Genomic DNA, 57,468 nt, shown 5'->3' with positions numbered 1-57,468 from the left:
GCCGAGGCGACGGAAGGCCTCGGCGTTGACGTCGATGATGGCCACGCTGTGGCCGCGCTTCTCGAGGCTGCGCGCCAGCCGGGAGCCGACGCGGCCGCAACCCATGATCACGATGTGCACGGGACCGACGCTATACCAGTCCGCAGACGTTTCCGACACGGGCGACGGCAGGCCTACAGTGGGGGACTGTGAGTCTGACCGACGGCCTGCGGCGCCTCCTCCTGGGGCGCAAGCTCTCCAGCTCCCAGCTGGGTGAGACCCTGCTGCCGAAGCGCATCGCCCTGCCCGTGTTCGCCTCCGACGCGCTGTCGTCGGTCGCGTACGCCCCCGACGAGATCCTGCTGACGCTCTCCCTGGCGGGCATGGCGGGGTTCGCGTTCTCGTGGTGGATCGGACTGGCCGTGGCCGTCGTCATGCTCGTCGTCGTCGCGTCCTACCGCCAGACGGTGCACGCGTACCCCTCGGGTGGCGGCGACTACGAGGTCGCGACGGTCAACCTCGGCCCCAATGCGGGTCTGACGGTGGCCAGCGCCCTCCTCATCGACTACATCCTCACCGTGGCCGTCTCGGTCTCGTCGGGCGTCCAGAACGCCAAGGCCGCCGTGCCGTTCATCAACGGCCATGAGGGCCTGATCGCGGGCGTCATCATCCTGGTCCTGATGACCATCAACCTGCGGGGCGTACGCGAGTCCGGCAGCGTGTTCGCCATCCCGACGTACGCGTTCATGGTCGGCGTCATCGGCATGGTCGCGTACGGCTTCTTCCGCATCTTCGTCCTGGGACACGACGTGCGGGCCCACTCGGCGCAGTACGACGTCGTGGGCGATGCCAGCTATCAGCCGTTCGTCGGGCTGATGATGGTGGCGCTCCTGGCCCGCGCGTTCTCGTCGGGCTGCGCGGCGCTGACGGGTGTGGAGGCGATCTCGAACGGTGTGCCGGCGTTCAAGGTGCCGAAGTCGAAGAACGCCGCGACCACGCTGCTGCTGCTCGGATCGATCGCCGTGACGATGCTGCTCGGCATCATCGCCCTGGCCAACCTCGCCCACGTGAAGCTCATCGACGCCCCCCACTCCTACTACGCGCTGAACGGCGTGAAGCAGGACGTCGTCGAGCAGACCGCGATGGGCCAGCTCGCCGACGCGGTGTTCTCGAACTTCCGCCCGGGCTTCTATTTCCTGGTCATCGCGACGATGATCATCCTGTTCCTCGCCGCGAACACCGCCTTCAACGGATTCCCCGTGCTGGGGTCGATCCTCGCGAAGGACGGCTACATGCCGCGCCAGCTCCACACCCGCGGTGACCGCCTCGCGTACTCCAACGGCATCGTGGCCCTCGCCGTCGTCGCCGTCGGGCTCGTGCTGGCGTTCAACGCCGACGTGACGAAGCTGATCCAGCTCTATGTGGTCGGCGTCTTCGTCTCGTTCACGGTGTCGCAGACCGGCATGCTGATCCACTGGACGCGCCACCTGAAGACCGAGAAGGACCCGCAGGTGCGCGCGACGATGCGGCGCTCGCGCATCATCAACGGCATCGGGCTCACACTGACCGGGGTCGTCCTGGTCGTCGTGCTGCTGTCGAAGTTCGTGCAGGGGGCGTGGATGGCCATCCTCGCCATGGCGATCGTGTTCGTGCTGATGAAGCTGATCCGGCGCCACTACGACTCGGTGGCGCGGGAGATCGCCTGGGTCCCGGGCGACGAGCGGTCGCTGCCGAGCCGCGTCCACGCCGTGGTGATGGTGTCGAAGGTGAACAAGCCGACCCTGCGGGCCCTGATGTTCGCGAAGGCCTCGCGCCCCTCGACCATCGAGGCGATCACCGTCGACGTCGACCCCGACGAGACCGACGCCCTGGTCCGGACGTGGGACGCCGCCGACCTCGGCCTCCCGCTGAAGGTCGTGGCCTCGCCCTACCGCGAGGTGATCAGCCCGGTGGTGCGCTACGTCAAGGACCTGCGGCAGAACTCGCCGCGCGACGTCGTGTGCGTCTACATCCCCGAATACGTCGTGGGCCACTGGTGGGAGGGCATCCTCCACAACCAGACGGCCCTGCTGCTGCGTACGCGCCTCCACTTCGCGCCCGGGGTCATGGTGACGTCGGTGCCCTACCTGCTGCGTTCGTCGTCGGCCGCGGCCAACCGCATCGCCCGCGAGGACCCGATGGCGTTCCGGCTCGCCGGCACGAGCGAGGCCCGCGCTCCCGAACACCACGGCGCGAGCGCGGCGGACGACCAGTGACCGCCGGTCCGCAGGCGTCCGAGCGGGTCGCGGACGGCCAGGTCCTCGGCCCGGTCACCGTCGGTCCCGTGGCCCACGGCGGCAACTGCGTCGCGCGTCTCGACGGGCGCGTCCTGTTCGTCCGCCACGCGCTGCCGGGCGAGGTCGTCCGCGTACGGGTCACCGACGACACCCACGAGCGGTTCTGGCGGGCCGACGCGGTCGAGGTGGTCGAGGCGTCGCCGGATCGCGTGACCGCGCCCTGCCCGGTCGCCCGCCCCGGCGGGTGCGGGGGCTGCGACCTCCAGCACGTCGCGCCGGCCGGCCAGCTGGAGTGGAAGCGCGCCGTCGTCGCCGAGCAGCTCGAGCGCCTCGCCGGGCTCACCTGGGACGGCGAGGTCGAGGCGGTGGCGCCGCTGCTGGGGTGGCGTACGCGGATGCGCTACACGGCCACCGGCGACCCGGACCACGGTGCCGGGCTGGGCCTGCGGGCCCACCGGTCCCACACGGTCGTCCCCCTGCCCGACCAGGGCTGTGCCATCGCCTCCGTCGCCGCGGCGGCGCCCCAGGGCGTGGGCGCCGGCGAGCCCGTCACCGTCGTCGACGCGGCGTCCGGGGCCCTGACGCTGGCCGGCGACGACGACGCCCCCATCACCGAGCGGGCCGCCGGCCGGGCGTACGGGGTGGACGCCCAGGGCTTCTGGCAGATCCACCCGCAGGCGGCCGACACGCTCGTCGACGCCGTCCTGGCCGGGCTCGACCCCCGGGCGGGGGAGCGCGCGTTCGACCTCTATTGCGGCGTCGGGCTGTTCGCCGGCGCGCTCGCCGACCGCGGCGTACGCGTGTGGGGCGTGGAGGCCTCGCGCGGGGCCATCGCCCACGCGCGCCGCAACGTGACCGATGCCCGGTTCACCGTCGGCCGGGTCGAGCGGGCCCTCGCGACGCTGCCGAAGCGCACCGAACTCGTCGTGCTCGACCCGCCGCGCACCGGCGCTGGGAAGGCCGTCATGCGCGCGGTCGCCGGCCGCCGACCGCGCGCGATCGCGTACGTGGCCTGCGATCCCGCGGCCCTCGCCCGCGACCTCGGCACCGCCCGGGACCTGGGCCTGGAGGTGGTGTCCCTGCGCGCCTTCGACCTCTTCCCGCAGACCCATCACGTGGAGTGCGTCGCGATCCTCACCCCGGCGTCGACGGCCTGACGGCGCGCGGCAGGATGGGGCGTACGCACCCCCGGGAGGCCGCAGATGACCCAGACCACCACCCCCGATCGCCCCGTCCGGCTGGCCGTCCTCACCTCCGGCGGCGATGCGCAGGGCATGAACGCCGCCGTACGCGGGGTCGTCCGCACCGGCCTGACGCTGGGGGCCGAGGTCTTCTGCGTCTATGAGGGCTATCAGGGCATGGTCGACGGCGGCGACGGCATCCGCCGCGCGTCGTGGGACGACGTCGGGTCGATTCTGCACCGCGGCGGCACCGTGATCGGGACGTTCCGCAGCAAGGACTTCCGCGAGCTCGCCGGTCGCCGCCGGGCGGCCCTGCACCTGCTCGAGCACGGCATCGACCGACTCGTCGTCATCGGCGGCGACGGCTCCCTGTCGGGGCTCGACGAGTTCCGGCGGGAGTGGCCGGACCACGTCGCGGCCCTGGTCGCGGCGGGCGAGCTGGACCCGGCGGTCGCCGAGCGCCATCCGGCGCTGATGATCGCCGGCATCGTCGGCTCGATCGACAACGACCTCGTCGGCACCGACACGACCATCGGGGCCGACTCGGCCCTGCATCGCATCGTCGACGCCATCGACGCGATCGCGTCCACCGCGGCCTCCCACCAGCGCTCGTTCGTGGTCGAGGTGATGGGGCGCCACTGCGGCTACCTGGCGCTGATGGCGGCGATCGCGGGGGTCGCGGACTACGTCCTGATCCCCGAGCACCCGCCGGCCGACGGCTGGGAGGAGAGGATGTGTGCCGAACTGCGCCGCGGGCGCTCGGCAGGCCGGCGCGACTCGATCGTCATCGTGGCCGAGGGCGCCCAGGACCGCGCCGGCGTACGCATCACGGCCGACCACGTGCGCGGGGTGATCGAGGAGACGCTGGGTGAGGACACCCGCGTCACCATCCTGGGCCACGTGCAGCGCGGCGGCGCCCCCTCGGCGTTCGACCGGTGGATGTCCACGTGGCTCGGCCACGCCGCGGCCCACGAGGTCATCGAGGCGACGCCCGCGTCGGTGCCGCACGTCATCGGCGACCGGTTCAACCGCATCGCCCGCGTACCGCTGGTGGACGCCGTGGGGCGCACGCGCGAGGTGCCGCGGCTGATCGCGGCGGGGGACCACGACGCGGCCGTGGCGCTGCGCGGCGGGGCGTTCACCGAGATGTTGCGCATCTTCACCGACATGTCCGAGCCGCCGGCGGTCGAGGCCGGGCCCGGGGCCAGGCGCATCGCCGTCGTCCACGCCGGCGGACTCGCGCCCGGCATGAACGCGGCGGCCTTCGCGGCCGTCCGGCTCGGCATCGAGCGCGGCCACCGCATGCTCGGCGTACGCGGGGGCTTCCCGGGGTTGCGGGACGGCGACCTCACCGAGCTGACGTGGGGCGATGTCGAGGGCTGGGCGCCGCTGGGCGGGGCCGAGCTCGGCACGCGACGGGCCGTGCCGGCCGTCGAGGAGCTGTACGCCATCGGCCGCACGCTCGAGGACCAGCGCATCGACGCCCTGCTCGTGGTGGGCGGCTGGAACGCCTACCTGGCGGCGAAGCTGCTGCACGACGAGCGGAGCCGTTATCCGGGGTTCGCAATCCCCATCGCCTGCGTGCCGGCGTCGATCGACAACAACCTGCCGGGGTCGGAGAGCTCGATCGGCGCCGACACCGCGTTGAACGAGATCGTCGAGGCGATCGACCGCATCAAGCAGTCGGCCTCGGCGTCGAAGCGCTGCTTCGTTGTCGAGACCATGGGGCGCCACTGCGGCTACCTGGCGCTGATGGGCGGGCTGGCCGGGGGAGCGGAGCGGGTCTACCTCCACGAGGAGGGCGTGACGCTCGACGACCTGGTCGAGGACTGCCGGCGGCTCAACGACGGGTTCCGGGCGGGGCGGCGGCTCCACCTCGCCGTGCGCAACGAGGAGGCGAACCCGCTCTACACCACCGACTTCATGGCGCGGCTGTTCGAGGAGGAGGGCGGCGACCTGTTCGACGTCCGCCAGGCCGTGCTGGGCCACCTCCAGCAGGGCGGCAACCCCACCCCGGCCGACCGCATCCTCGCGACCCGGCTCGTGGCCCACGCGCTCGACCGCCTGACGGTCGAACTGGACCGGCCGGGCCCGCAGTCCTTCCGCGTCGGGCTCGTCGAGGGGCGGGTGGCCACCGAGACGCTGGAGCGCCTCTTCGACGACGCCGACACCGAGTTCCGGCGCCCGCGCGACCAGTGGTGGCTCGGCCTGCGTGAGGTCCAGCGGGCGATGTCCGACGGCTGAAGGCCGGGTTAGGCAATCCTCACTGACCCCTCGCGTTTCCCGCAGAGCAGACTGGTCGCGTACACGACGTGATATCTTGACGTCAAGAGACTTGCGCGGTGGCGACGCCTCCGCGGCAACGAAGGAACGAGTCCGGGAGTTGAACGCATGAGTGTCAACAGTTTTGGAGCCAAGGCCAATCTCGACGTGGCCGGCAAGACCTACGAGATCTTCAGGCTCGACGCGGTGGAGGGTTCTGAGTCCCTGCCGTTCAGCCTGAAGGTGCTGCTGGAGAACCTCCTGCGCACCGAGGACGGCGCGAACATCACCGCCGACCACATCCGCTCGCTGGCCCAGTGGGACGAGTCGGCCGAGCCGACCGACGAGATCCAGTTCACGCCGGCGCGCGTGATCATGCAGGACTTCACCGGCGTGCCGTGTGTCGTCGACCTCGCCACGATGCGCGAGGCGATCGAGGACCTCGGCGGCGACGCCACCAAGGTGAACCCGCTGTCGCCCGCCGAGATGGTCATCGACCACTCGGTCATCGCCGACCTGTTCGGCACGCCCGACGCGTTCCGCCGGAACACCGAGATCGAGTACGGCCGCAACAAGGAGCGCTACCAGTTCCTGCGATGGGGCCAGACGGCGTTCGACGACTTCAAGGTCGTCCCGCCCGGCACCGGCATCGTCCACCAGGTCAACATCGAGAACCTCGCCCGCGTGATCTTCCCGCGCGAGGTCGACGGCGTGCTCCAGGCCTACCCCGACACGTGCGTCGGCACCGACTCCCACACAACGATGGTCAACGGCCTCGGCGTCGTCGGCTGGGGCGTGGGCGGCATCGAGGCCGAGGCCGCGATGCTGGGCCAGCCCGTGTCGATGCTCATCCCGCGCGTCGTCGGGTTCAAGCTGTCCGGCTCGCTCCGCGAGGGCGTCACCGCGACCGACCTCGTGCTCACGATCACCGACATGCTGCGCAAGCACAAGGTCGTCGGCAAGTTCGTCGAGTTCTACGGCCCGGGCGTCTCGACGGTCCCCCTGGCCAACCGCGCGACCATCGGCAACATGTCGCCCGAATACGGCTCGACCATCGCCGTCTTCCCGATCGATGACAAGACCACCGACTACCTGCGCCTCACGGGTCGCTCCGAGGAGCAGATCGCGCTGGTGGAGGCGTACGCGAAGGCCCAGGGCCTGTGGCACGACGACGACCGCGAGCCGCGCTATTCCGAGAAGCTCGAGCTCGACCTGGCCGACGTGAAGCCGTCGATCGCCGGCCCGAAGCGCCCGCAGGACCGCATCCTGCTGGAGAAGTCGAAGTCGCAGTTCCGCTCCGACGTGAAGAACTACGCGCTCGACTCCGAGGACGAGACCGGCCACGACAAGACCGTCGCCGACTCGTTCCCGGCCTCCGACGCACCCGGCTCGGAGCCCGGCACCAACGAGGACCCGAAGCCGAGCTTGGTCACCGGCCTGGTCGAGAAGGCCAAGGGGGCCGCGGCCGACGTCGTCGGCGCCGCCCGCAAGCTCGTGCCCGGCCGCCCGTCGAACCCCGTGCCGGTCACCCTGTCGAGTGGTGACTCGTTCGACCTCGACCACGGCGCCGTCGTCGTCGCGGCCATCACGTCGTGCACCAACACCTCGAACCCGTCGGTCATGATCGCGGCCGGCCTGGTCGCCAAGAAGGCCGTCGAGCGCGGCCTGACCCGCAAGCCGTGGGTCAAGACCACGCTGGCGCCGGGGTCCAAGGTCGTCACCGACTACTACGACCGCTCGGGCCTCACGCCCTACCTCGACAAGATCGGCTTCAACCTCGTCGGCTACGGCTGCACCACGTGCATCGGCAACACCGGCCCGCTGATCCCCGAGGTCTCGAAGGCGATCAACGACCACGACCTCGCGGCGACCGCCGTGCTGTCCGGCAACCGCAACTTCGAGGGCCGCATCTCGCCCGACGTGAAGATGAACTACCTGGCCTCGCCGCCGCTGGTGGTCGTGTACGCACTGGCCGGCACCATGGACATCGACCTCGCCAAGGAGCCGATCGGCACCGACGAGGCCGGCAACGACGTCTTCATGGCCGACCTGTGGCCGTCGGCCGACGAGGTGCAGGCCGTGATCGACGAGTCGATCAACGCCGACATGTTCGCCTCTCGCTACGCCGACGTGTTCGCCGGTGACGAGCAGTGGCAGAACCTGCCGACGCCCGAGGGCAAGACGTTCGCGTGGGACGAGGAGTCGACCTACGTGCGCAAGCCCCCGTACTTCGACGGCATGCCGGCCGAGCCGACGCCCGTGGAGGACATCACCGGCGCCCGCGTGCTGCTCAAGCTCGGCGACTCGGTCACCACCGACCACATCTCGCCGGCCGGCAACATCAAGGCCGGTACGCCGGCGGCGCAATACCTCAACGAGCACGGTGTCGAGGCCAAGGACTTCAACAGCTACGGCTCGCGCCGCGGCAACCACGAGGTCATGATGCGCGGCACGTTCGCCAACATCCGCCTCCGCAACCAGATCGCGGCCGGCACCGAGGGCGGCTACACCCGCGACTTCACCCAGCCCGACGGCCCGGTGACGTTCGTGTACGACGCGTCTGTGAACTACCAGGCCGCCGGCACGCCGCTGGTGGTCCTGGGCGGCAAGGAGTACGGGTCGGGCTCGTCGCGCGACTGGGCGGCCAAGGGCTCGGCGCTGCTCGGCATCAAGGCGGTCATCGTCGAGAGCTACGAGCGCATCCACCGCTCCAACCTCATCGGCATGGGCGTCCTCCCGCTGCAGTTCCCCGAGGGCGAGTCGGCCGACTCGCTGGGCCTGACCGGCGAGGAGACCTTCGACATCGCCGGCATCACCGAGCTCAACGAGGGGCGTACGCCGAAGACCATGAAGGTCACGGCCACCGCGTCCGACGGCAAGGTCACCGAGTTCGACGCGGTCGTCCGCATCGACACCCCCGGTGAGCGCGACTACTACCGCAACGGCGGCATCATGCAGTACGTCCTGCGCAACATCGCGAAGGGCTGACCAGCCCGTACGCAGGAACCGGCCCGTCCCCGACAGGGGGCGGGCCGGTTCGCGTCATCGACGTTGGCTGAGCGAGTCCTCTCAACGTTGGCTGAGCGAGCGCCAGCGAGTCGAAGCCACGCCTTTCAACGTTGGCTGAGCGAGCGCCAGCGAGTCGAAGCCACGCCTTTCAACGTTGGCTGAGCGAGCGCCAGCGAGTCGAAGCCACGCCTTTCAACGTTGGCTGAGCGAGCGCCAGCGAGTCGAAGCCACGCCTCTCAACGTTGGCTGAGCGAGCGCCAGCGAGTCGAAGCCACCACCACTGCCACCCCCGCGTACAGCGCCCACTCCAGCGCCGCGAACGCCCAGAACGGGACGCTGTCGGCGGGCTGGGCGACGACCAGCGAGCCCGCGCGGAAGGGGAGTGCGTGGCCGACGACGGCGGGCCACACGCTTCCGAACCTGAAGGCGAGCGAGCTCAGCGCCAAGGACCAGAACGCGATGCCGATTCCGGCGGCGACCGCCTCGTGCGCCGGCAGGTCGCCGCGGGCCACGAACATGGCGAGTTGCGGGACGTGCCACAGCGACCAGAGGGCGGCGACGACGAGGGCGACTGGCCAGAAGCGCGCACCCTCCCCGAGCAGGCGCGGCAGGAACCCGCGCCAGGCGACCTCCTCGCCGAGTGTGCTGAGCGAGCCGATGAGGACATAGACCGGCAGCAGAGCGAGCGCGCCGCCGACGATCGACCACGGCTTGAGCTGCACCCAGCCCAACGCCTGGCCGACGAGCACCGGCGCGAAGGCGACGGCGAGGAGTGCGGCGAGGGTGGCCACGACGCCGAGGGCCAGCGGCCGCCAGCCGCCCGGGCGCAGCCCCCACCAGTGCACGAGGCGGCGGAGCGAGCCGGGCCCCAGGAGGGCGATGGCGATGAGGCTCGCCACGGCGGGGATCCAGCGGCCGACGAGGGTGAGCCACTCGGGGTAGGCGCGGGACGAGTCGGCGAAGGGCAGCGTGACGGCGAGCATGCCGGCGTACGCGAGGGCGTAGAACAGGGCGACGTGACGCAGGGTGCGGTTCGGCGCGGTGACCGCGGCCGGGGCGAGGGTGGTGGTCATGGGCCTGAACCTAGGGTGCGGGCGAGGCGGCAGGGAGGGCTTTCGGGGGCCGTCCGGGGTCGGGCGGGGGTCGGACCCGAGGGGGGCGGCTCAGGGGGCGAGGCGCTCCCGGATCAGGGCCGCGTACGCCGCCATCTCGCCGTCGGCGTACTTCCGACGCGGCCAGAAGAACCCCTTCAGGCCGTCGCCCTTCGTGCGCGGGACCACGTGGCAGTGGAGGTGGGGGACCGACTGGGACACGCGGTTGTTCATCGCGACGAAGGTGCCGGTGCAGGCGAGCGCGTCGACGACGGCGGCGGAGACGCACTGGACGGTCTCGAAGAATTCGCCGACCGCCTCGGTCGGGAGTGTCATCAGGTCGTCGGTGTGGGGGAGCGGGCACACCAGCACGTGGCCCTTGAAGACCGGGCGGTGGTCGAGGAAGGCGATGACCGCGTCGGTGCGGAGGACGACCTCGGCGTCGAGCTCCCCGGCGGCGATGGCGCAGACGACGTCGGACATGGGCGCCAGCGTACGCGGGGTCGGTCAACGCCTGTGAGAAACGTCACCGCGGTGCTGGACGAGATCGGGGCGCGGCCGCGGGCCGCGATCTCTAGCGTGGAGGGAATGAGCACCGCTGACACCCGCGCCGGCACGTCCGCCGGCGAGAAGGACTTCCCCGACCCCGACCACGACGGCCTGCAGCGCGGCCTGACCTCGGCCCAGATCTCGATGATCGGCCTGTCCGGAGCCCTCGGCACCGGCCTTTTCCTCGGGTCCGGGTCCATGATCAAGGTGACCGGGCCCGGCATCATCGCGTCGTACGCGCTGTGTGGCCTGCTGGCCCTGGTGATCGTCTACGCCCTCGCCGAGATGACGGTCAAGCACCCGGTCGCGGGCGGCTTCGGGGCGTCGGCCCACGCGTACCTCGGTCCGCTGGGGGGCTGGCTTGCCCGCTGGAACGTGGCCGTGACGATGTGTATCGCCGTGGGGGCGGAGGTGACGGCGTCGGCGACCTACCTGACGTATTGGTGGCCGCAGATCAATCTCGGTGTGGCGACGGTGGCGTTCTCGCTGATGCTCATCGCGATCAACGTGCTGGCGGTGAAGTTCTATGGGGCCTCGGAATATTGGTTCTCGATCATCAAGGTCGCGATGGTCGTGGTGTTCATCGCACTCGGTCTGGTGCTGATCTTCTTCGGCCTGCCGGGGCGACCGGCAGCGGGTGTCGGGAACCTGACGGAGCACGGCGGGTTCGCGCCGCACGGCTGGGGCGCGATCCTCATCGGCGCGGTGATGGCGATCTTCTCGTTCGGCGGTGCGGAGAACGTGTCGCTCACCGCCGCCGAGTCTTCGGACCCGTCGCGCGACATCCCGCGCGCGGCGAAGGCGATGATCGTGCGGCTCGTGCTCTTCTATGTCGGCGCGATCGCGATCGTCGTGACACTGGAGCCGTGGACGGTGTCGGCGTCGGGCGACGGGTCGGTGCTGAGCTCTCCGTTCGTGCGGGTGCTCGGCGCGGCCGGCATTCCCGCGGCCGCCGGCATCATGAACTTCATCCTGATCACCGCGGCGATGTCGTCGGGCAACGGCTGCCTGTACGCCTCCACCCGCATGCTCCACTCGCTGGCCCGCGACGGCATGGCTCCGGCGCCGGTCGGCCGGACGACGGCCTCGGGCGCCCCGCGCAACGCGGTGTTCCTGGCGACCGTCGGCATGGTGCTGGCGTCGGTGCTGTCGATCGTGAGCCCGGAGAACGCGTTCCAGCTGCTGTTCGGCGTGCTGGTGTTCGGGCTGTGGCTGACGTGGCTGCTGATCATGGTCACGTTCGTGGCCTACAAGGTGAAGCGCGCGCGGCTGGGCCTGCCGGACTCGACGATGACGCTGCCCCTGCCCAGGGTGACGGCGACGGTCGCGCTGGTCGCCCTCGTGGCGATCGGCATCAGCCTGGTCTTCATCGACGACCTGCGCATCGCGTGGGTGGCGGGCCTGCCCTACCTGGTGGTGCTGGGGGTCGCGTACGCGGTCACGGCGAAGGTGCGCGGCGGCTTCCGGCGCGACGGGGTGCTGGCCGAGGAACTGGAGCGGCGCTGAGGCCATACGTTCTCCGAGCGAGCGGAGCGAGTCGAGGAGCTGCCCCGCGTACGTTCTCCGAGCGAGCGGAGCGAGTCGAGGAGTTGCCCCTTGTCTTTGTCGGACCCCTCCCGTAGTCTCGAACGCGTGTTCGAATGAGGAGGCGTCATGACACAGCAGGCGGTGCGCGAACGGGTCGAGAGCGCGATCTATGTCCCCCCGGGCTGGCCCGAGGCCGTACGCCCGCCGGGTGCCCCTGACTGGGAGGCCACGGCGACGGCGTGGCTGTTCGACCAGTGTCCGGCTGACTTCCGGGCGTACGCGGTGCTGCGCCACCACCCGGTGGTGTTGGCGGGTTTCGCGGCGCGCTTCGTCGAGAGCCAGCTCGAGGCGACGCGCTCGGGGCTCGCGGGCGTCAGGGCCAGTCTCGGCGACCACGTGGCGCCCCAGGTGATCGACTCGGCGGCCGAGGCGTGGCAGCGTGAGTCGGCCCATCTGGTGCGGGTGCGCCGCGGGGTGGCGCTGGTCGAGGAAGCCCTGCGCGGCAAGGTGTTCATCCGGCGGCTGTGAGGCGCGTGGGGCCCCTCGTGGGAGTCGGGTCCGACGCGACGCGTCGATTTCTCGACCCCGGGCTGACCTCCGGACAGGGGTCCACCCCCTAAACTGGCCGTTATGCCCTTGTTGGACAGGATCGGTCAGCCGAAGGACCTGCGCGCACTCGACCGCGCTCAGCTCGACGAGCTCGCGGCCGAGATCCGCGCGTTCCTGATCACCAACGTGAGCCGCACCGGCGGCCATTTGGGGCCCAACCTCGGCGTGGTCGAGTTGACCATGGCGATCCATCGCGTCTTCGACTCGCCGAACGATCCGATCATCTTCGACACGGGCCACCAGTCCTATGTCCACAAGATGTTGACCGGGCGCTGCGACCAGTTCCCGACGCTGCGCCAGAAGGGCGGCCTGTCGGGCTATCCGAGCCGCGCCGAGTCGGACCACGACTGGGTCGAGTCGTCCCACGCGTCGGCCTCGCTGTCGTGGGCCGAGGGGCTCGCCAAGGGCCTCCACCTCCAGGGCGCCGACCGCACCGTGGTCGCCGTGATCGGCGACGGCGCGATGACGGGCGGCATGGCGTGGGAGGCCGTCAACAACATCGCGGTCCAGAAGGACCTGCCGCTGGTCATCGTCGCGAACGACAACGGGCGGTCCTACACCCCGACGGTGGGCGGCCTGGCCGACCAGCTGACGACGCTGCGTACGGACCGGCGCTATGAGCAGGCGCTCGACATCCTGCGCCGCTCGGTGACCGGCACTCCGCTGGTGGGGCGCGCCGCGTACGAGTGGATGCACGGGCTCAAGATCGGGCTGAAGGACGTGCTGGCGCCGCAGGGGCTGTTCGCCGACCTCGGCATGAAATATGTCGGGCCCATCGACGGCCACGACGTCGGCGCCCTCGAGCGCGCCCTCAAGCAGGCCAAGGGGTTCGGCGGCCCGGTGATCGTGCACGTCCTCACCGACAAGGGCCGCGGCTTCAAGGCGGCGGAGAACCACGAGGAGGACCGCTTCCACTCGGTCGGCAAGATCGACGAGATCACCGGCGAGCCGCTGTCGAGCTCGGTGGCGCGTACGTCGACCGACGTGTTCTCCGAGCACATGGTCGAGGTCGGGCGCCGGCGCGACGACGTCGTGGCCATCACGGCCGCGATGTTGCACCCGACGGGGCTCCACCGCTTCGCGGCGGCGTTCCCCGACCGCACGTTCGACGTCGGCATCGCCGAGCAGCACGCCGCCACGTCGGCGGCGGGGCTGGCGGCGTCGGGCCTCCACCCCGTGGTGGCGGTCTATTCGACGTTCCTCAACCGGGCCTTCGACCAGGTGCTGATGGACTGCGCGCTTCACCGCGCGGGCGTGACGTTCGCGCTCGACCGCTCCGGCATCACCGGCGCCGACGGCGCCAGCCACAACGGCATGTGGGACCTCACGATCCTCGGCGCGGTGCCCGGCGTACACGTGGCGGCGCCGCGCGACGAGACGCGGCTGAAGGAGGCGCTCGACCGGGCCGTCGAGATCGACGACGCGGTGTCGGTCGTGCGCTACGGCAAGGACCTGAAGCCCGACATCGAGCCGGTCGACCGGCGCGACGGGCTCGACGTGATGCGGGCCGACGACGGCGCGCGGGTGCTCGTGGTGGCGTACGGGCCGATGGTCGAGGTGGCCATGGATGTCGCGGAACGCCTTGCCCAGCAGGGAATCGGCGTCACCGTGGTCGATCCGGTGTGGGCACTGCCGGTGAATCCGGCGCTGGCCGGGCTCGCCGTCGACCACGACCTGGTGCTGACGGTGGAGGACTCGGGCGTGGCCGGTGGGCTGGGCGCGCGTGTGTCGCAGGAGCTGCGGGCGCGGGGCGTGTTCACGCCGCTGCACGAGTTCGGCATCCCTCAGCGCTTCCTCGAGCAGGGGTCGCGCGGTGAGCTGCTGGAGGAGCTGGGTCTGACGCCGCAGCACATCGCGCGCTATGCGACCGAGGCGGTCGTGCGGGACACGGAGTCGTCGGAGTCCCAGAACGCGTATTAGCGACCCTTGATCACACTCAGCACACCGTGCACGGTGTGCTGAGTGCGAATAGCGGTCGCTAATACACACGGGGGGCTGGGGGGTGCGGGTCGCGTGATCCACCCCTACGGCATAGTGGTGCCTCCGATCACAGTGAAGCGGCTTGCGCCGCGGGATGGGAGTCCAACCATGACCGAGATGAACCAGCCCCCGACCATGAACACCGGTGAGCCGCAGGGGATGCCGAACCTGCCGACCGGCGGCACCGCACCCCAGCAGAACCCCACGACCGGCACTCCTGGCGCGGCCCTGACCGATGACGAGAAGCAGCGCGTACGCTCCGCCGCGATGATGGCCGGCGCGCTCGTGTCGGGCGCCGAGCCCGGCTTCTTCGACGCGTTCAAGGAGTCGATGGCGGCGGGCAAGGCGCTGCAGTCGGCCAGCCCCGAGATCCAGGACATCATGAAGGTCGGCGGCCTGCCGACGATGCCGAAGGTCGAGGACAAGTCCCAGATGGAGACGGCCGTGCTGTCGGAGCTCACGGGCGCCAAGCAGCTGCTGGCCGCGAAGTCGCCGGCCACCGCGGAGGCCTTCAAGGCGTTCGTGCTCCAGTCGTGCCGCGATGTCGCCGATGCCGCCAAGGGCGTCTCGGGCGCCGAGCAAGGCGTCATCGCGAAGGTGGAGCAGGCCCTGGCCTGATCGTCACCCGCACCAACGGCCGAGGGCCGCGTACGCAGACCTGCGTACGCGGCCCTCGGCCGTTGGTGGCGGGCTCCGCCCGGGAACCCAACCGGGCTCCGCCCGGGAACCCAACCAGGCTCCGCCCGGGAACCCAACTCGTGCACACACGTGCACGAGTTGGGTCTTTTGCCCGGCGTGTCGACCCAACTCGTGCAGCGGTGTGCACAAGTTGCGCGAGCCCGGAGGGCGAGAACGCCCCCACGGAGGCGCGCCGAGCCTCCCCGCCGCTCAGCCCGGCAGGCTCGCCGCACCCTTCGGCAGGAAGCGCTGCCCGTTGACGGCCTCGGACGTGCCGCGGCGGTCGAGGTACGGCGTGATGCCGCCGTCGTGGAACGGCCAGCCCGCGCCGAGGATCATGCACAGGTCGATGTCCATCGGCGCCGCCACGACGCCCTCGGCCAGCATCAGCCCGATCTCGTGCGCCAGTGCCTTCTCGGCCCGCTCGAGCACCTCTTCGGCCGTCGACGGGCTGTCGCCCTGCACCAGAGCCGCGCGCGCCGCGTCCGAGATGAACGGGCGCCCCGACTCGTCACGGTCATAGACGCCGGGCAGGCCCGCCTCCACGATCGCCTTCAGCGACGCCGACACCGGGAACCGCTCGTCGCCGAACGCCCCGTTCAGCGTTTCCGCCACGTGCAGCGCCACCGCCGGACCCACCAGTTGCAGCAGCGCGAACGTCGACATCGGCAGCCCCATCGGGCGCAGCGCTCCGTCGGCCAGCTCGAGCGGCGTGCCCTCGTCGACCGTACGCATGACCTCGCCCATCAGGCGCGTCAGCACGCGGTTCACCACGAATGCCGGCGCGTCCTTCACGAGCACCGCGTTCTTCTTCAGGCCCTTCGCGACCACGAACGCCGACGCGAGCGTCGCGTCATCGGTCTGCTCGCCGCGAACGATCTCCAGCAGCGGCATGGCCGCGACCGGGTTGAAGAAGTGGAAGCCCACGACGCGCTCGGGGTGGGACAGCCCGGACGCCATCTCGCTCACCGACAGCGACGACGTGTTGGTCGCGAGGATGCAGTCGGGCCGCACGTGGGCCTCGAGCGCCCCGAACACCTTCTGCTTGACCCCCATCTCCTCGAACACGGCCTCGATCACGAAGTCGCAGTCGCCGAAGTCGGCCTGGTCGGTCGTGACCGACACCATCGCACGCAGGCCGTTGGCCTTGTCGGGCGAGATGCGCTTCTTGGCCAACAGCCTGTCGATCTCGCCCCGCACGTACGCCAACCCGCGGTCCGCGCGCTCCTGGTCGAGGTCACTCATCACGACAGGCACGCCCAGGCGGCGGATGAACAGCAGCGCCAGCTGGGAGGCCATGAGACCGGCGCCGACGACGCCGACCTTGGTCACCTTGCGCGCGAGCTCCTTGTCGGGCGCCCCCGCCGGCTTCTTGGCGCGGCGGTTGACCAGGTCGAACGCATACAGCGACGCCCGGTGCTCCTCGGTCATCACGAGGTCGGCGAGGCCCTCGTCCTCGTTGCGGTACGCCTCGGCGCGGCCCAGCGTACGGGCCGCGGCGATGCAGTCCAGCGCGCGATAGGCCGCAGGAGCGGTGCCGGCGACCTTGGCGTCAGCGATCTTCCTGCCTGCCTTGATCGCCGCGTCCCAGTTGGCCTCGTCGCGCGGCACGTCGGGCCGCTCGACCGTGATCTCACCCGTCACGACGCCCGCCATCCAGTCGATCGAGCGGGCGAGGTAGTCGGCGCCGTCGAACATCGCGTCGGCGAAACCCGCCTCGTACGCCTGCGCGCCGGTCAGCATCCTGTTGTTGCCCAGCGCATTGCCGATGATGACCTCGACGGCCTTCTCCGGGCCGACGAGGTTCGGCAGCAGGTAGGTGCCGCCCCAGCCCGGCAGGATGCCGAGAAAGACCTCGGGGAAGGCGATCGCCGGGGCCGACGCGTTGATCGTGCGGTAGTGGCAGTTCAGCACGACCTCGAACCCGCCGCCGAGAGCCAGCCCGTTGACGAACGCGAACGTGGGGATCGTCGACTCGGCGAGCTTGAAGAACGTGCCGTGGCCGAGCTGGGCGATGCGTACGGCCTCGTCGCGGCTGGCGATCTTCCCGGCCTGCGACAGGTCGGCGCCCGCCGCGGTGATGAACGGCTTGCCCGTGATGGCGATGGCCGCGATGTCGTCGCGGGCCAGGGCCTGGTCCAGCGTACGGCTGAGCTCGCGCAGCGAGCCGGGACCGAACGTGTTCGGCCGGGTGTGGTCCAGCCCGTTGTCGAGCGTGATCAGCACGGCCGTCCCGGCGCCGCGGGGGAGCTGGACGTCACGGCCGATCGCGCGGGTGATGACCTCGTGGTCGGCCGACGCGGCCGCGGCCTCGTCGAGCAGCGCGTCGAGGTCGGGATACAGATCGGCGCTCATCGCGCGACCTCCTTCGCGAAGTGGGGGTTCTCCCAGATGACCGTGCCGCCCATGCCGAGCCCGATGCACATCGTCGTGATGCCGTAGCGCACCTCCGGCCGCTCGCGGAACTGGCGCGCCAGGTGGATCATCAGGCGTACGCCGGAGCTCGCCAGCGGGTGCCCGAGCGCGATGGCCCCGCCATAGGGGTTGACCCGCGGGTCGGTCTGGTCGATGCCGAAGTGGTCGAGGAACGCGAGCACCTGCACGGCGAACGCCTCGTTGATCTCGAACGCGCCGATGTCGTCGATGGTCAGCCCGGCGCGCTCGAGGGCCTTCTCGGTGGCGGGCACCGGGCCCACGCCCATCACCGCGGGGTCGACGCCGGCGAAGGCGAAGCCCACGAGCTTCATGGCGACCGGGAGCCCCAGCTCCTCGGCGGCCTCGCCCGAGGCGAGGATGCAGGCGGTGGCGCCGTCGTTGAGGCCCGCGGCGTTGCCGGGGGAGACGTTGCCGTGCGGGCGGAACGGGGTCTTCAGATCGGCGAGCGCCTCGACGGTCGTGCCGGGGCGCGGCGGCTCGTCGGCCGTCGCGAGGCCCCAGCCGAGCTCGACGGAGCGTACGCCGACCGGCACGAGGGACTCCTGGATGACGCCGTCGGCGTACGCCTGCTGGACGCGGTCCTGGCTGAGCACCGCGAACTCGTCGCAGCGGCGCTTGGTGATGGCGGGAAAGCGGTCGTGGAGGTTCTCGGCCGTCTTTCCCATCACCAGCGCCGACTCGTCGACGATCTTCTCGGCGACGAAGCGCGGGTTGGGGTCGGCGCCCTCGCCCATGGGGTGGTGGCCCATGTGCTCGACGCCGCCGGCGATGACGACGTCATAGGCGCCGACGCCGATGCCGGAGGCCGTCGTGGTGACGGCGGTCATCGCGCCGGCGCACATGCGGTCGATCGCGAAGCCGGGCACCGACTTCGGCAGGCCCGACAGCATGGCAGCGGTGCGGCCGATGGTCAGGCCCTGGTCACCGGTCTGCGTGGTCGCGGCGATGGCGACCTCGTCGATGCGGTCGGCGGGCAGCTCGGGGTGGCGTCGCATCAGCTCGCGGATGCAGTGCACCACCAGGTCGTCGGCGCGGGTCTCGGCATACAGCGAGCCGGACTTGCCGAAAGGGGTTCGTACGCCGTCGACGAAGACGACGTCGTGGATTTCACGTGGCATACGGTGATGTTACTCACAGGTAGCATCGCGGGGGAAGGAACGGCGCGGGAAATCTCAGGTACGTTGCCTGGGCGAGGCCGCCTGCGGCCGAGTCGAAGGAGGCTTCGACTCGCTGGCGCTCGCTCAGCCAACGTGGGCGGTCAGTCTTCCAACGCCGCCGTCAACGGACCCACCACGATGCCTCGCTGCCAGTCCCGCGCCTCGTGGGCGATCAGGAACGCGTCCACCGCGGCCTCGTCGGCCCGCGCCGGTGGTTTCCAGGCCAGCCGGCGCCAGGTGTCGGGCGTCAACAGGTTCTCCGCGGGCAGGTCGTGCTCGGTCGCGAGCTCGTTGATCGTCTCCCGCAGCCGCAGGAAGCGCCCGTGGGCGACCGGGTCCTTGTTCTCCCACGTGCGGGGCGGGGGCGGGCCGTCGGGCGCGAGGTGCACCGGCGGCAGCTCCTTCTTGGTCAGCGCCTGCGCGCGCTCGATTGCCGCGATCCAGTTGGCCTCGTAGCGCTTCGCCGCGCGACGCTGGAACCCCGCGTGGGCGCGTACGCTCCCGCGGCCGGGCTCCTTCGCCCCCGCGACCTCGGAGATCGCCTTGTCCTGCAGGATCTTGCCGGGGGAGCGGTCGAGGCGGCGGGCGATCTCGTCGCGGGTGTGCCAGAGCTCTCGGGCCACGGCCATGCCGGCCGGGGTGCGTACGCCGTGGATTCCCGACAGTCGGCGCCACGGGTCGACGCGCTCGACGGTTGGACGGGTCGACTTCTCCACCAGGTGGGCGAACTCCTCGCGCGCCCAGCCGTCCTTGCCGGCGCGCTCGAGGTCGGCCTCGATGAGGTTCCGCAACTCGATGAGCAGTTCCACGTCGAGGGCCGCGTACGCCAGCCACGAGTCGGGCAGGGGGCGCGTCGACCAGTCGGCCGCCGAATGTTCCTTGAGCAGCCGCAGGCCGAAGTAGTGCTCGATCAGGGCGCCCAGGCCCACGCGCGGCAGGCCCAGCAGGCGGCCGGCGAGCTCGGTGTCGAAGATGGTGGTGGGGACCATGCGCACCTGGACGAGGCACGGCGTGTCCTGGGTGGCGGCATGGATGATCCATTCGGCGTCGGCGATGGCCTCCCCAAGCGCCGACAGGTCCGCCTCGGAAGGCGCGTCACGGAACGCGACGGGGTCGACCAGATGGGTGCCGGATCCCTCGCGCCGCAGCTGCAGCAGATAGGCCCGGGTCGAATAGCGGAACCCGTGGGCGCGCTCGGCGTCGACGGCGACCGGTCCGGTGCCGCTGCGCAGGGATTCGATCGTCGCCGCGAGCGCCTCGGGCGTGTCGACCACGGGCGGGACCCCGTCGGCGGGGGCGGCGAGGACGGGAAGCTCGGCGGCTTCGGGAACCTCGACGGCGTCGGCGCCGGGGGACTCCTCCGCGTCGCTCACCGCGCGTTCCCGCGCCGCGACGGCATCATCACGACGCCGGCCGGCAGCGGGGGGAGGCCGGCGGTGGTGCAGAGCAGGTCGGCCCAGGCGGACAGGTGGGGCGCGAGGCCTGATCCGTCCTCGCCCAGCACCGGTGTCCACGACGCGCGGATCTCGACCTCGGCGCGCGGCAGCTCGTCCTCCATGCCGCCGAACGACTCGGAGTTCACCGACGTGACGGTGCCGCTCGGCAGGATGTGTTCGGCCCCGTGGGCCTCCAGGGCGTCGATCAGCCACGACCAGCCCACGCTCGCCAGCAGGGGGTCGGTGACCATCTCGGGCTCGACATCGGCCTTCGCATACGTCACGCAGCGGAACGTCCCCTGCCACGACTCGTTGCCGCGGGGGTCGTGCAACAGCACCAGACGGCCGTTGCCGACCTCGACGTCGGCGCTGAACACGTCGGCGGTCATCGCCGCCGCGTACGGGGCGATGCGCTGGGGTGCCGGCATCTCCTCGACCGAGATCTCGGGTCGCCAGGCATGGTCGGCGATGTCGGCCACGACCCGGCTGAAGGGGCGGGGGACCATCACGGAATCACTGGTTGCGGCCACCCGTCGAGAGTAGGCACAAGTGTCCGCTCGGCCGGGCAGGCGCGCCGGGCGGGTCGGGTGCGCGCACGGTGTACGCGACGTCACGTCGTCGCGGGACCGGTGGGCGCGGCGCGCGTGGCAGGATGGCGCGGTGACCTCTTCCTCGCCCACGTCCGCGCTGCTGGCCGCGGCCACCCGCCAGCAGGACGACGACCGCGTCCCCGTGTGGTTCATGCGCCAGGCCGGCCGCTCGCTGCCCGAATACCGCGAGGTGCGCGAGGGCACGACGATGCTCGACGCCTGCGCGACGCCGGACCTGGTGCGCGAGATCACGATGCAGCCCGTACGCCGGCACGGCGTCGACGCGGCGATCTTCTATTCCGACATCGTCGTCCCGCTGAAGGCTGCGGGCGTCGACCTGGAGATCGTGCCCGGCCGCGGTCCCGTGATCGCGAACCCCATCGCCTCCCGCGCGGACGTCGACGCGCTGCCGCCGCTCGCGGTCGACCAGCTCGGCTTCGTCACCGAGGCCGCGGCGATGGTCGTCGAGGAGCTCGGCGGCGCCGAGGCCGAGACGCCCCTGATCGGCTTCGCCGGCGCGCCGTTCACCCTGGCGAGCTATCTGGTCGAGGGCGGCCCCAGCAAGGACTATGCACGCACGAAGGCCCTCATGGTCGGCGACCCCGACACCTGGCACGCGCTCTGCACGCGGCTGGCCGACATGTCGGCCACCTTCCTCGAGGCCCAGGTCGCGGGCGGCGCACGCGCCGTCCAGCTGTTCGACTCCTGGGCCGGCGCGCTGTCGGCCGACGACTACCGGGCGTACGCGATGCCGCACGCCTCGAGCGTGCTCCACCGCATCGGCGAGCGCGGCGTCCCGCGCATCCACTTCGGCGTCGGCACCGGCGAGCTGCTCCACCTCATGGGCCAGGCGGGCGCCGACGTCGTGGGCGTCGACTGGCGCATCCCGCTCGACGACGCCAACCGGCGGCTCGACGGGGCGTACGCACTCCAGGGCAACCTCGACCCCGCACTCCTGGGGGCCCCCTGGGAGGTCATCGCCGACCGCGTACGCGCGGTCATCACCGCCGGCGCCGCCGCGCCGGGCCACATCTTCAACCTCGGCCACGGCGTACCGCCGACGGCCGACCCGACGGTGCTCACCCGCGTGGTCGAGCTCGTCCACGCCGAAGGACCGCAGCTGCGCCGCGCGGCGCGCGAGAACACGAAGGAGAACCAGTGAGCAGGGCTGCCGAGATCAAGGCGATCAACGAGCAACAGCGCTACACGATGTGGTCGGTCTTCCGGCGCACCGACATCGTGGACGCCGCACTGGCCGACGAGGCGCTGGCGGCGCTCGAGAAGGCCGGCGAGGGGCTCGACCTGGTGATCCGCGGCTGGTATGACGTCGCGGGCCTGCGCGCCGACGCCGACCTCATGGTGTGGTGGCACGCGCCCGACTACGAGACGCTGCAGAAGGCCTACCACGTGCTGCGCGCCAGCGGCCTCGGCGGCGCGCTCGAGCCGGTCTGGTCGCAGCTCGCGGTCCACCGCCCGGCGGAGTTCAACAAGTCGCACGTGCCGGCGTTCATGGCCGACGAGACGGTGCGCGACCACCTGTGCGTCTATCCGTTCGTGCGGTCCTACGAGTGGTATCTCCTGCCCGAGGCCGAGCGCCGCGCCCTGTTGGTCGAGCACGGCCAGATGGGCCGCGACTATCCCGACGTGCGCGCGAACACCATGCAGTCGTTCGCGCTGGGCGACTTTGAGTGGATCCTCGCGTTCGAGGCCGACGAGATGGGCCGCATCGTCGACCTGATGCGCATCCTGCGGGCCTCGGGCGCCCGTCGCCACGTGCGCGTCGAGGTCCCGTTCTACAGCGGACGGCGCCGCGAGCTACGCGAGATCGTGGAGTCCTGGCGGGGCTGATCAGCCCTTCGCCGGCTCCAGCCGCATCGCGATCGAGTTGATGCAGTAGCGCAGGTCGGTCGGCGTCTCGTAGCCCTCGCCCTCGAACACGTGGCCGAGGTGGGAGCCGCACGTGCCGCAGCGCACCTCGACGCGCGGGCGCCCCGGGAGCGAATCGTCCTGGATGTAGCGCACGCGGTCGTCGGCGAGCGGCGAGAAGAACGACGGCCAGCCGCAGTGGGACTCGAACTTGGTCTCGCTGCGGAACAGCTCGGCGTCGCACGCCTTGCAGTGATAGACGCCCTCGGTGGTCGTGTCGGTGTATTCGCCGATGCCGGGCGCCTCGGTGCCGGCCTCGCGCAGCACGTGGTATTCGAGGTCGTCGAGCTGGGCGCGCCACTCGTCCTCGGTCTTCAGCACGGTCGGGCGGAAGGTCTCCTCGCTGGTCATGGGTCGATTCTAGTGAGCGGGCCCTAGGCTGCCGTGCAGCGGACGAAGGGAGAGACGATGCCCGCCAAAGCCGTCGAGATCGAGGTGGGGGAGCGCAGCGTACACGTCTCCTCGCCCGACAAGGTCTATTTCCCCGAGCTCGGGCTGACGAAGCTCGACGTGGTGAACTACTGCCTCGCCGTCGGCGACGGCCTGCTCGCTGCGCTGTTCCAGCGGCCCACCACGATGGAGCGCTGGCCCGGCGGCGTACGCCCCGGCATGAAACTGGTGACCCGCATGGGTGACGGCGGCGACGCGTTCTACCAGAAGCGCGTGCCGAAGGGCGCACCCGAGTGGGTCGAGACGGGCACGATCGCGTTCCCCTCGGGGCGGACCGCCGAGGAGGTGTGTCCGACCGAGCCCGCGACCCTGGCGTGGATGGCCAATCTCGGCACGCTGCGGTTCCACCCGTGGCCCGTCCGCATGGCCGACACCGAGCGGGTCGACGAGCTCCGCATCGACCTCGACCCCCAGCCCGGCACCGATTTCGGCGACGCCGTGGAGGCGGCGTACGCGCTGCGCGAGGTGCTGGCGGATGCGGGCCTCGAGGGGCTGCCCAAGACCAGCGGCGGCCGCGGCGTGCACGTCTTCGTGCCGGTCGAGGGCTGCTCGTTCATCGATGCGCGCCACGCGGTCATCGCCCTCGGCCGCGAGCTGGGGCGTCGCCTTCCGGAGAAGGTCACGACCCACTGGTGGAAGGAGGAGCGGGGAGCCCGCATCTTCGTCGACTTCAACCAGATGGCGCGCGACCGGACGATCGCGTCGGCGTACTCCATCAGGCCCGTGCCCGAGGCGCGCGTCTCCGCTCCGTTGACCTGGGACGAGCTGGGCGACGTGACGCCCGACGACTTCACCGTCGTGACGATGCCCGCTCGGTTCGCCGAGCGCGGCGACGTGTGGGCACCCCTGTACGCGGCCACGCCCGGCACCATCGCCACGGCGCTGGAGTGGTACGCCCGGGACGACGCGGCGGGGGAGGGCGAGATGCCCTACCCGCCGGAATATCCGAAGATGCCCGGCGAGCCCAGTCGGGTGCAGCCGAGCAGGGCGAAGAAGGGCGCGGCCGACCCCGAGTGAGCGCGCGGGAGGGCTCCGGCACACTGTCCCAATGGCGAAGAAGAACACGGCGAAGAAGACCGACGACGACCTGGACCTGCGTACGCTGCTGCGCGTCCCGCAGGGGAGCATCGACATGGGCGCCCTCGATCCGGACGCCACGCCGGGCTATCCGGGCAAGGGCAAGGACGACGCCGAGGACCAGACCGCGGCGATGGGACCGGAGCTGTCCGACCTCCAGGAACGCCTGTACGCCAACGGCCGCATCGAGGGCGATCCCGACCCCCGGGTGCTGCTGATCCTGCAGGGGCTCGACACCTCCGGCAAGGGCGGCGTGATCCGTCACTCGGTCGGCCTGGTCGATCCTCAGGGCATCCAACTCAAGGCGTTCAAGGCACCCACGGCCGAGGAGCGCAAGCACGACTTCCTGTGGCGCATCCGCAAGGAGCTCCCGGGGCCCGGCATGATCGGCATCTTCGACCGCTCCCACTACGAGGACGTGCTCGTGGTGCGCGTCGACTCGCTGGTGGCCGAGGACGAGTGGCGCAAGCGCTATGACCTCATCAACGAGTTCGAGGCCGAGGTCGTGGCGTCCGGCACGCGGGTCATCAAGTGCTTCCTCAACGTCGGCCACGACGAGCAGAAGGCGCGTCTGATGGAGCGCCTGGAGAACCCCGAGAAGCATTGGAAGTACAACCCGGGCGACGTCGACTCGCGGTCGAAGTGGCCGGCGTATATGGAGGCGTACGCAGAGTTGCTCGAGCGGTGCAACCCCGATGCTGCGCCGTGGTTCCACGTGCCGGCGAACCGCAAGTGGTATCGCGACTGGGCCGTCACCCGCCTGCTGCTGGAGACGCTGCGCGAGGTCGACCCGCAGTGGCCGGGGGCGACGTTCGACGTGGAGGAGGAGAAGCAGCGGGTGGAGGCGAGCTGATATGTCTGCACCGTGCCGTGAGTACGCGGCACGGTGCAGGCAGGTCCGGAGGACACCCGGCACTCCATCGCCCGGCTCCTCCGTCATGGATGGAGCCGGCTCGCCCCGGAGTTGCTCTTCACCCACCCCGGCGAGCCGAGCCTCCGGGCGTGGGCGTACGCCGGCACGCTCCGCGGCGGCGACCGGTCGGCGGTGGGGTTCGAGGGAGCCGCGTACCTGTTGGGCTGGGTGACGCAACCACCGCGCATGGTGGAGGTCTGGGTCCCGCGAGGCGCCCAGCCACGGCCGTTCGGCCGTGTGCGCTACCTCAGCGACACGCTGGGGCGGCGTCCGACGCAGCGCCCGGGCTGCACCGACCCTGTGACGACGGCCCTGGACCTGTGCGCGGGGTCAGATGTCGACGGGATGGTGGGGTGGCTCGCGAAGGCGAGTCGCGGGGGCGCCCGGTCGGCTGCGCTGCGCCGAGCCCTGGAGCGCCGTGCGAGGCAGCCGCGTCGGGGCCTGCTGGCGGAGATGCTCGCCGAGGTCGAGGCCGGGACCGAGAGTCCGCTTGAGCGGCGGTTCCTCCGCGACGTCCTGAGGGCCCACGGGCTCCCGGCGACACTGCGCCAGGTGCCACTGGCGGGCGGCCGCGCCGATCTGGTCGATGACGCCCACGCCGTGGTCTATGAGCTCGACGGGAGGTTGGGTCATGCGGGTGAGGGCGCCTTCCGGGATGCGCGCCGCGACAACCGCAATGCCGAGGACGGGAAGCTCACGCTCCGCTATGGCTGGCGGGACACGGCCGGGCACGCCTGCGACACAGCGGCCCAGGCTGCGCGAGTTCTGAGGGCCCGTGGGTGGACTGGGCAGCCCAGAGCGTGCTCTGGCCGCAGATATGTGTGCACCGTGCCGTGAGTACGCGGCACGGTGCAGACATCTGATGCGTCAGGCGCCCACCACGTGCAGGTGGCGCCGGGCCGGCGTCTCCTCGGTGGCCTCGGCGAAGCCGAAGTCGAGCAGGTCCATCGACGCGACCGCATAGCGGCCCCACGCGAGGTCCATGATCTCGTCCTCGGCGCCCAGCGGGTCGGAAACCGCGACTGCGCCGGCGCGCAGGGCGGCGGCGCGCTGCAACGACCACGCCTCGCCCGGCGTGAGCAGGAACGAGCCGACCGCGATGTGGCGGCGCCCCTGCGAGCGCAACGAGGCGATCGCCTGCACCGTCGAGGGGCCCGAGCCGTTGGCGGACGCCACGACCACGGGGAGCTTGTGGTGCAACGACCACTGGCGGGCGCGGCGGGCCAGCAGCGCCTGGCTGCGCTGGTCGTGGGTGCCCTCACACGTCAGCACCAGGCCGTCGAGTTCCGTGGCATTCGCCCGGCCGAGTGCCTCGCGCAGCCGCTGGTCGACGAGGTTCAGCAGGCCCGCCTCGGGACCCAGCGGGCGGGCGACGGTGAACGACATGTCGGGGTGGCTCGCGCGCACCTTCTCCACCATGGCGTCGATCGCGGGGGAGTCGGCGAACACCGACGACAGGTTCAGGGGCACGAACACGACCTCACGCGTCTGGGTCCGGGCGATGCGGGAGATCACCTGCGGTCCGCTCGGCGGGCAGTGGTCGAGGAAGGCGACGTGGACCGAAATCTCCGGGCGCATCGTCTGCATGCCCACACGCATCGTGTGGACGACCTCGCCGACCCTGGGGTCGGTGGAGCCGTTGGCGAGCAGGATGAGCGCGGGTGCGGTCATGGTCATGCCTTTCACGTGCTGGTGCGGGCAGCGTGCAGGCGGCGAACCGCAGGCGCGCTCCCGCTCGGGCGGGGTCGGCGTCGATGCCGGCTCGGGTCGGGCCGCAGGAGGCCGTCGCCACCGTCGGCGTTGGTCCTCGGGTGGTCCGATGTGCCTACTCAATCGCCCCATAGGCAAATGCGCCAACTCTCATTCCATGGAATGAGACGCGGTATCACAATGTGGACACCATGGGCGCTGTGTGACCCTGTGAACCCTCAGCAGGCCGGGCCCCGGCCGAAGGTTACGATTCGACCACGACGGCGCCTGACCCTTCCCGCCAGCCGTACGCCTGGCCTAGGCTTATCCCTGTCAGCGGTACGACGTATCACTGAGCGGACAGGGAGAAGCGTGACCGACATGCGGAGCGGCATGGCGCCCGTGGGGGACCGGCCCCACGGAGACGACGCCACCCCGTCCGGCACGCTCCAACGCGGCCTGGCCATCCTCGATCACCTCGCCGGCGGGAGCCGACCCACGGTGGGTGAGCTCATGGAGGCGGTCGACGTGAGCCGCAGCGCCGCCTACCGCATTCTTGGAGTCCTGCGCGACCACGGCCTGGTCAGCTGGGATTCGACGGCCACGAGCAGGGTCACGCTCGGCAGCACGGCCATCCTGCTCGGCATGACGGCACTGACCCAGTCCGACCCCTGGGAGATGGGTCGCCAGTTGATGCGCGGGCTCGCCGACGAGATCGACGAATCGGTGCTGATGGCCATCGTCGACGGCCCCGAGATCATCTACGTCGCCCACGAGGACCGCAGTGACCACGTGGTCGGCGTACGCCGGCTCCTGGGCCTGCGGCGCCCGCTCGAGGTCACCTCGCTGGGCAAGGCGTACGCGGCCGCCCTCCACCCCGACGACCTGCGGGCGCTGGTGGACCGCCTCGCGTTCGTCGGTTTGACCAAGACCTCCCACACCGACGCTGCGTCGTTCCTCGCCGACATCGAGACCTGCCGGGCGCGCGGCTTCGCCATCGATGACGGCGAGCAGGACCGCGCGGTCATGTGCGTGGGCGCGGCCGTCCTCGACCATCGCGAGCTGCCGGTCAGCGCGATCTCGGTCGCCGGTCCGCGGGACCGCATCGAACCGCGGCTCGACGAGCTCGCATCCCGTGTCCGCGACACCGCGCGCGACATCAGCCTGCGCCTGGGCTGCCCGCCCACCGCGCACGCGATCCAAGACCACCCGAAGACGGCTGGAAGCTCCACCACGAAAGGAAAGTCATGAAGAAGTTCGCCACAGTGTTCGGCGCCCTCGCTGTCGCGGGCGCCATGACGATGTCCGCCTGCGCGCCGGGGGGCTCCACCGACGAGCCGAAGCAGCAGGCGCCTGAGGACAAGAACCTCACCTACCTCTATTTCACTGACGGGCCCGACGAGCAGGCGACGCGCAACCTCGTCAAGAAGTTCGAGGAGAAGAGCGGCGCGAAGGTCACGATCGAGATCGTGCCGTTCGCCAACATCGAGACCCAGCTGCAGGCCCGGCTCGCCGGCGGCAACGCGCCCGACGTCGCCCGACTGGCGGCCCTGACGCCGTTCAAGAACGACCTCCTCGACCTCAGCCAGACCCAGAAGGCCGCGCTCGACGGGCAGTTCCTGCAGGGTGCCGACCCGATCACCCACAACGGCGCCGAGCTGATCGCCGTCCCGAGCGACCTCACGATGAACGGCCCCATGGTCAACGTGGAGCAGTTCAAGAAGGCCGGCGTCGAGCCGCCCACCAAGGAGAAGCCCTGGAAGTCGTGGGACGAGATGGCCGAGGCCGCCAAGAAGGTGAAGGACGCCAACAAGACCGAGTACGCGCTGGCGATGGACGTCTCCGGCCACCGCGTCTCGACGATGTTCAGCCAGTACGGCACGACGCTGTTCAGCGCCGACGGCAAGTCGGTCGCGTTCGACCCGGCGAAGGGCGCCGAGGCCATCAAGAAGTTCAACGACCTGAACCAGTCCGGCGCCATGCCCAAGGACCTGTTCATCCAGTCCGGCTCGAAATACAAGGCGGCCAACGAGATCTTCCTGGCCCAGCAGGCGCCGGTCTACATCTCCGGCAACTGGCAGGTCGCGGCGTTCGCCAAGAGCGCCAAGTTCGAGTGGAAGGCCGTGCCGAACCCCTGCCAGGTCGAGTGTGGCGGTTTCCCCGGCGGCAAGTTCATGGCGGCGTTCAAGCAGTCCAAGCGGCAGAAGCTGGCGGCCGAGTTCATCGCCTTCATGAACAGCAAGGAATCGCAGGAGCAGATGTCGGCCGAGGCCAACTTCCTGCCGACGCGCAAGGACCTGATCACGGGCGGGGTGAAATACACCAGCCGCGCCGATGACATGAAGGTCTTCCTCGACGACGTGTCGAAGACCCCCGAGGCGGCCTTCGCCTCGTCCTACTCGCCGGCGTTCAGCGCGGGCGCGAAGTCGATCCAGAACGAGCTGTCGGCGGTTCTGGCCGGCAAGGGCACGCCCGAGGGTGCGGCGGCCAACATCAAGGCGGGCGCGGAGAAGGCTTTGAAGGATGCCACGAAGTAATCCCGATGCCGCGAAGAGCGCGGCGACGACGGCGGCCCCCGAGCAGGGCCGCCGTCGTCGGCGCCCGATCTTCACGCCCAAGAACATCGCGCCCTACCTCTTCGTGCTTCCGAACATGCTGGTGTTCGGCATCTTCACGATCTGGCCGGCGCTGAACATGTTCAACTATTCGCTGTACGACTCCACCAACGGACGCAGGTTCACCTACGTCGGCATCGCCAACTTCACCGAGCTCGTGAACAGCAAGGAGTTCGGCCAGGTGTTCTGGCACACGGTGCTGTTCACTGTCGGCTTCGTCGGTCTCACAGTGATTCTGTCGACGCTGTTCGCCGTGCTGCTCAACGACGCGTTCCCGGGCCGGTCGTTCTTCCGGAGCATCCTGTTCCTGCCGGCGCTGCTGTCGGCGGTCGTCGTGGGTCTGCTGTGGAACTGGATCCTCGACCGGGGCAACGGCCTGCTCAACATCATGTTGGGGGCGATCGGGCTGCCACAGCCGGGCTGGCTCACCGACGGGCGGCTCACGCTCATCGTGGTGGTGCTCGTCAGCCTGTGGATGCACACGGGCTTCTACACGCTGATCATGTTGTCGGGCCTGCAGGGGATCGACGGCAATGTCTACGAGGCCGCCAAGGTCGACGGCGCGACCGGCATCCAGCGGTTCCTCCAGATCACGTGGCCGCTGCTGCGACCGACGACGTTGGTCGTGCTCATCCTGTCGACGATCTCGGGCTTCCAGTCGTTCGACTTCATCTACACCCTGACCGGCGGTGGACCCGTCGGGGCGACGACGCTGATCGTGCAATACATCTATGAGCGTGCCTTCGAGAGCCCGATCCGTTATGGGCTTGGCTTCGCGGGCGGCGTGATCCTGTTCGTGTGTGTGTTCGCGTTCACGCTCATCAACTACCTCAACGGGCGACGGCAGGAGGCCGCATGAGCACGACGGCGAGCGAGCCGCGCCGCGGCATCGAGGATGACTCGACGGCTGGGGGCGACGGTCCCGTGAAGAAGGAGCCGACCTGGGTCGGTTCGGACCGCAACAAGCCCCCGGCCACCTGGGCCGTCGTGCGCTATGTGGTGTTGGTGGCGATGGCGATCATCATCCTGGCCCCGCTGGTGTGGACGCTGCTGTCCAGCTTCAAGTCGCAGGCGGAGCTCGGCATGATCCCGCCGCGCCCCCTGCCGGAGAGCTTCGCCCCGACCAACTACACCGAGGCGATCGAACAGTTCCAGTTCGCGACCTATCTGAAGAACTCGGTGATCGTCACGGTCGGCGCGACGCTGCTGACCGTGGTGATCAACACGATGTGCGCCTACGGCCTCGCGAAATACAACTTCCGCGGGCGCAATCTCCTGTTCCTGCTGGTGTTGGCGACGATCATGGTGCCACTGCAGGTCATCCTGATCCCCGTCTATCAGGTCGCGGCGAACCTGGGTCTGGTGAACAGCTATCTGGGCCTGATCATCCCGCCGGCGGCGACGCCGACGGGTGTGTTCCTCCTGCGTCAGTTCATGTTGGGCCTGCCGGACGAACTCATCGAGGCCGCCCGGGTCGACGGCGCGGGGGAGTTCCGGACGTTCCTGCGGGTGGTCCTGCCCCTGTGCGGTCCGCCCATCGCCGTCGTCACGATCTTCTCGGTGATGTGGCGCTGGAACGACTTCCTGTGGCCGCTGATCATCAGCCAGAACCAGGACATGTACACCCTTCCGGTCGCCCTGGCCCAGTTCAACAGCCAGCAGTCGGTGCCGTTCAACTACATCCTCGCGATGTCTGTGGTGTCGATGATCCCCGTGATCATCATCTTCCTGTTCCTGCAGCGCCAGATCGTCACCGGCATCGCCAACACCGGCCTGAAATGACCGTGTCGCCCGTCTCCGACCGGACGGTGCACGCGCTCGACGAGCGCGGCACCGTCCGCGACTGGCTGGTCACGCCGGCGTGGGAGGAGCCGGCCGACGACCTGGATGCCGTGCTCGCTCCCACCGGGTCGCCGTGGCAGGACACCCCCGCGGGACTGGGCCGGTGGGTGCTCACCAACGGCCCGGATGTCACGCCATGCAAGGAAGCGCTGCACCGCCGCCGGCCGCTGGGCGAGCACCCGCCCGTCGGCGGTCCGGTCGCCGGCGGGCCGGTGGCGTACGCGTGGGGGGACCGCTCCCACGAGGCGACCTGGGAGCGCTGGCACTGCAGCGACGACGGCCTCGTCGACTGGAGCCAGTTCTGCTTCACACCGGTCTACCGGGTCTCCGCCGCCGCCACGGTCTTCGAGGTCGACCAGGCCGACCGGCGCCGCCTTCGCATCGCGTCGACGGGGCCCTGGAAGGCCTTCCTGAACGGTGAACCCATCGCCTCGAGTGACGCCGTGACCTACCAGGAACCGGCCGAGACGACCGTGGAGGTCTTCCTGCCCTCGCGCACCTCCACGCTCGTGGTGGTGCTGTGGCAGGTCGCGTTCCGCGAGTGCCGGCAGGTGCTCCGCGTACGCATCGACGGCCTTCCCGTGCGGGTCGTCGTGCCGTCGCCCGGGGCCGACGAATGGGACAGCGCCGTGGCCGAGCGAGTGCTCGCCGCCGTCGGGACGGACGGCTGGGGCAGCCTGGACGGCTCCCTCCGGCTCGTCGGGCCGCCAGGCGTGACGCTCGACGTGGCGTCCGCCACCGGCACCGAACGTGTCGTGCTGCGTGACGCGCCCGTCACCGTCGACTGCGTCCAACCGTCGCCGAGCGGACTGCTCGACAGGTTCGCCACGGTGACCGTCCGCCTCGACGGAACCGACCCCGTGCGCGTGCCGATCGCCCGGACCTTCCCGGTCGGGCGCCTGCCGGAACGCTATCGAGGCGCACCGGAGGGCGAACCGGCGACGTGGCGGCGCGAGTTCCTCGAGCACGCGGCCGCTCTCGGCGGCGTGGGCGCGGCCCTCGCGGGCTTCGCCCTCGACCCGGACCGCTCGATCGTGCCGGACGACGTGGCCACCGCACTGCGCATGGTGCGGGAGCGCTGCGACTGCGCCGACTTCGAGATCGTCGGGTTGGTGAACCTGCTGCACCGCACCGACGCGGCGCAGTGGGCGCCCGGCCTGCGCGACGAGGTCCTCGACGCACTCGCCGCGATGAAGTACTGGATCGACGAGCCCGGCCTCGACGCGATGTGCTGGTTCACCGAGAACCACCAGCTGGTGTGGCACACCGCCGAGTTGCTCGTCGGCGAGCTCCTGCCCGACCGCGTCTTCTCCAACGACGGCCGAACCGGCGCCGAACACGCCGACCACGGTCGTCGGCTGGCGACGGGCTGGATCCGCGCGCGCCTCGCGGGCGGGTTCAGCGAGTTCGACTCCAATGCCTACCTCGCCATCGACACCCTCGCACTGGTGTCGCTGGCCGAGCACGCGCACGACGCGGAGCTGCGCACCCTGGCGGCCGGCCTCGCCGACCGCGTCCTCATCTCGCTGGCCGCCAATTCGTGGCGCGGCATCCACGGCTCGGCCCACGGGCGCAGCTATGTGCAGACCCTGCGGTCGTCGCGGCTCGAGGAGACCGCGCCGATCTCGTGGGCCGTTTTCGGGGTGGGCGCGTTGAACGACCAGACGCTGCCAGCCGCGGTCGTCGCGACGGCGGAGGCCTATCGGGTCCCCGAGGTCGCCGCACGCATCGCGGTGGCCCAGCCGGAGGCGTACTGGGCCGTGCAGCGCTATCGGGGACGCCACCTGTTCGAGCACGACCTGCTCGATCGGCAGTTCGGCTCCGAGACCGCGATCTTCACCACCCCCCACGTGATGCTGGCATCCGCGCAGGACTACCGCCCCGGCCTGCCGGGCCTGCAGGAGCACATCTGGGGTGCGACCCTGGGGCCCGAGTGCCAGGTGTTCGTGACGCATGCGCCCAACACCTCGACCTCGCCGTCGGCGCGGCCCAACACCTGGGCGGGCAACCGCGAGCTGCCGCGCGTACGCCAGCACCGCGAGGTGCTGCTGGGGCTGTATCGCCTGCGGGACGGGGATCCCATGGGGTTCACGCACGCGTGGTTCCCCACCTCGCGCATGGACACCTGGACGACGCGGGGCGACTGGATCGTGGGCCGTTCCGGCCACGGGTTCGTCGCCCTCGCCTGCCGCGGCGGTGCCACCCTCACGCGCAGTGGGCCGGACGCATGCCACGAGCTCGTCCCGAACGGGGACGGCCGGGCCTGGGTGTGCGTCGTGGGGGACTCCGATCGTGACGCCTCGTTCGAGAGCTTCGTGGCCGGCTTGCCCGAGCCGGTGTGGGGCCGCGACCGGGTTGCGGTGCAGCGAAGGGGCCACGCGTATGCGCTGTCGTGGGACGGTCCGTTCCTCGTCGACGGCCGCTGCCCGGACCTTGGCGAATCCGGATCACCCAAGGACTTCGCGCCGTTCGCCTCTCCCTGGTGTGCGGTGGAGGGCGACGAGCTGGTGGTGCGCTGCGACGGGCTGGAACACCGTATCGACCTGCGCCGCGGGAGGAGCCTGAAGTGAGCGACAGACCTGAGGTCGACCCCGGCCTGGACCCGACGGTCGCCGAGGCGGCCGAGCCCCCGCGTACTCCTGCGGCGGCGCTGACGGTGGCACAGCTGGTCGCCACGGGGGACCGGATCGCGCAGCGGGCCGAGGCCATGCGCCTGCACCGGTGGTTCTGGGGCGAGGGCGTCGTCCTGCACGGGCTGCTCGACTGGGCGGACGCCGCCGGACGCGACACCCCGGCGTTCGTGGGGGAGTTCCTCGACAACGCCCGGCGGGCAGGCATTCGTCCCGACCACGTGAACTCGCTGGCGCCGGGCGGGGCCGCCGTGCGGCTCGGGCGCGTCGACCTGGTGGCGGCGCTCGACCGCTGGCTGGAGTCGGCCTCGGTGACCCGGGCGCCGAACGGCGCCATCGAGCACTGGCCGGGCGGCGTCTGGGCCGACACCGTGCACATGATGGGTCTTTTCCTGCTGGAGAAGGCGATCCGGGGCGGCGACCCGGAACCGGCGCGGGAGGTCGCGCGCCAGTGGCTGGCCCACGCCGACGTGCTGCAGCACCCTGACAACGGCTTGATGGCCCACGGCAGCCACCGCGGGGAGACGATCTGGTGTCACTGGGGCCGCGCCAACGCGTGGCTGGCGCTGTCGGCGACCGACGTCGTCACGGCCGCGCGCGCACTCGGCGACGGCGAGCTCGACGACCTGGCGGGCCGGGTGGGTGACCGGGTCACGCACCAGCTCGCCGCGCTCGTCGCCCACCAGCCCGCGCACGGCATGTGGGACGTGCTCGTCGACGGCCATCCCGAGGTCGCCGGGATCGCCGAGACCTCTGCTGCTGCAGGGATCGCGGCCGCCCTGTTCCGAGCGCGCCGACTGGGGCTGGGCGAGGCGTCCTGGACGACCTCGGCGGACCTGGCGCTGCGGGCGGTGCACGCGTACGTCGACGCGGACGGCACCCTCGCCGGCACGAGCGCGGGCACGATCCTGCAACTGATCCCGTTCGGCTATGCGGTGATCCGCACCGATCGCATCCAGCCCTGGGGTCAGGGGCTCGCGTTGCGTGCGTACGCTGAGGGTCTACGCGAGGCCCGCGGGAACGCCGGCCCGCGACCCTGACCGAGCAAGACCGACCATCAGGAGTGATCATGGAAACCCGTCCCAGCACCGCCCCCGACCAGATGACGCTGTTCGACACGGCCGACCTCTACGACCGGTTCGTCGTCACCGATCTTTTCCAGCAGGGGAAGGTGACGCTGGCGTACGCGATGGAGGACCGCATGATCCTCGGCGGCGTCCTGCCGGGTGGCGCGACGGTGAAGCTTGAGGCGCCCGACGAGATCCGGTCGGAACACTTCTGCGAGCGGCGCGAGCTCGGCGTGGTCAACGTCGGCGAGGGCGAGGGAACGGTGACGTGCGACGGGCAGGCATACACGCTCCAGCCCAAAGAGGTCCTCTATGTCGGCCGCGGCACCAAGGACGTGACGTTCGCCGGCGACACCGCGCTCTATCTGGCGTCGGCGCCCGCGCACGCCGAGCACCCGACGACCCACATCACAGCCGAGCAGGCCGCGCCGCTCGAGCTGGGATCGATCGAGACGTCGAACGAGCGGACGATCCGCAAATACATCCACGCCGACGGCGCCGCGTCGTGCCAGCTCGTCCTCGGCGTCACCGACCTCGCCAAGGGCTCGATGTGGAACACGATGCCGGCGCACGTCCACGAGCGCCGCACCGAGTGCTACCTGTATTTCGGGCTGCCGGAGGACCAGCGCGTCGTGCACCTGATGGGCGAGCCGTCCGAGACGCGCCACGTGTTCCTGGCGGACAAGCAGGCGGTCATCTCGCCGCCGTGGTCGATCCACTGCGGGTTCGGCACGTCGAGCTACAGCTTCGTGTGGGCGATGGCGGGGGAGAACCTCGACTACACCGACATGGATCCCGCGCCGATCACCGAGCTGCGCTGAGGCGACCATGGAGCACGCGGATCTCTTCTCCCTCGAGGGAAAGACGGCGGCGGTGACGGGCGCGAGCCGCGGCATCGGCGAGGCGATCGCGATCGCCCTGGCGTCCGCCGGCGCCGACGTCGTCGGCGTCTCCTCGACCGGCCCGGCCGGCGGTCGGGCCGAACGCGAGATCACCGCTCTCGGTCGCTCGTTCACGCCGCTGGCGTGTGACCTGTCGGATCGGGCGGCGACCCGGGAGCTGGCGGAATCGCTGACCGGGGCGGACATCCTGGTCAACAACGCCGGCACCATCCGGCGTACGCCGGCCGCCGACCACAGCGATGCGGATTGGGACCACGTCCTCGAGACGAACCTGTCGAGTGCGTTCGTGCTGGCCCGCGAGGTGGGCCGGTCGATGCTCCAGCGGGGGAGCGGGAAGGTCATCTTCACCGCGAGCCTGCTCAGCTTCCAGGGGGGTGTGACGGTGCCCGGCTACACGGCGGCGAAGCACGGCATCGCCGGCATCACCAAGGCGCTGGCCAACGAGTGGGCCGGCCGCGGCGTGAACGTCAATGCCATTGCGCCCGGCTACATCGCGACCGACAACACCGAGGCGCTCCGCGAGGACGAGACGCGGAGCCGCCAGATCCTCGAGCGCATTCCGGCGGGTCGTTGGGGCAGCGCGGAGGACATCGCCGGTGCGGCGGTGTTCCTCGCGAGTCCGGCGGCGGCGTACGTGCACGGGCAGGTGTTGGCGGTCGACGGGGGTTGGCTCGGCCGCTAGGGCCCGAGCCGCACGTCCCGCGGGTTCTCCAGTGCCACCCTGATCCGCTCTCGGTGGACCGGACCCATCTCGGGGAGGGCGTCGAGTCGGAACCAGCCGGTGTCGGTGTTCTCGTCGTCACCGACGGCCGGCTCGCCGCTCACCCAGCGGCAGCGAAGCGTGTGGTCGAGGTAGCGGGCCCGGTCGCCGTTGGCGTGCACCGTCGGCGATCCGGCCCGCACCCAGACCAGACGCTCGACGGCGCAGTGCACACCCGTCTCTTCGAGGACCTCGCGCACGGCGGTGGTGTGGACGTCGTCGCCCGGCTCGACGATTCCGGTCACGGGCGTCCACGCACCGTTGTCGGCCCGCCGCACGAGCAGCACCTCGTCGTCGCGGAGGACGACCGCGGCCACCCCCGGCAGCCACAGCTCGTCGTGGCCGATCTTTCGGCGCAGACGGACGATGAACTCGGGGATGGGCACGTGATTCCTCTCGAAGGCGTGGTGAGGCTAGGCCGGGTCCGACGCCTCGAGGATGTGCGCCGCGTCGCGATCGGTCACGCCCGCCCAGCGCGGGGCCACCTTCGCGAGCGCCGCGTTCAGCGCGGCCCCGGTGAGCGCCGCGAACGCCGTGACATAGAGCCACGCGAGCAGCGCGATCGGCGTGGCCAGCGGCCCGAAGATCGAGGCCCCACCCGTCGCCGCCAACAGACCCTCGCGCAGTCCCCAGGAGCCGACCAACCAGAATCCGACGGTCAGCGTCGCGCCGGGCAGATGGCCGCGCCAGGCCTGCCGGACAGGGATCGCGAGATGGATCAGCGTCGTCAGGGCGGCGACCGCGGCCACGGCCACCACGGGCCAGTACACCCGACCGATCCACGCGACCGCGCTCGGCAGCACCCGGTCGAGCAGCCCGGGGCCGGTCACGATCAGCGGCAGCACGAGCGCCGCGGTCACCAGCGCGCCCAGATAGATCGCGAAGGAGAGCGCCCGCGCGCGGACGATCCCGCGGCTGCCGGCGGCGCCGTACATGATCGTGACGGCCTCGATGAACACCGCCATGGCCCGCGATCCCGACCACAGGGCGATGAGGAAGCCGATCGAGACGATGTCGACGCGGCCGCCGCCGAGCACCTCGTCGAGCGTCGGCGCGATGAGTTCCTCGACGCTCGCCGGCGTGAGGAAGCGGCTGGCGTGGTGGAGCACCTGCAGCCGGAACGTGGTGATCGTGGTGACGGGGAGCTGGGAGGTCACGAACCCGATGCCGCCGGCGAGCCCGAACAGCAGCGGAGGCAGTGACAGGATCGCGAAGAAGGCGATCTCGGCGGCCAACCCGGTCACGCGGAAACGTACGCAGGCAAGGATCGTCGACCACGCCACCCGACCGAGGCCGCGCAGGAACCCCGCCGGACCCCGCGTACCGCGGTTCTTCGCGATGAGGCGCGGCGCGGGCGGGTCGGGCGTGGGCAGCGCGAGACCGGTCAGCATGAGCGAATCTTTCGGGCAGGGGAAGGCCGTTGGGCTCATCGTGACAGGCCGGGCGTACGCGGACCCGAGGACGCGCCGTGATCGCGCCGACCTCTTTGTGGAGGGGATTCCGGGGCGCCGGCGCGGCGGCGATTTGGCAAACCTCATCGGTGTGGGCTATGTTTTTCCACGCGCTGAACGAGGCAAAACAAGCCGAGTGAAGAGCATGCGGACGTGGCTCAGCTGGTAGAGCATCACCTTGCCAAGGTGAGGGTCGCGGGTTCGAATCCCGTCGTCCGCTCGGAGTGGGGCCTCCCCCAGGGGTTTGCAAGCCCCACCCTGGTGGGTTGGCCGAGAGGCGAGGCAACGGACTGCAAATCCGTTTACACCGGTTCAAATCCGGTACCCACCTCGGGCGGTTGGCGCAGTTGGTAGCGCGCTTCCCTGACACGGAAGAGGTCATCAGTTCAAATCTGGTACCGCCCACCATCGAAGAACCCCCGGCCATGGCCGGGGGTTCTCCTGTTTTCTGGCACGCGGACGTGTGGACCGCGCAGGGACCTGTTCAGACACGATTCCTCTGGACCGTGCAGTAGGCGACCCTGGGGCCTGCGGGGCAGGAGGGACGCGTGGAGCGCGCGGGGCGGCGCAACATGTCCAATACGCGAATTTGCCGATGCACGGCAGGGGTCGCCCGGCGTGGCTTGCCCGACCGGATCGTACTTTGAATGCACCCCCCAGCCATTTACCCACCGTCCTTGGAGACTGCAATGAAGCGTTCTGTCCTCACCCTGTCCCTCACCGTCCCGCTGGCCTTCGCGGCCACCTTCATGGGCGCTCCGGTCGCCCAGGCCGCCGTGCCTGTCGCTCCCGTCGCCACCATCGCCCCGCTCCTGATCGATCCGATCGCGTCGCAGACGGTCATGGTCGGTTCGCCGATCGCGCGTCGCACGGTCGGTTCGAACGATTCGGCCGCGAAGGTGACCGTCACCGGTCTCCCCGCGGGCGTGTCGTTCGATCCCGTGTCGTGGAACATCACGGGCACGCCCACGGTTCCGGGCACCTATCTGGTGAAGGCGACGGTGACCGATCGCTTCGGTCGCTCGGTCTCCACCACGTTCACCATCACGGTGAAGGGCGCTCCGGTTCCCGGACCGCTCCTGATCGATCCGATCGCGTCGCAGACCGTGACGGCCGGTCAGCCGATCGCGCGTCGTACGGTCGGCTCGAACGATCCGGCCGCGAAGGTGACCGTCACCGGTCTCCCCGCGGGCGTCTCGTTCGATCCGGTCTCCTGGAACATCACGGGCACGCCCACGGTTCCGGGCACCTATGCGGTCAAGGCCACCGTGCTGGATCGCTTCGGTCGTTCGGTCTCGACCTGGTTCACCATCACGGTCAAGCCTGCCGTCTGAGCCTGATCGTCCGCCGTTGACCGGCGCGCCAGCCCGAGCTGGCGCGCCGGTCGCTGCGTTTCTGGTGCCGCGAGAACAAGGGCGTGCACTACCTCTGGCGCACCGTCCCGGTCCGGCGTACCGTCGGGGCATGAAGGTCTCCGAAGTCCTCAGCCCCAAGGGATCCCGTGTCGTCACCATCGCCGGTGACCAGTCTGTCGCGAAGCTGCTCGAACTCCTGGCCGAGCACGGCATCGGCGCGGTCGTCGTCACCGGCGACGGAGCCAGCGTCGACGGGATCGTCAGTGAACGCGACGTCGTACGCCGCCTCGCGCGTGACGGTGCCGCCACGCTCGACGGCCCGGTCGCGGACATCATGACGGCCACGGTCCACACGTGCGGTCCGTCCGACGAGATCGAGTCGCTGGCCGAGCTGATGACCAGACAGCGCATCCGCCACGTCCCGGTCGTCGGCGACGACGGCCTGGAGGCGATCGTCAGCATCGGCGACGTCGTGAAGCACCGCATCGACCGTCTGCAGGACGAACGCGACCAGCTGGAGCGCTACGTCTCGCAATGAGCCCCCTGCCTGTCGTCGGGACCGCGAAGGCATGATGGACCAATGACGCAGACGAGCTCCGGAGTCCCTCTGGCCACCACCGCCGACGACGTGCGGGTGTGGGTCGACGGCACCCTGTACGCCGACGCCCGCGACGCGCGGGTGTCCGCCATCGACCATGGCATCGTGGTCGGCGACGGCGTCTTCGAGGCGTTCAAGGCCATCGAGGGGAAGCCGTTCACGCCCACCCGCCACCTGGCGCGATTGCAGCGATCCGCTGCTGCGCAGGGACTTCCGGCGCCCGACCTCGACCAGGTGCGTGCCGGCATGGACGCGGTCCTCGACGGCTTCGGCCACCCGCTCGGCCTGTTCCGCATCACCTACACCGGCGGGAGGGGGCCGCTGGGGTCCGGCATGGCGCACGGTCCGACGACGCTCGTGGTCGCCCTGCAACCGAGCGAGGGCAAGCCCGCGTCGACGGCCATCGCGACCACACCGTGGGAGCGCAACGTGCGGGGCGCGATGTCGGGGGTGAAGTCCACGTCGTATGCCGAGAACGTGAAGGGGCTGGCGTACGCGATGGAGCGGGGCGCGACCGAGGGCATCTTCGTCAACACCGACGGGAACCTCTGTGAGGGCACGGGTTCCAACATCTTCTGCGTGTTCGGCGACGAGGTCGTGACGCCACCGCTGAGTGCGGCGCCGCTCGCGGGCATCACACGTGGGCTCGTGCTGGAGTGGGGGAGCGGGGCCGGCGTACGCATGGTCGAGCGCGACCTCACCGTCGACGAGGCGAAGGGGGCCGACGAGGTGTTCCTGACGTCGTCGTCGCGCGACGTGCAGGGCGTGCACACGTGGGACGACCGCCACTGGGAGGCGCCGGGCCCCGTGACGGCGCGCCTGCGTGCGGTGTGGGACGAGCGGGCGGTGGAACTCGACCCTCGGTGACGGTGTCGTCCGGGCCGATCGAGTCGACCCCAGGTCTGACACGCCGGTAGGGGTGGCGCCGAGAGATGTATGCGTGCCACGCTGGTGCCGCACCCGTGGCCCCGCGGCGGGTTCCCCGCAGGGAGAGTCATGTCCGCATCCCCCCGTTCGCTGTTCTCGATCGCCCTCGCCGCGTCCGTGGTGACCAGCGCCTTCGCCCAGGCGGCCCCCGCGCATGCCGTCACCGACACCCTGCCGGTCACCATGACCAACGGCATGTCGCGCCGCCACCGTGTATGTCTACGTTCTCGGCACGGACCTGCAGACCGGCCGTCTCGGGTATGTGAATCGCGCGGGAACGTTCACGCCCTGGACGCTTCCCGCGCCCGGCACGCCGTCGGTCCCCGCCCCCGATGTCTCCTTCGTGGGCCCGAGCAACGGGACCCGGCCTCGGGTTCGCCATCCCGCGGCACTTCTCGGGACGCGTCTATTTCTCCGTCGGCGCGAAGCTGCAGTTCGGCCTCGTGAGCGGCGGGCTCATCCAGCCGGCCCCGTGGGATGTCAACGACCCCAACAGCAAGATCCTCTTCGACTGGTCCGAGCTCACCTTCGACAACGGCGGGCTGTTCCTCAACTCGACGCAGGTGGACCAACTCGCCATCCCCCATCAGGTCGGGGTCACGGGCACCGACGTCGGCACCCGGGTCACGGGTCGACTCAAGCCCGGCGGGCGACGCGTCGTCGTCGACGCGCTGCGGGCGACGCCCGGCTATGCGGGTTCGGTCATGACCGACGCCCAGGGCAGGGTGCTCCGCGTCCTCGCCCCCGGCAAGGCCACCGCCGTGGGGCGCATGAACGCGAACCTGTTGGACTCGGGCATCGCGAGCGCGTGGCAGGCGTACGCGACCCGCACCCTCACGATCGTCCCGGACGCGGGAAATCCTGGGCTGCGCTTCGTCGGGCGCACGGTGGGCAGCCAACTGGTTTTCACCGACGTGGCGGGGCAGCGGGTCGCCGTGGTCGATCGCCCGTCGACCCACGAGGTCTGGGAGTGCTCCGGTCGCCTGGCGGCCCCCAACGCGACCGTGGGCCTGATCACGCGCACCCTCTGCGCCGCCCTCAACCGCGGCACCCTCGGCGACGTGGCGCAGGAGCCCGTGCTCAACGCGGCGGCCTTCTACACCGACGCCCAGAGCAACCAGTACGCCCGCGTCCTGCACGCCGCCGCGGTCGACACCCGCGCGTACGCCTTCCCCTTCGACGACGTGGCGGGCCAGGAATCCCTGGTGCACAGCGCACAGCGCACAGCCGCAGTCGGCGACCATCGAGCTCGATCCGGTCGACGACGCGCCCGCGGTGACGCCGACGCCGACGCCGACCGCGAAGGTCACGCCGACCCCGCCCCCCACTCCGACGCCGAAGCCGACCGTGGTGGCCGCCTCGACCATCGCGCTGGGCACGGTCACCACGTCCTCTGACTACGTGGCCCAGATCACGGGCACCCTCCGTGCGCCGGACGGCACCCCGATCGTGGGTGGACGCGTCAGGGCAGACGACCTGGTGATCGGCGGGTGCATGGGCGACGCGGTGACCGATGGGCGGGGTGCCTTCACCCTGCGCGCGGCACTGCCCGCGTTCTGGGCGAGTCGCACGCCGTACAGCATCCGGGTGATCGCCGCGGTGACATCGACGGGCACGGTCATGCAGGACCTCGTGCTCTGAACCCGACCCGCCGGGCGCGTGTCGAGTCGGGGGGGAGCGACACGCGCAAGTGGCGCCCCATCCGCGTGGGGGCTATAGTTCTACGACGCACGGGCGGTTGGCGCAGTTGGTAGCGCGTTTCGTTCACACCGAAGAGGTCGCTGGTTCGAGTCCAGTACCGCCCACCGAGCAGAATCGGCCCCCGACATCGTCGGGGGCCGATTCGCATCCGGTGCCCGACGCTGCCGCGCACCCGTCATGCGACGTTCACCGCGGGTTGGTCGCGACGCTGTTCGGGCGCGTTACGTTCGCTGCGTGCGAGCCATCTGGGAGCCGTTGCGCTTCTTCCTCGTCGGCACTGTGGGCACCGCGGCGTACGCGGGGCTCTATCTCGTGCTCGGTCTGCGCCTGCCGGACACGGTGGCGCTCACCGCCGCCTGGCTCCTGTCGACGCTGGCCACGAACCTGGCGCACCGCCACATCACCTTCGGCATTCATGATCCGCGCGGACGCGGCCGCGACGCGGCCGTCTTCTTCGCCACGAGCCTGCTGGGGCTGGGCGCCACGCAGGTGACGTTCGCCGTGACCCGCGGGCTGTCGCCTGCTGCCGAGGTGGCGGCGATCGTCGCCGGGACCGGGGCTGCAGGTGTCGTGCGCTATCTGGTGATGCGGGGGTGGGTGGGGCTTCGACTCGCTGGCGCTCGCTCAGCCAACGTGGGGGAGGGTGGCGCTCGCTCGGGCGACGTCCAGTCCCGCCAGGCAACCTGCGCGCGCTCCGCGGTCTGATCCGGCAGAATGGGGCGGGCCTGCATCACCGCAGCCCAACCCGAAAGGATTGATCGTGTCCCTCAGCATCAGCCTCGTCCGCCCCGGATCGACCGAGGAGCGACAGGTGGACACGACGACCACGGGCCTCGACCTGTTCGGCGACGACCGCACCATCGTCGCCATGCGGGTCAACGGTGAGACCAGGGACCTCGCCCATGCGCTCTCCGACGGCGACGCCGTCGAGCCCGTCGAGGTGACCTCCGACGAGGGCCTGTCGATCCTGCGCCACTCGTGCGCCCACGTGGCCGCCCAGGCGGTGCAGTCGCTGCACGCCGACGCGAAGCTCGGCATCGGCCCGCCCATCGTCGACGGGTTCTACTACGACTTCCAGCTCGCGAACGCGCTGCAGCCCGAGGACCTCAAGGCCATCGAGAAGAAGATGGTCGGCATCATCAAGGAGAAGCAGCGGTTCGTCCGCCGCGTCGTCTCCGACGCCGAGGCCATCGAGGAGCTCAAGGACGAGCCCTTCAAGCTGGAACTCGTTCAGCTGAAGGGAAACAGCTCCGACGACGACGGCTCCGCGGTCGAGGTCGGCGCCGGCGAGCTCACGATCTATGACAACGTGCGCCGTGGCGACGAGCGCGCCTGGGGCGACCTGTGCCGCGGACCCCACGTGCCCCACACGGGCTACATCAACCAGGCGGCGTTCGCGCTGATGCGGACGAGCGCGGCGTACTGGCGCGGCGACCAGGCCAACCCCCAGCTCCAGCGCCTCTACGGCACGGCGTGGGCCTCGAAGGACGACCTGCAGGCCTACAAGACCCGGCTGGAGGAGGCCGCCAAGCGGGACCACCGCAAACTGGGCGCCGAGCTCGACCTCTACAGCTTCCCCGAGGAGCTCGGTGCCGGCCTGCCGGTGTTCCATCCCAAGGGGGGCGTCATCAAGCGTGAGATGGAGGACTACGTCCGTCGGCGCCACATCGAGGAGGGCTTCGACTATGTCGGCACGCCCCACATCTCGAAGGAGGAACTGTTCCACACGTCGGGCCACCTGCCCTACTACGCCGACGGCATGTTCCCGGCCATGGACGACGACGGCCAGCCCTATCGCCTGAAGGCGATGAACTGCCCGATGCACAACCTGATCTTCAAGTCCCGCGGGCGTTCCTATCGTGAGCTGCCTCTGCGGTTCTTCGAGTTCGGCACCGTCTACCGCAACGAGAAGTCCGGCGTGCTGCAGGGCCTGACCCGCGTACGCAGCATCACGCAGGACGACTCCCACTCCTACGTCACGCCCGAGCAGGCGCCCGACGAGATCAAGCACCTGCTGCACTTCGTGCTCGGGCTGCTGCGCGACTTCGGCATGGACGACTTCTATCTCGAACTGTCCACGCGCGACGAGGACGGCAAGAAGAAGGACAAGTTCATCGGCTCCGACGAACAGTGGGCCGAGGCGACCCGCGTGCTCGAACAGTGCGCGACCGAGACCGGGCTCGAGTGCGTCCCCGATCCGGGCGGCGCGGCCTACTACGGGCCGAAGATCTCCATCCAGGCTAGGGATGCGATCGGCCGGACGTGGCAGATGTCGACGATCCAGTACGACTTCAACCAGCCCCACCGCTTCGGCCTCCACTACACGGCGGCCGACGGCTCCCACGCCGAGCCCGTGATGATCCACTCGGCGAAGTTCGGGTCGATCGAGCGGTTCCTGGGCGTGCTCGTCGAGCACTACGCCGGGGCCTTCCCGGTGTGGCTGTCCCCGGTGCAGGTGACCTGCATCCCGGTTGCCGCCGACTTCATCCCTTATCTGGAAGAGATCGCGGCGAAGCTGCGGGCCGCGGGTGTCCGGGTCGAGATCGACGACTCCGATGACCGCTTCCCGAAGAAGATCCGCAACGCCCAGAAGACGAAGGTGCCCTACATGCTGATCGCGGGCGGGGACGACGTCGACGCGCAGGGCGTGAGCTTCCGCTATCGCAACGGTGAGCAGAAGAACCAGGTGCCGGTCGACGAGGCCGTCGCCGAGATCACGCGCGCGATCGCCGACCGCGCGCAGGTCTGAACCCGGGATCGCTGTGCAGCAAGAAGATCTGGGGCGCGAGACGACCCCCCGCGTCGAGGACGCCGGCGAGCTGGCCGGCGTCCCCGACGCGTTCCAGCGCCTGTGGACGCCCCATCGCATGGTCTACATCGGCGGCGAGAACAAGCCCGTCGACGCGAGCGAGCCCCAGTGCCCGTTCTGTCGGGCACCCGGGCGTGACGACGAGGACGCGCTCATCGTCCACCGGGGGAAGCACGCGTACGTCGTGTTGAACCTCTATCCCTATTCGCCGGGCCACCTGCTGGTGTGCCCCTATCGCCACGTGCCGGACTATCCGGAGCTCACGCCCGAGGAGACCATCGAGGTCGCGATCCTCACCCGGCGGGCCATGCGGGTGCTGCGCGCGGTGTCGAACCCCGGCGGGTTCAACCTCGGCATGAACCAGGGTGCGGTCGGTGGGGCCGGCATCGCCGCGCATCTCCACCAGCACATCGTTCCGCGCTGGCAGGGGGACATGAACTTCCTCCCGATCGTGGCCGAGACGAAGGCCGTGCCGCAGCTGCTGGGCGACACTCGACGGCTGCTCGCCGAGGCGTGGGCCGCGCACGCGGGGGACTGAGGGTGGCTTCGACTCGCTGGCGCTCGCTCAGCCAACGTGTGCGGGGGGAGCGCTCGCTCAGCCAACGTGTGCGGGGGGAGCGCTCGCTCAGCCAACGTGTGCGGGGGGAGCGCTCGCTCAGCCAACGTGTGCGGGGGGAGCGCTCGCTCAGCCAACGTGTGCGGGGGGAGCGCTCACTCAGCCAACGTGTGCGGGGGGAGCGCTCGCTCAGCCAACGGTCCGTCGATGCCGTCAACTGGCGTCTCTTCGCCGCCGTCGGGCGCGTCGCCCCGAAGCTGTCCACGCGCGCGACGATCCGCCTCGGCCACGGCATCGCCCGCGGCGCCCTGCCCATCGACTGGTCGCACCTGCGCAACCTCCGGCGCAACCTCGCCCTGACCACCGGGACCGAACCGACGCGGGCCCTCATGCGGGCCGCGATCGCTTCCTGGGTGAGGATCTACGTCGAGGCACAGGCCGTCCCGGGCTGGGGTCCGGAGCGGGCGATCGCCTCCATCACCATCGCGCCGGAGGACGACCGACGGCTCCGGGAGGCGTACGCCACCACCGGTGCCGTCGTCGCGTTGCCCCACATGGGCAACTGGGACCTCGCCGGGGCGTGGGCCTGTGCGACCGGAATGCCGGTCACCACCGTCGCCGAACGGCTGGGGGAGCAGGAGTTCGCGGCGTTCACCGCGATCCGCGCGCGGCTCGGCATGGACGTGTTCGCCCATGACGATCCCCGCGCACCGCGCGCGCTCGTGCGAGCGATCGAGAACGGCCGCCTCGTCTGCCTGATGGGCGACCGTGACCTGCCCGGCACCGGACTGCCCGTCACGTGGTCCGGCCACGAGGTCACGCTGCCGCCCGGCCCCGCAATGATCGCCCGCACGACCGGGGCCGCGCTGCTCGTCGCGGCCTGCCATTACACCCCCGACGGCATGGTCATCGAGATCTCCGAGCCGATCGAGCACCGACCGGGACGCGACGGCCTGATCGCGATGACCCAGGACCTCGCCGACGTGTTCGCGGCGCAGGTGCGGGCCCATCCGGAGGACTGGCACATGTTCCAGCCGTTCTTCGCGGAGGATCGGTGAGCTCCTCGTCTCGGCCGCAGGCGGCCTCGCTCGGAGAACGTGGGGCCGCGGCCTCGCTCGGAGAACGTGGGGGTGTCAAGCTGCGGGTCGGTCTCGTCTGCCCCTATTCGCTCGCGCGTCCCGGCGGCGTCCAGAACCACGTGCTCGGGCTGGCCGGCCACCTCCTCGCGGAGGGCCACGAGCCCCACGTCCTGGCCCCGGGACGGCCCGCCCAGGGCCAACTGGCCGCCCACGGGCTGACCGACGCCCACGTCACCTCCACCGGCCGCGCGATCCCCGTGCCGGCCAACGGGTCGACCGCGCGCATCGCCGGCGGCCCCCTCACCGCCCGTCGCGTACGCCGGTGGCTGGCCTCCCGCGACCTCGACGTGCTGCACGTCCACGAGCCCGTCACCCCCTCGGCCTCGCTGCACGCGCTCCTCTCCGCGCCGGACCGGACGGCTGTCGTCGCGACCTTCCACTCCGTCGCGGACCCCTCGCTCGCCCGGGCCGCGGCGGGGCGCCTGTTGCGGCACGCGATCGGTCGCATCGACGTCGCGATCGCGGTCAGCGAGACCGCCGCCGCCACCGTACGCGGCCCCTATCGCGTGGATCCCGACATCGTCCCCAACGGCTTCTCGGTCGACGAGTTCGCCGGGGGACACCTGGCTCATCGACCGCCGCGCGTCACCTTCCTGGGCCGCCTCGACGAGCCGCGCAAAGGGCTCGACACCCTCCTCGCGGCCGCACCCGCCCTGCTTCGCGCCGTCCCCGACATCGAGCTCGTTGCCGCCGGGCCGGGCCGGCGCACGCTGCCCGAGCCGTTCGTCCGCCTCCCCGCGCTGACCGACGCCGACCGCGCCCGGCTCCTGCGCCGCTCGTCGGTCGTCGTCGCGCCCAACACCGGGCAGGAGAGTTTCGGGCTCGTCCTCGTGGAGGCACTCGCGGCCGGGACGCCGGTGGTCGCCAGTGACCTCGAGTCCTTCCGCCACGTCTGCACCGGCGACGACGGCCGGGTCCACGCCCGCCTCGTCCCCGTCGGCGACGCCTCGGCACTGGCCGCCGCCATCGCCGAGGCGCTCAGCGGACCGACCGATGTCGCCGCGGCCGCCGCCCATGTCCGCCGCTTCGACTGGGCGCAGGTGGGCCCCAGGATCACCCACGCGTACGCCGACGCCTGCGCACGGCGGACGAACTCCCGTTTCGGGGTTAGTGTGGGCGGACCATGAGCACCGAACCGTCGACCCCTGCGCCGGCGCCGCGCCGCGTCGACTCGTCGATGGACCTGCTCAACCAGGTGCTCCGCAACCCCATCGACCCGGACTACGCCCGCGCTGCGGCGGGGGAGCGACCGCCCCGCCAACGCTGGTTGCTGGCCCTGGCCACGGTGGCGCTGGGCGGCCTCTTCGCCCTGTCCGGCGTCCAGACCACCAAGCAGGCGCCCGCGGCGGCGCGCGAGCGGGAGTCGCTCATCGAACAGATCCACGGCGCCGAGGCACGCCATGACGAACTCCGGGCCCAGGTCGACACCGAGCGGGCGCGGGGCCAGGAGTTGCGCCAGCGCGTGCTCGGCACCGAGGACGACCGCCGCCTGTCCGACCAGGTCGAGACCGTCGGCGCGCGCGTGGGGGCCCTGCCGGTGACCGGTCCCGGCGTCGTGGTGGTCGTGGACGACGCGCCGGGCGAGGACCGGGCCAACCGGGTCATCGACCGCGACCTGCAGCAGCTCGCGAACGCCCTGTGGGAGTCGGGCGCGGAGGCCGTCGCCATCAACGGCCACCGTCTGTCGGCCGTCACGGCGATCCGGGGAGCCGGCGACGGCATCACGGTCGACTACCGCTCCCTGGTGCGTCCCTATCGCGTCGAGGCCATCGGAGAACCGCGTACGCTGGCCGCCAGGCTCGCCGCCTCACCGGGCGGCCGGTCGTGGGGCGCGCTGAAGAACCGCTACGGCATGCGCTACGACGTGAGCGAGACCAAGGACCTGCGCCTGTCCGCCGACCCGGGCATCGCGCTCAGGCACGCGAGGAGGATGCCGTGATCCCGATTCTCGGACTCGTGCTCGGCATCGTGCTGGGCATCGTCCTCGAGCCGAGCCTGCCCGCGTTCCTGCAGCCCTACCTCCCCATCGCCATCGTGGCCGCCCTCGACGCCGTGTTCGGCGGCCTGCGGGCGTGGCTCGACGGCATCTTCACCGACAAGGTCTTCGTCGTCTCGTTCGTGTCCAACGTCCTGATCGCCGCGGCCATCGTCTGGGTGGGTGACCAGATCGGCGTGGGTTCGCAGTTGTCGACCGGAGTCGTCGTGGTCCTCGGCATCCGTATCTTCACCAACGCCGCCGCGATCCGACGGGCCCTGTTCCATGCCTGATCAGCCGGCCGAGGGCACCGAACCCTCCGCCCTCCGCCGCCTGGGCCTGGCCCTCGTGCGCCCCGGTCGCGGCCAGGTCGTCATCGCGGTCGTCCTCGGCCTCCTCGCCATGGGGTTCGTCATGCAGGTGCGGGCCCGCGGCGCCGACGCGTCCTATTCCACGGCCCGGCGCGAAGACCTGGTGCAGCTCGTCGACGGTCTCGGCGCCGAGTCGCGCCGCCTCGAGGCCGAGCTCCGCGAGCTCGAGAACACCCGGCGTGACCTCGAGACCGGCAGCGATTCCGCCCAGGTGGCCCGCACGGCCGCCCGCACCCGCCTCGACGAACTGGCGATCCTGGCGGGGACGGCCGCCGCGCAGGGACCAGGCGTACGCATCACCATCACCGACCCGCGCCACAAGGTCGACGCCGCCACGCTGTTGGACGCGCTGGAGGAGATGCGCGACGCGGGGGCCGAGGTGATCGAGGCCAACGACACCGTCCGCATCGTCGCGGAATCGTGGATCGGCGGGCCCACCGGCGCCACGACGATCGACGGTCGCCCGGTGGCCGGCACGATCGTGCTCGACGTCATCGGCGACCCCCACGCACTCGAGGAGGCGGCCCGGTTCCGCGGCGGCCTCGCCAGCGACGTGACGAAGCCCGCCGTCGGCGGCCAGATCACGATCGAGCGGCTCGAGCGTGTCGAGGTGCGTTCCTTGCACGCGCCGGTCCCGCATCAGTACGCTCGGCCCGCGCGCTGATTCACCTGCGTGTCGGACACGTCGAAACCCCTCGGCGCCGCCGGAATCGTCGAAGGAGTCGATGGTGAACTTTCCCGAGGACCTCAAATACAGCGCCGAGCACGAGTGGGTGCGTCGTGGCAACGGCCAGACGGTGCGCATCGGCGTGTCGGAGTACGCCACCGAGCAGCTCGGCGACATCGTCTTCGCCCAGCTCCCCGACGTGGGCATCGAGGTCGCCGCGGGTGACTCGTGCGGCGAGCTCGAGTCGACCAAGAGCGTGTCCGACATCTTCTCGCCCGTCGCGGGCGTCGTGACCGGGGTCAACGACCGCGTGACCGACGCCCCCGAGACGATCAACGCCGACCCCTACGGCGACGGGTGGCTGTTCGAGGTCGAGGTCAGCTCCGACGAGGAGCTCGAGGAGCTCATGGACGCCGACGCGTACGCCGAGTCGGTGGGCGCCTGAAACCTCGGCCCCACCGGCTGAGAAAGTCCTGTGCACGCGCCGGTCCCGGTGATTCCGCCCGGGCCGGCGTACGCCTAGACTGTCCGAACGCGGCCCCCCGGCCGCCGGTCACCGAAGAGAAAGTCGAGTGATGCCTTACTGCACGCGCTGCGGCCACCAGAACCCCGAGGGAAGCAATTTCTGCGGCCAGTGCGGCCAGCCGCTCGCGAAGCCGGAGCAGCAGGCTGCGACCGAGGCGACCCAGAGCGACACGAAGCAGATCCCCGTCGTCGTCGACGAGGTGACCACCGGAGTCACCGAGCTGTCGGCCGACGAGGAGGCGGCGGTCGCGTCGTTGCCCGCGGGCCACGCGCTACTCATCGTGCTGCGCGGCCCCTCGGCCGGTGCGCGGTTCCTGCTCGACGGTGAGGAGACCGTCGCGGGACGGCACCCCGACTCCGACATCTTCCTCGACGACATCACGGTCTCGCGCCACCACGTGCGGTTCGCCCGCACCGAGACCGGCATGACGGTCAGCGACGTGGGCAGCCTCAACGGCACCTACGTCAACCGCACGCTGATCGACGGCGAGGTGCCGTTGAAGCAGGGCGACGAGGTGCAGATCGGCAAATTCCGCATGGTCTATTTCGCGAGTTCGCACGGCTTGGGTTGATGGCCGGGCCCCAGCGCAGCATCGGGCAGGTCCTGAACATCCTCAAGGCCGAGTTCCCCGACATCTCCATCTCCAAGATCCGGTTCCTCGAGAGCGAGGGCCTGGTCTCGCCGGAGCGCGCCCCGTCCTCGGGATATCGGAAGTACGCCGACCGTGACGTCGAGCGGCTGCGCTACATCCTCTCGGTCCAGAAGAACCACTACCTGCCGCTGAAGGTCATCCGCGAACACCTCGACATGATGGATCGCGGCATGGCGCCGCCCCGCATCGACGCCCCGACCCCGGCCGCCGAGTCCCCGGCGGCGGAGTCGACGACCGCGACCCCCGCCCAGGCGCAACCCGGCGTACGCGCCACCCCGCCCGCGCAGGGCCAGCGCCGCCCGGCGCTCCGCATGTCGCGCCGCGAACTCCTGGAGGCCAGCGGGTTGACCGAGCCGCAGCTGATCGAACTGGAGAAGGAGACGCTGGTCGTGCCGCGGCGCGGCACCAGCTACTACGGCCGCGACGCCGTGACCATCGCCATCGCGGCGCGCCGCCTCGCCGAGTTCGGCATCGACGCGCGCCACCTGCGGCAGGTGAAGAGCTTCGCCCACCGGGAGTACGGGCTGGTGGAGCAGGCCGTGACGCCCTACCAGCGGCGCGCCGGCGGCAATCGCCAGATCACCCACGACGCCACCCAGCTGATGATCCACGTGCACGCCGCCATGATGCGGATCGCCGCGGACCGCTGAACCGGTCGCAGCGCCGAACTGGTGTTGTCGCGTAGGCTGGTCGTCATGCGGGAACTCGATGTCATGGGAGTCAGGGTGGAGATGCCCTCCAACATCCCGATGGTGCTCCTGCGGGAGATCGGCGGGCAGCGCTATCTGCCCATCTGGATCGGCGCGAACGAGGCGTCGGCCATCGCCAGCGCCCAAGAGGGTCTGGTGCCACCGCGACCCCTGACCCACGACCTGATGGTGAACCTCCTCGGCGACCTGGGCCACCGCCTCACCGAGGTCCACATCACGAGCCTCGACGAGGGCACCTTCTTCGCGAGCCTCATCGTCGACGGCGTCGAGGTGTCCGCGCGGCCGTCGGACGCCATCGCGCTCGCCCTGCGCTCGGGCGCCGAGATCCTGTGCGCCGACGAGGTGCTCGACGAGGCCGGCATCGACGTCCCCGACGAGGAGTCCGATGACGTCGTGGAGGAGTTCCGGGAGTTCCTCGACCACGTCAACCCCGACGACTTCGTGACCGACGAGGACCCGGGCCGCGGCGGAACCCCCGGCTGAGCCTCAAGTGGGGGTCGAGACGAGCGGCGTGTCGCCGACCGTTTCGCGCGGATTCGCGTACGCCCTTGTCAGCGGGCGTTTGTCGGGAGAGACCGGGGTGAGAACTCCACCATTTCGTGACCAACACGGCCGCGAGCGTCGTTGACCGGCGCCCGGGCGGGGCATAGGTTCCAACTAATCCCACGCGTGGAATTCCACGCATCGCCTTCCCCCTGAGCGAGGACACGTGAACACCAGGCACGACGACATCGAGTCGCCGGAAGTCCCGGAGCTGGGCCAGGACCTGCTCTTCGACGGAGACTTCTCGCCCGTGCCCGAGGACATGGGCTTCCGCGGCCCCGTGGCCTGCTCGGCGGCCGGCGTCACCTACCGCCAGCTCGACTACTGGGCCCGCACGGGCCTCGTGACGCCCGAGGTGCGCGGCGCGTCCGGCTCCGGGTCGCAGCGGCTGTATTCGTTCCGCGACATCCTCATCCTCAAGGTCATCAAGCGCCTCATCGACGCCGGCATCTCGCTGCAGCAGATCCGTCGCGCCATCGAACACCTGCGTGCCCGCGGCGTCGACGACCTGACCCAGGTCACGCTGATGTCCGACGGCGTGTCGGTCTTCGAGTGCACCACCGACAACGAGGTCATCGACCTGCTGCGCGGCGGTCAGGGCATGTTCGGCATCGCGCTGGGCTCGGTCTGGCGCGACCTGGAGGGCAGCCTGCTGGAGCTTCCGGGCGAGCGCGCCCACGAGCAGCCGGTGCTGGACGACGAGCTCTCGCGCCGCCGCCGTGCGCGCGACGTGAGCTGACTTCGACTCCTTCGTCGCTCAGCCAGCGCTGTGGACTCCTTCGTCGCTCAGCCAGCTCTCCTCGACTCGCTGGCTCGCTCGGAGAAGTGACACAGAATCGCTGCGACCCCTGCCCACATCGTGGGCAGGGGTCGACTAGTGTGAGGCGGCGGCGCCCCGGCAATCCGGCCGGACGGGTTCCCGATCCCCGGCGCCCACCGAGCGAAGGAGCACGGGACCATGGTCGACCAGGCAGCCCCCACCCAGCCCAACGAGCCGGACTTCTGGCGTCGTCACATCGGGTCCGAGGCGGGTGACCAGCGCACGATGTTGGACGCGCTCGGGCTCGACAGCCTCGACGCCCTGGTGGACGCGGTGATGCCGGCCGCGATCCGCGGCGACCTCGCCCAGCTCCCCGCCCCGATCACCGAGGCCGAGGTGCAGGACGCGCTGCAGGGCCTGGCCGCCATGAACAACCCCTTCCGGGCCATGATCGGCCTGGGCTACCACGGCACGCTCACGCCGCCGGTGATCCGGCGCAACGTGCTGGAGGACCCGGCGTGGTACACGGCGTACACGCCCTATCAGCCCGAGATCTCCCAGGGCCGCCTCGAGGCGCTGCTGAACTTCCAGACCGTCGTGTCCGACCTCACCGGCCTGCCCACCGCGGGCGCGTCGCTGCTGGACGAGGGCACCGCGGTGGCCGAGGCCGTCATGCTGGCCCGGCGTACGACGAAGAAGGGGTCGGTCGTCGTCCTCGACGCCGACCTGCTGCCCCAGTCGATCGCGGTGGTGCGTACGCGCGCCCAGGCCATGGGCTTCGAGGTCGTCGTCGCGCAGGGTTCGCTGGTCGAGGCGCTGCAGTCCCACGAGGCGTTCGCCGTGGTCGTGCAGACGCCGGGAGCGTCGGGCCGCCTGGCGCCGCTGGCCGAGCTGACCGCCATCGCGGAGAAGGCCCACGACAACGGTGCCATCGTGATCGCCGCGGTCGACCTGCTCGCCCTCACGCTGACCGAGGCCCCGGCCGAGTGGGGTGCCGACGTCGCCGTCGGCTCGTCGCAGCGGTTCGGCGTCCCCCTGTTCTACGGCGGCCCGCACGCCGGGTTCATCTCCGTGCGCGAGGGGCTGGAGCGTTCGATGCCGGGCCGCCTGGTCGGCGTGTCGAAGGACGCCGACGGGACGGCGGCGTACCGCCTGGCGCTGCAGACGCGCGAGCAGCACATCCGCCGCGAGAAGGCGACGTCCAACATCTGCACCGCGCAGGTGCTGCTGGCCGTCACCGCCGGCATGTACGCGGTCTACCACGGCCCCGACGGCCTGACCCGCATCGCGCGCGCGATCCACGAGAAGGCCCGCGCGCTGGCCGGCTCGCTGCAGGCCGAGGGCGTCGAGGTCGTCCACGACAGTTTCTTCGACACGCTGCTGCTGAAGGTGCCGGGGCGCGCCGAGCAGCTCGTCGCCGACGCGCGCGACGGCGGCGTCCACCTGCGCCTGGTCGACGCCGACCACGTCGGGGTCTCCGTCGGAGAGGACACCCAGGACGTCGACCTCGAGGTCGTCTGCGGGACGATCCAGACGGCGTTCGAGCGCGAGGCGGCGTACGGCGGGCTGGGGGAGCGTACGCGCACCACGCCGTTCCTCGAGCACCCGGTGTTCCACGCGTACCACTCGGAGACCGAGATGCTGCGCTACCTGCGTACGCTGTCCGACCGCGACTTCGCGCTCGACCGGGGGATGATCCCGCTCGGCTCGTGCACGATGAAGCTGAACGCGACCACCGAGATGGAGCCCATCAGCTATGACGGCTTCGCGAACCTCCACCCGTTCGCGCCGGCCGAGGACGCCGAGGGCTACGAGGCGCTGATCTCGAGCCTCGAGGAATGGCTGGCGGAGATCACGGGGTACGCGCGGGTCTCGATCCAGCCGAACGCCGGCTCGCAGGGCGAGTTCGCGGGCCTGCTGGCGATCCGGGCCTACCACCGGGCCAACGGCGACGACCAGCGCGAGGTCTGCCTGATCCCGAGCTCGGCCCACGGCACGAACGCGGCGTCGGCGGCGATGGCCGGCATGCGTGTGGTCGTGGTGAAGAGCGCCGGTGACGGCTCGGTGGACATGGACGACCTGCGCGCCAAGCTCGAGAAGCACGGCGATGAGTTGGCCGCGATCATGATCACCTACCCGTCGACGCACGGCGTCTATGAGGAGACGGTCACCGAGCTGTGCCGCCTGGTCCACGAGGCGGGCGGCCAGGTCTACATCGACGGTGCCAACCTCAACGCCGTGTGCGGCATCGCACGGCCCGGCGAGTTCGGCGGTGACGTGTCCCACCTGAACCTCCACAAGACGTTCTGCATCCCCCACGGCGGCGGCGGTCCGGGCGTCGGGCCGGTCGCTGTGGCCGAGCACCTGGCGCCGTTCCTGCCGAACCACCCGCTGTCGGTCGAGGCCGGCCCCGCGACGGGCGTCGGCCCGGTCTCGGCGGCGCCGTTCGGCTCGGCCGGCATCCTGCCGATCAGCTGGGCGTACATCGCGATGATGGGTGCGGAGGGGCTGAAGCGCGCGACGCAGAACGCGATCCTCAACGCCAACTACATCGCGAAGCGGCTCGGCGACCACTTCCCGGTGCTGTACGCGGGTCAGGGCGGCCTGGTCGCCCACGAGTGCATCCTGGACCTCCGTCCGATCACGAAGGAGACCAAGGTCACGGTCGACGACGTGGCGAAGCGCCTGATCGACTATGGCTTCCACGCGCCGACGATGTCGTTCCCGGTGTCGGGCACGCTGATGGTCGAGCCGACCGAGTCGGAGTCGCTGTATGAGCTCGACCGGTTCTGCGACGCCATGATCGCGATCAGGGGCGAGATCGACCGCGTGGGTGCGGGGGAGTGGCCGGCCGACGACAACCCGCTCCACAACGCCCCCCACACGCTGGCGCGGGTGACCGACGACGAGTGGAGCCACCCCTATTCGCGACGCGAGGCCGCGTACCCGGCCGGTCAGCACCGCGGGCCGATCGCGGGCGTGGGCCAGGACAAGTACTGGCCTGCCGTGGCGCGCATCGACGGCGTGTTCGGCGACCGGAACCTCGTGTGCTCGTGCCCGCCCGTGGAGGCGTACGGGGAGTGACGCGGCGCCCGGGGTCCTGGGCGGTGATGGGTCGATAGGGTCGGCGTACGCGAACGAAGGGATGTCTCGATGGAGCAGGTCGATGCGGTGACGGCGAAGCCGGGGGTGGCCCACCTGCTGCGGGCCAACGCGCGCTTCGGCAACCGGTTGGGCAACCAGTTCGGGGCGGCGATCACCTACTTCTCGGTGCTCGCGATGGTGCCGATCCTGATGTTCGCGTTCGCCATCACCGGCATGACGCTCACGACGCTCCGGCCCGACCTGCTCGACCAGGTCAAGGACGTCGTCCAGGGGCAGCTCGCCGGGGCGCCCGGCGACACCAAGGACAAGGTCATCGGCGTCATCGAGAACGCGCTGGAGAACTGGAAGGCGATCGGGGCCGTCGGCATCCTGTCGGCGCTGTACGCGGGGGCCGGCTGGATCGCGAACCTGAAGTCGGCCGTACGCGCGCAGTGGCGGCCCGACTTCGAGGAGGAGGAGCGCAAGTCCAACATCGTCGTCGAGACGCTGAAGAACATGGGCATCCTGATCGCGTTGCTGCTGTTCGTCGCGGTGACGTTCGGGCTCGCGTCGGCGGCGACGTCGCTGAGCGACACCGTGGTGTCGGCGCTCGGGCTCGACCAGGTGCCCGGCATCGCGGTGATCATGAGGCTGGTGCCGCTGGTGATCTCGATCGGGACGGGCTGGCTGCTGTTCCTGTACATCTACCGGGTGCTGCCGGAGGAGAAGACGCCGGTGCGCGACCTGGCCAAGGGGGCGCTGGCGGGCTCGATCGGGCTGGTGGTGCTGCAATACCTCACCGGCATCCTCATGGGGTCGTTCTCGAAGAACCCGGCTGCGGCGCTGTTCGGCCCGGTCATCGTGATCATGCTCTTCTTCAACCTGTTCGCCCGGTTGATCCTGTTCATCGCTGCGTGGATCGCGACCGGCGACCAGCCTGCGATCGCCCGCAAGTGGACCGACGCGGACGAGCCGGTCCGGGCCATGGGGCCTGACGCCGAGACGGTGGAGGG

The 57,468-nt window shown here is 70.7% G+C and carries 52 protein-coding genes and 4 tRNA genes (2 of these 56 cut by a window edge); 45 read left to right on the top strand and 11 right to left on the bottom strand.

Going from position 1 to position 57,468, the window contains the following annotated elements; translation table 11 throughout:
* On the bottom strand, positions 1–105 hold the 5' end (the start) of the coding sequence (locus ACYVAG_RS12810) for a potassium channel family protein (RefSeq protein ID WP_460770288.1). 543 nt of this gene lie to the left of the window's left edge; the window shows 105 of its 648 coding nt (coding positions 1–105); its start codon is at positions 103–105; the stop codon falls past the left edge of the window.
* Positions 106–188: 83 nt separating this feature from the next.
* On the opposite strand from ACYVAG_RS12810, the gene ACYVAG_RS12805 reads away from it, so the two are divergent.
* The 4 genes from ACYVAG_RS12805 to ACYVAG_RS12790 all read left to right on the top strand — a co-directional run bounded on the left by ACYVAG_RS12805 (position 189) and on the right by ACYVAG_RS12790 (position 8,686).
* On the top strand, positions 189–2,234 hold the full coding sequence (locus tag ACYVAG_RS12805) for an APC family permease (protein ID WP_460770217.1): 2,046 nt from the start codon (positions 189–191) through the stop codon (positions 2,232–2,234).
* Between the two features lie 68 nt (positions 2,235–2,302).
* On the top strand, positions 2,303–3,412 hold the full coding sequence (locus ACYVAG_RS12800; protein ID WP_460770287.1) for a class I SAM-dependent RNA methyltransferase: 1,110 nt from the start codon (positions 2,303–2,305) through the stop codon (positions 3,410–3,412).
* Positions 3,413–3,457: 45 nt separating this feature from the next.
* Positions 3,458–5,680, top strand: a complete 2,223-nt coding sequence (locus tag ACYVAG_RS12795) for a 6-phosphofructokinase (RefSeq protein WP_460770216.1) — start codon at positions 3,458–3,460, stop codon at positions 5,678–5,680.
* Positions 5,681–5,827: 147 nt separating this feature from the next.
* Complete coding sequence (locus ACYVAG_RS12790) at positions 5,828–8,686, top strand: aconitate hydratase (RefSeq protein WP_460770214.1); 2,859 nt, start codon at positions 5,828–5,830, stop codon at positions 8,684–8,686.
* A 257-nt stretch (positions 8,687–8,943) separates the two neighbouring features.
* Here ACYVAG_RS12790 and ACYVAG_RS12785 read toward each other — a convergent pair whose 3' ends face one another.
* Both ACYVAG_RS12785 and ACYVAG_RS12780 read right to left on the bottom strand, forming a co-directional pair.
* Positions 8,944–9,780: a lysostaphin resistance A-like protein gene (locus ACYVAG_RS12785; RefSeq protein ID WP_460770212.1), complete on the bottom strand. Its 837-nt coding sequence runs from the start codon at positions 9,778–9,780 to the stop codon at positions 8,944–8,946.
* 90 nt (positions 9,781–9,870) lie between these two features.
* The gene (locus ACYVAG_RS12780) at positions 9,871–10,281 is read right to left on the bottom strand and encodes an HIT family protein (RefSeq protein WP_460770210.1); all 411 of its coding nucleotides are present in this window, start codon (positions 10,279–10,281) and stop codon (positions 9,871–9,873) included.
* 105 nt (positions 10,282–10,386) lie between these two features.
* On the opposite strand from ACYVAG_RS12780, the gene ACYVAG_RS12775 reads away from it, so the two are divergent.
* From ACYVAG_RS12775 to ACYVAG_RS12760, 4 genes are all read left to right on the top strand, one after another.
* Positions 10,387–11,853: an amino acid permease gene (locus tag ACYVAG_RS12775; protein WP_460770208.1), complete on the top strand. Its 1,467-nt coding sequence runs from the start codon at positions 10,387–10,389 to the stop codon at positions 11,851–11,853.
* Between the two features lie 147 nt (positions 11,854–12,000).
* Entirely contained in the window at positions 12,001–12,402 is a 402-nt protein-coding gene (locus tag ACYVAG_RS12770) for a hypothetical protein (protein ID WP_460770206.1), read from the top strand.
* A 102-nt stretch (positions 12,403–12,504) separates the two neighbouring features.
* Entirely contained in the window at positions 12,505–14,403 is a 1,899-nt protein-coding gene (gene dxs / locus ACYVAG_RS12765) for a 1-deoxy-D-xylulose-5-phosphate synthase (RefSeq protein WP_460770204.1), read from the top strand.
* Between the two features lie 168 nt (positions 14,404–14,571).
* Positions 14,572–15,081, top strand: a complete 510-nt coding sequence (locus tag ACYVAG_RS12760; protein ID WP_460770202.1) for a hypothetical protein — start codon at positions 14,572–14,574, stop codon at positions 15,079–15,081.
* A 270-nt stretch (positions 15,082–15,351) separates the two neighbouring features.
* Here ACYVAG_RS12760 and ACYVAG_RS12755 read toward each other — a convergent pair whose 3' ends face one another.
* The 4 genes from ACYVAG_RS12755 to ACYVAG_RS12740 all read right to left on the bottom strand — a co-directional run bounded on the left by ACYVAG_RS12755 (position 15,352) and on the right by ACYVAG_RS12740 (position 20,700).
* Positions 15,352–17,496, bottom strand: a complete 2,145-nt coding sequence (locus ACYVAG_RS12755; RefSeq protein WP_460770200.1) for a 3-hydroxyacyl-CoA dehydrogenase NAD-binding domain-containing protein — start codon at positions 17,494–17,496, stop codon at positions 15,352–15,354.
* On the bottom strand, positions 17,493–18,695 hold the full coding sequence (locus tag ACYVAG_RS12750; protein WP_460770198.1) for a thiolase family protein: 1,203 nt from the start codon (positions 18,693–18,695) through the stop codon (positions 17,493–17,495). Before ACYVAG_RS12750 ends, ACYVAG_RS12755 begins: the two co-directional genes overlap by 4 nt.
* Positions 18,696–18,835: 140 nt before the next feature.
* The gene (locus ACYVAG_RS12745; RefSeq protein ID WP_460770196.1) at positions 18,836–20,107 is read right to left on the bottom strand and encodes an HRDC domain-containing protein; all 1,272 of its coding nucleotides are present in this window, start codon (positions 20,105–20,107) and stop codon (positions 18,836–18,838) included.
* Positions 20,104–20,700 (bottom strand): DUF3000 domain-containing protein, encoded by a 597-nt coding sequence (locus ACYVAG_RS12740; RefSeq protein ID WP_460770194.1) that lies wholly within the window; start codon positions 20,698–20,700, stop codon positions 20,104–20,106. Before ACYVAG_RS12740 ends, ACYVAG_RS12745 begins: the two co-directional genes overlap by 4 nt.
* Positions 20,701–20,830: 130 nt before the next feature.
* Between ACYVAG_RS12740 and hemE the strand changes: the two genes are divergently transcribed.
* Positions 20,831–21,922: a uroporphyrinogen decarboxylase gene (gene hemE / locus ACYVAG_RS12735; RefSeq protein WP_460770192.1), complete on the top strand. Its 1,092-nt coding sequence runs from the start codon at positions 20,831–20,833 to the stop codon at positions 21,920–21,922.
* Positions 21,919–22,608 (top strand): hydrogen peroxide-dependent heme synthase, encoded by a 690-nt coding sequence (hemQ, locus tag ACYVAG_RS12730; protein WP_460770190.1) that lies wholly within the window; start codon positions 21,919–21,921, stop codon positions 22,606–22,608. The genes hemE and hemQ overlap by 4 nt, the downstream gene beginning before the upstream one ends.
* Here hemQ and msrB read toward each other — a convergent pair whose 3' ends face one another.
* Positions 22,609–23,037, bottom strand: a complete 429-nt coding sequence (gene msrB / locus ACYVAG_RS12725; RefSeq protein ID WP_460770188.1) for a peptide-methionine (R)-S-oxide reductase MsrB — start codon at positions 23,035–23,037, stop codon at positions 22,609–22,611. It lies immediately after the preceding gene.
* Positions 23,038–23,094: 57 nt separating this feature from the next.
* On the opposite strand from msrB, the gene ACYVAG_RS12720 reads away from it, so the two are divergent.
* From ACYVAG_RS12720 to ACYVAG_RS12710, 3 genes are read left to right on the top strand one after another with little or no spacing between them, the layout of a single operon-like run.
* A complete protein-coding gene (locus tag ACYVAG_RS12720; RefSeq protein WP_460770186.1) occupies positions 23,095–24,153 on the top strand; it encodes a DNA polymerase domain-containing protein in 1,059 nt (352 codons plus the stop codon).
* Positions 24,154–24,184: 31 nt separating this feature from the next.
* The gene (locus ACYVAG_RS12715; RefSeq protein ID WP_460770184.1) at positions 24,185–25,066 is read left to right on the top strand and encodes a PPK2 family polyphosphate kinase; all 882 of its coding nucleotides are present in this window, start codon (positions 24,185–24,187) and stop codon (positions 25,064–25,066) included.
* A 33-nt stretch (positions 25,067–25,099) separates the two neighbouring features.
* The gene (locus ACYVAG_RS12710; protein WP_460770182.1) at positions 25,100–25,963 is read left to right on the top strand and encodes a type IV toxin-antitoxin system AbiEi family antitoxin domain-containing protein; all 864 of its coding nucleotides are present in this window, start codon (positions 25,100–25,102) and stop codon (positions 25,961–25,963) included.
* A 30-nt stretch (positions 25,964–25,993) separates the two neighbouring features.
* Here the strand turns inward: ACYVAG_RS12710 and ACYVAG_RS12705 are convergent, their stop codons facing one another.
* Positions 25,994–26,797, bottom strand: a complete 804-nt coding sequence (locus tag ACYVAG_RS12705) for a sirohydrochlorin chelatase (RefSeq protein WP_460770180.1) — start codon at positions 26,795–26,797, stop codon at positions 25,994–25,996.
* A gap of 399 nt (positions 26,798–27,196) precedes the next feature.
* Between ACYVAG_RS12705 and ACYVAG_RS12700 the strand changes: the two genes are divergently transcribed.
* Genes ACYVAG_RS12700 through ACYVAG_RS12665 form a run of 8 tightly spaced genes read left to right on the top strand, consistent with a single transcriptional unit; the run spans position 27,197 to position 36,553 of the window.
* On the top strand, positions 27,197–28,066 hold the full coding sequence (locus ACYVAG_RS12700; protein ID WP_460770285.1) for an IclR family transcriptional regulator: 870 nt from the start codon (positions 27,197–27,199) through the stop codon (positions 28,064–28,066).
* Positions 28,063–29,352: an ABC transporter substrate-binding protein gene (locus ACYVAG_RS12695; RefSeq protein ID WP_460770178.1), complete on the top strand. Its 1,290-nt coding sequence runs from the start codon at positions 28,063–28,065 to the stop codon at positions 29,350–29,352. The genes ACYVAG_RS12700 and ACYVAG_RS12695 overlap by 4 nt, the downstream gene beginning before the upstream one ends.
* On the top strand, positions 29,339–30,289 hold the full coding sequence (locus tag ACYVAG_RS12690) for a carbohydrate ABC transporter permease (protein ID WP_460770177.1): 951 nt from the start codon (positions 29,339–29,341) through the stop codon (positions 30,287–30,289). Before ACYVAG_RS12695 ends, ACYVAG_RS12690 begins: the two co-directional genes overlap by 14 nt.
* Complete coding sequence (locus ACYVAG_RS12685; protein WP_460770175.1) at positions 30,286–31,212, top strand: carbohydrate ABC transporter permease; 927 nt, start codon at positions 30,286–30,288, stop codon at positions 31,210–31,212. Before ACYVAG_RS12690 ends, ACYVAG_RS12685 begins: the two co-directional genes overlap by 4 nt.
* Positions 31,209–33,842, top strand: coding sequence for a hypothetical protein (locus ACYVAG_RS12680; protein WP_460770174.1), 2,634 nt, complete (start codon positions 31,209–31,211; stop codon positions 33,840–33,842). The genes ACYVAG_RS12685 and ACYVAG_RS12680 overlap by 4 nt, the downstream gene beginning before the upstream one ends.
* A complete protein-coding gene (locus tag ACYVAG_RS12675) occupies positions 33,839–34,942 on the top strand; it encodes a glycoside hydrolase family 88 protein (RefSeq protein ID WP_460770172.1) in 1,104 nt (367 codons plus the stop codon). The genes ACYVAG_RS12680 and ACYVAG_RS12675 overlap by 4 nt, the downstream gene beginning before the upstream one ends.
* 29 nt (positions 34,943–34,971) lie before the next feature.
* Complete coding sequence (gene kduI / locus ACYVAG_RS12670; RefSeq protein ID WP_460770171.1) at positions 34,972–35,790, top strand: 5-dehydro-4-deoxy-D-glucuronate isomerase; 819 nt, start codon at positions 34,972–34,974, stop codon at positions 35,788–35,790.
* Positions 35,791–35,797: 7 nt separating this feature from the next.
* Positions 35,798–36,553 (top strand): SDR family oxidoreductase, encoded by a 756-nt coding sequence (locus ACYVAG_RS12665; RefSeq protein WP_460770169.1) that lies wholly within the window; start codon positions 35,798–35,800, stop codon positions 36,551–36,553.
* Here the strand turns inward: ACYVAG_RS12665 and ACYVAG_RS12660 are convergent.
* Together ACYVAG_RS12660 and ACYVAG_RS12655 are read right to left on the bottom strand one after the other, a co-directional pair.
* Complete coding sequence (locus ACYVAG_RS12660; RefSeq protein ID WP_460770167.1) at positions 36,550–37,017, bottom strand: NUDIX hydrolase; 468 nt, start codon at positions 37,015–37,017, stop codon at positions 36,550–36,552. The genes ACYVAG_RS12665 and ACYVAG_RS12660 overlap by 4 nt on opposite strands.
* A gap of 27 nt (positions 37,018–37,044) precedes the next feature.
* Positions 37,045–38,022, bottom strand: coding sequence for a YihY/virulence factor BrkB family protein (locus tag ACYVAG_RS12655; protein WP_460770166.1), 978 nt, complete (start codon positions 38,020–38,022; stop codon positions 37,045–37,047).
* Between the two features lie 207 nt (positions 38,023–38,229).
* Here ACYVAG_RS12655 and ACYVAG_RS12650 point away from each other — a divergent pair.
* The 24 genes from ACYVAG_RS12650 to ACYVAG_RS12535 all read left to right on the top strand — a co-directional run.
* Positions 38,230–38,302, top strand: a tRNA-Gly gene (locus tag ACYVAG_RS12650).
* Positions 38,303–38,342: 40 nt separating this feature from the next.
* Positions 38,343–38,413 (top strand) — tRNA-Cys (locus ACYVAG_RS12645).
* Position 38,414: 1 nt separating this feature from the next.
* A tRNA-Val gene (locus tag ACYVAG_RS12640) sits at positions 38,415–38,490 on the top strand.
* A gap of 281 nt (positions 38,491–38,771) precedes the next feature.
* A complete protein-coding gene (locus tag ACYVAG_RS12635) occupies positions 38,772–39,416 on the top strand; it encodes an Ig domain-containing protein (RefSeq protein ID WP_460770164.1) in 645 nt (214 codons plus the stop codon).
* 130 nt (positions 39,417–39,546) lie between these two features.
* Positions 39,547–39,975, top strand: coding sequence for a CBS domain-containing protein (locus tag ACYVAG_RS12630; RefSeq protein WP_460770162.1), 429 nt, complete (start codon positions 39,547–39,549; stop codon positions 39,973–39,975).
* Between the two features lie 42 nt (positions 39,976–40,017).
* Complete coding sequence (locus ACYVAG_RS12625; protein ID WP_460770160.1) at positions 40,018–40,902, top strand: aminotransferase class IV; 885 nt, start codon at positions 40,018–40,020, stop codon at positions 40,900–40,902.
* A 392-nt stretch (positions 40,903–41,294) separates the two neighbouring features.
* The gene (locus tag ACYVAG_RS12620) at positions 41,295–42,359 is read left to right on the top strand and encodes a beta-1,3-glucanase family protein (protein ID WP_460770159.1); all 1,065 of its coding nucleotides are present in this window, start codon (positions 41,295–41,297) and stop codon (positions 42,357–42,359) included.
* A gap of 4 nt (positions 42,360–42,363) precedes the next feature.
* Complete coding sequence (locus tag ACYVAG_RS12615) at positions 42,364–42,603, top strand: peptidase associated/transthyretin-like domain-containing protein (protein WP_460770157.1); 240 nt, start codon at positions 42,364–42,366, stop codon at positions 42,601–42,603.
* Between the two features lie 91 nt (positions 42,604–42,694).
* Positions 42,695–42,767: transfer RNA gene (locus ACYVAG_RS12610), tRNA-Val, on the top strand.
* A 130-nt stretch (positions 42,768–42,897) separates the two neighbouring features.
* Complete coding sequence (locus ACYVAG_RS12605) at positions 42,898–43,368, top strand: GtrA family protein (RefSeq protein ID WP_460770156.1); 471 nt, start codon at positions 42,898–42,900, stop codon at positions 43,366–43,368.
* A gap of 52 nt (positions 43,369–43,420) precedes the next feature.
* A complete protein-coding gene (thrS, locus tag ACYVAG_RS12600) occupies positions 43,421–45,412 on the top strand; it encodes a threonine--tRNA ligase (RefSeq protein WP_460770283.1) in 1,992 nt (663 codons plus the stop codon).
* Positions 45,413–45,425: 13 nt separating this feature from the next.
* Complete coding sequence (locus tag ACYVAG_RS12595; protein ID WP_460770155.1) at positions 45,426–46,010, top strand: HIT family protein; 585 nt, start codon at positions 45,426–45,428, stop codon at positions 46,008–46,010.
* 188 nt (positions 46,011–46,198) lie between these two features.
* Complete coding sequence (locus tag ACYVAG_RS12590) at positions 46,199–47,086, top strand: phosphatidylinositol mannoside acyltransferase (protein WP_460770153.1); 888 nt, start codon at positions 46,199–46,201, stop codon at positions 47,084–47,086.
* Entirely contained in the window at positions 47,083–48,294 is a 1,212-nt protein-coding gene (locus tag ACYVAG_RS12585; protein WP_460770151.1) for a glycosyltransferase family 4 protein, read from the top strand. The genes ACYVAG_RS12590 and ACYVAG_RS12585 overlap by 4 nt, the downstream gene beginning before the upstream one ends.
* On the top strand, positions 48,291–49,106 hold the full coding sequence (locus tag ACYVAG_RS12580) for a DUF881 domain-containing protein (protein ID WP_460770150.1): 816 nt from the start codon (positions 48,291–48,293) through the stop codon (positions 49,104–49,106). Before ACYVAG_RS12585 ends, ACYVAG_RS12580 begins: the two co-directional genes overlap by 4 nt.
* Complete coding sequence (locus ACYVAG_RS12575) at positions 49,103–49,435, top strand: small basic family protein (protein ID WP_460770149.1); 333 nt, start codon at positions 49,103–49,105, stop codon at positions 49,433–49,435. The genes ACYVAG_RS12580 and ACYVAG_RS12575 overlap by 4 nt, the downstream gene beginning before the upstream one ends.
* A complete protein-coding gene (locus ACYVAG_RS12570) occupies positions 49,428–50,177 on the top strand; it encodes a DUF881 domain-containing protein (protein ID WP_460770147.1) in 750 nt (249 codons plus the stop codon). The genes ACYVAG_RS12575 and ACYVAG_RS12570 overlap by 8 nt, the downstream gene beginning before the upstream one ends.
* 61 nt (positions 50,178–50,238) lie before the next feature.
* The gene (gene gcvH / locus ACYVAG_RS12565) at positions 50,239–50,625 is read left to right on the top strand and encodes a glycine cleavage system protein GcvH (RefSeq protein WP_460770146.1); all 387 of its coding nucleotides are present in this window, start codon (positions 50,239–50,241) and stop codon (positions 50,623–50,625) included.
* 130 nt (positions 50,626–50,755) lie between these two features.
* A complete protein-coding gene (locus tag ACYVAG_RS12560) occupies positions 50,756–51,277 on the top strand; it encodes an FHA domain-containing protein (RefSeq protein ID WP_460770145.1) in 522 nt (173 codons plus the stop codon).
* Positions 51,277–52,008 (top strand): transcriptional regulator FtsR, encoded by a 732-nt coding sequence (gene ftsR, locus ACYVAG_RS12555; RefSeq protein ID WP_460770143.1) that lies wholly within the window; start codon positions 51,277–51,279, stop codon positions 52,006–52,008. Before ACYVAG_RS12560 ends, ftsR begins: the two co-directional genes overlap by 1 nt.
* A 45-nt stretch (positions 52,009–52,053) precedes the next feature.
* On the top strand, positions 52,054–52,551 hold the full coding sequence (locus ACYVAG_RS12550) for a bifunctional nuclease family protein (RefSeq protein ID WP_460770142.1): 498 nt from the start codon (positions 52,054–52,056) through the stop codon (positions 52,549–52,551).
* A 226-nt stretch (positions 52,552–52,777) separates the two neighbouring features.
* Positions 52,778–53,350: a MerR family transcriptional regulator gene (locus ACYVAG_RS12545; RefSeq protein WP_460770140.1), complete on the top strand. Its 573-nt coding sequence runs from the start codon at positions 52,778–52,780 to the stop codon at positions 53,348–53,350.
* A gap of 219 nt (positions 53,351–53,569) precedes the next feature.
* Positions 53,570–56,455, top strand: coding sequence for an aminomethyl-transferring glycine dehydrogenase (gcvP, locus tag ACYVAG_RS12540; RefSeq protein WP_460770139.1), 2,886 nt, complete (start codon positions 53,570–53,572; stop codon positions 56,453–56,455).
* A gap of 69 nt (positions 56,456–56,524) precedes the next feature.
* Positions 56,525–57,468, top strand: the 5' portion of a protein-coding gene (locus ACYVAG_RS12535; protein ID WP_460770137.1) for a YhjD/YihY/BrkB family envelope integrity protein. It continues 430 nt past the right edge of the window; 944 of the gene's 1,374 nt are visible here — the first part of the coding sequence; its start codon is at positions 56,525–56,527; the stop codon falls past the right edge of the window.

This window comes from Mariniluteicoccus flavus (genome assembly GCF_054776655.1).
This window is presented reverse-complemented; position numbering and strand designations above follow the sequence as displayed.

Bases quoted from the DNA above. Each gene is read 5' to 3' on its own strand.
- ACYVAG_RS12795 (WP_460770216.1), top strand. From the start codon at position 3,458: ATGACCCAGACCACCACCCCCGATCGCCCCGTCCGGCTGGCCGTCCTC.
- ACYVAG_RS12790 (WP_460770214.1), top strand. From the start codon at position 5,828: ATGAGTGTCAACAGTTTTGGAGCCAAGGCCAATCTCGACGTGGCCGGC.
- ACYVAG_RS12785 (WP_460770212.1), bottom strand. From the start codon at position 9,780: ATGACCACCACCCTCGCCCCGGCCGCGGTCACCGCGCCGAACCGCACC.
- ACYVAG_RS12780 (WP_460770210.1), bottom strand. From the start codon at position 10,281: ATGTCCGACGTCGTCTGCGCCATCGCCGCCGGGGAGCTCGACGCCGAG.
- ACYVAG_RS12775 (WP_460770208.1), top strand. From the start codon at position 10,387: ATGAGCACCGCTGACACCCGCGCCGGCACGTCCGCCGGCGAGAAGGAC.
- ACYVAG_RS12770 (WP_460770206.1), top strand. From the start codon at position 12,001: ATGACACAGCAGGCGGTGCGCGAACGGGTCGAGAGCGCGATCTATGTC.
- dxs (WP_460770204.1), top strand. From the start codon at position 12,505: ATGCCCTTGTTGGACAGGATCGGTCAGCCGAAGGACCTGCGCGCACTC.
- ACYVAG_RS12760 (WP_460770202.1), top strand. From the start codon at position 14,572: ATGACCGAGATGAACCAGCCCCCGACCATGAACACCGGTGAGCCGCAG.
- ACYVAG_RS12755 (WP_460770200.1), bottom strand. From the start codon at position 17,496: ATGAGCGCCGATCTGTATCCCGACCTCGACGCGCTGCTCGACGAGGCC.
- ACYVAG_RS12750 (WP_460770198.1), bottom strand. From the start codon at position 18,695: ATGCCACGTGAAATCCACGACGTCGTCTTCGTCGACGGCGTACGAACC.
- msrB (WP_460770188.1), bottom strand. From the start codon at position 23,037: ATGACCAGCGAGGAGACCTTCCGCCCGACCGTGCTGAAGACCGAGGAC.
- ACYVAG_RS12720 (WP_460770186.1), top strand. From the start codon at position 23,095: ATGCCCGCCAAAGCCGTCGAGATCGAGGTGGGGGAGCGCAGCGTACAC.
- ACYVAG_RS12715 (WP_460770184.1), top strand. From the start codon at position 24,185: ATGGCGAAGAAGAACACGGCGAAGAAGACCGACGACGACCTGGACCTG.
- ACYVAG_RS12705 (WP_460770180.1), bottom strand. From the start codon at position 26,797: ATGACCGCACCCGCGCTCATCCTGCTCGCCAACGGCTCCACCGACCCC.
- ACYVAG_RS12700 (WP_460770285.1), top strand. From the start codon at position 27,197: ATGCGGAGCGGCATGGCGCCCGTGGGGGACCGGCCCCACGGAGACGAC.
- ACYVAG_RS12695 (WP_460770178.1), top strand. From the start codon at position 28,063: ATGAAGAAGTTCGCCACAGTGTTCGGCGCCCTCGCTGTCGCGGGCGCC.
- ACYVAG_RS12690 (WP_460770177.1), top strand. From the start codon at position 29,339: ATGCCACGAAGTAATCCCGATGCCGCGAAGAGCGCGGCGACGACGGCG.
- ACYVAG_RS12685 (WP_460770175.1), top strand. From the start codon at position 30,286: ATGAGCACGACGGCGAGCGAGCCGCGCCGCGGCATCGAGGATGACTCG.
- ACYVAG_RS12680 (WP_460770174.1), top strand. From the start codon at position 31,209: ATGACCGTGTCGCCCGTCTCCGACCGGACGGTGCACGCGCTCGACGAG.
- kduI (WP_460770171.1), top strand. From the start codon at position 34,972: ATGGAAACCCGTCCCAGCACCGCCCCCGACCAGATGACGCTGTTCGAC.
- ACYVAG_RS12665 (WP_460770169.1), top strand. From the start codon at position 35,798: ATGGAGCACGCGGATCTCTTCTCCCTCGAGGGAAAGACGGCGGCGGTG.
- ACYVAG_RS12655 (WP_460770166.1), bottom strand. From the start codon at position 38,022: ATGCTGACCGGTCTCGCGCTGCCCACGCCCGACCCGCCCGCGCCGCGC.
- ACYVAG_RS12635 (WP_460770164.1), top strand. From the start codon at position 38,772: ATGAAGCGTTCTGTCCTCACCCTGTCCCTCACCGTCCCGCTGGCCTTC.
- ACYVAG_RS12630 (WP_460770162.1), top strand. From the start codon at position 39,547: ATGAAGGTCTCCGAAGTCCTCAGCCCCAAGGGATCCCGTGTCGTCACC.
- ACYVAG_RS12625 (WP_460770160.1), top strand. From the start codon at position 40,018: ATGACGCAGACGAGCTCCGGAGTCCCTCTGGCCACCACCGCCGACGAC.
- ACYVAG_RS12620 (WP_460770159.1), top strand. From the start codon at position 41,295: ATGTCTCCTTCGTGGGCCCGAGCAACGGGACCCGGCCTCGGGTTCGCC.
- ACYVAG_RS12580 (WP_460770150.1), top strand. From the start codon at position 48,291: ATGAGCACCGAACCGTCGACCCCTGCGCCGGCGCCGCGCCGCGTCGAC.
- ACYVAG_RS12570 (WP_460770147.1), top strand. From the start codon at position 49,428: ATGCCTGATCAGCCGGCCGAGGGCACCGAACCCTCCGCCCTCCGCCGC.
- gcvH (WP_460770146.1), top strand. From the start codon at position 50,239: ATGGTGAACTTTCCCGAGGACCTCAAATACAGCGCCGAGCACGAGTGG.
- ACYVAG_RS12560 (WP_460770145.1), top strand. From the start codon at position 50,756: ATGCCTTACTGCACGCGCTGCGGCCACCAGAACCCCGAGGGAAGCAAT.
- ftsR (WP_460770143.1), top strand. From the start codon at position 51,277: ATGGCCGGGCCCCAGCGCAGCATCGGGCAGGTCCTGAACATCCTCAAG.
- ACYVAG_RS12550 (WP_460770142.1), top strand. From the start codon at position 52,054: ATGCGGGAACTCGATGTCATGGGAGTCAGGGTGGAGATGCCCTCCAAC.
- gcvP (WP_460770139.1), top strand. From the start codon at position 53,570: ATGGTCGACCAGGCAGCCCCCACCCAGCCCAACGAGCCGGACTTCTGG.